Origin of the sequence: Klebsiella sp. WP3-W18-ESBL-02, assembly GCF_014168815.1 — a bacterium.
Classification (GTDB): Bacteria; Pseudomonadota; Gammaproteobacteria; order Enterobacterales; family Enterobacteriaceae; genus Kluyvera; species Kluyvera ascorbata_B.
Genome location: NZ_AP021972.1, coordinates 3,905,181 through 3,959,661, shown reverse-complemented (window position 1 = coordinate 3,959,661; position 54,481 = coordinate 3,905,181). Strand labels below are relative to the sequence as shown.

Here is a 54,481-nt window from a genome sequence, read left to right as displayed (position 1 = left end):
GATGCTCAAACCAGAATCGTTCTACATCCGCCCCCACCAGGTGATTTTCGCCGAGATGCGGGAGCTGGTAGCCAACCAGAAGCCTATCGACCTGATCACCCTGATTGAGTCGCTGGAGTCGAAAGGGCTTGGCGAGCAGGCTGGTGGCTTCGCTTACATGGCCGAGATATCTAAAAACACCCCCAGCGCGGCGAACATCGTTCACTACGCAATGCTGGTGCGCGAGAAAGCCATGGAGCGCTACGGCATAGACAAGCTGACCAGCGCTACTGAACTGCTGTTCTCCCGCAACGGGATGACCACCAGCCAGAAGTTTGACGCTATTCAGACTCTGTTCACCGATATCGCTGACTACGCGAAAACCGGTAACCGCCGAGGGCTCCGCGAGTTTTCGGAAGTGATGGGCGACTGGGTGGACGAGGTGGAAGCACGCTGGAGCGACTCCGACGCAACGCGAGGGCTATCCACGGGGATCGGATCGCTGGATGACCTGCTGCAACCGAAAGGGCTGGTTAAAGGCGCTTTGATGGTGATTGGCGCACGTCCGAAGATGGGTAAAACCACGCTGTATAGTCAGCTGGCCGTCAACTGTGCCGAAGTTGAGCATCTCCCCGCGCTGATGTTCAGTCTTGAGATGCCGGATAAGCAGATTGTGGAACGCATGGTAGGGCAGGTCAGCAGCGTAAATACCGACGTGTTTTATGGCGATCGGTATGACGATACCAAGGTTGCTATGGCCTTTGCTGCTGCTGGTCGTCTTGCTCAGAACGGGAATTTGTATGTCGACGATACGCCGGGGATCACGCTGGCGCACATCGTTGCAGAGTCTCGTCGCATCAAACGAGAACGCGGCGCTGTCGGCATGGTGCTGGTGGACTACCTGACGCTGATGACCGCAGACAAGGCCGACCGTAACGACCTGGCCTACGGGATTATCACGAAGGGGCTGAAGAACCTGGCGAAGGAGCTGAACTGCATCGTGGTGCTGCTTACCCAGCTGAACCGCGATCTGGAGAAGCGCACCAACAAACGCCCGATGCCGAGCGATTCCCGCGATACCGGGCAGATTGAGCAGGATTGCGATTACTGGGTCGGCATCTACCGCGAAGGCGCATACGACGAGAACGCGAACCAGAGCGAAACCGAGTTACTCCTGCGGCTGAACCGTCACGGCCCGACCGGCGTTGTTTATTGCGACCAGCGCAATGGTGCGATCTACGACTGCGACCAGGCTGCTGCTGAGCAGAGGCGTCGCGCGAATGATGCCAGACCCAACAAGAAGAGGGATTTCTGATGAAAATCTACATTGCTGGGCCAATGACCGGCATTCCGAAATATAACCGCCCTGCGTTCCATTTCGAGGCTATGCGCCTGGCTTCGGAGGGCCATGTAGTGTTAAACCCCGCGACACTTCCAGATGGCTTGAGCCAGCCAGAGTACATGGATATTTGTCTCGCGATGCTCCGCTGCGCTGACGGCATTTTCCTGCTGTCCGGCTGGCAGAACTCAGCAGGCGCAAAAGCGGAACACGCTCTGGCTCAAAAGCTGGATTTGGAAATCATTCATCAGGAGAACGCGGCATGACCAATAAAACCAAAGACCTCGTAGCTGCCGGGCATGCGATAGCGAAAGAGCTGCATTGCGCTGAGTCTGCCGCGCTGGTTCGTGAGCTGGCTACGCAGCTGGATGTGCAGCGTGCTCGCGCTGATGTGTTGGCTGGCGCAGAGAAGCAGAACGTCGAACTGAAGGACGAGAACGAGTACATTCGCAATCGCTTCAAAGAGCTTGATCGGATGTTCGGTAAGAACCTGCTTGTGATGCAAGCGGCGATTATCGACTGGCGCACCACCGGCGATGCCAGGAACGGGATGGAATGGATTTTTAACACCCTGCTTGGTCCCGGCGAATTACCCAGCGAGGACGAGAAAGACGCTCAGGCCTATTTCGACCGCGAATACGCGCCCCTCGACAAAGAGCTGATGGAACTTCACCAGTGGTTTTGGGAGCGCCATAAGCGCAATGAATCCAAAGGTCTTGATATTCAGGAAGGTGCCGCATGAACAGAATCACCGAAGGTAAAAAATACTGCTATCGCTACTATGACGGGAACGACAGCGAAGGCCGCCCGATCGTCACTTTGTGGAAGCGCGTAATCATCCGCGAGACAGAGAAGACCTTCTGGCACGTCGAAGATATGCCGTACATGACCAACGAGCAGCTTGTTAAATACCGGACCGGTGGACAGCCTGCGAACCAGAAACACCATGTTAAACGCTGCTTAAAAGGCGCTGATCGCTCCCGTTACCATTACACCAAAGAAGAGGCGTTGCAGGCATTTGTTCGTCGCAAAACCCACCAGATTAACAAGATTCAGCTCGCCGAAGAAACGGCGCGCATGTGTCTCTCTGGTCTTCGCGAGGCCGGGATCATTTCCGAGGGATATCGCTGTAAGGTCGAGAAACTACCAGAAAGTGATACATTCCTCGCTGCCAACCAGCCGGGGCCGATTGCATCAGAATATAGCTGGGGTGAATACTGATGGCTAAATCTGCCGCAGAACGCAAAGCCGCGCAGCGCGCCCGGCAAGCCGCTGCTGGTGGGCGTAAATTTGAGATCATACTTGATACGCAGGAACTGGAGATGCTGGAGCGCAATTGTGCCACCCGCCGCCCGGGGCGAGCGCCGTATGAAATGAGTGAATACGTCGCAATGCTGATCCGCCAGGACGATGCCCGCGTTCGTGGTCGCATCAAATCAATCAGCGCGAACCGCTGCGGGAAATGTGGCGATGCGCTGCCGGTTGAGTCGTGTCCTTGCGACGGTGATTCGCAATGCTGGGTTACGCGCGGATGGCATGAAATCAAATTATCGGTGTGACATGTCACAATGCAATCAATAACATACAAGCCTCTTCGGAGGCTTTTTTCTTTGCTGCCAAATTGCTTTTGCCTGCACGCCCAGCCATAATATCCCTGTCAGCCTGAACAACTGACACCCGGACATTCGCGCCACGGAGAACACCATGGCGCAGCACCACCAGCATAAACACAATCGCCTGACGTTATCCGACGTCAGCGATTTGTCGTATCTGTCGCTTACCCTCTTCGGGGGTGAAGCGTGAGCCAACAATTCCACCTCATTAACGAAAGCGTCAAACAGAACGCTATCAACTACATCCGTCAGTTGCCGGTCGACAGCAAGCGCCCGCTGATTCTCGACGTCAAAGAGTCGACGCGCACAGCCATTCAAAACCGCAAGATGTGGCCGCTCCTGAAAGACCTCTCCGACCAGGTTCTCTGGTTCGGTAATAAATACGATTCCGACGACTGGAAAGACCTCATCACCGCGCTGGTGGCGAAGACCAAAAAGCAGGAACAGCGAATGGCTCCCGGCCTTGATGGCGGTGTCGTTATGTTCGGCCAGCGCACCAGCAAAATGACCATTCCCCAGATGGTTGAAGTCATCGAGACGATTTACTGGTTCGGCACCCAGCAGGGCGTCACCTTCAGCGAAAAATCCCGCAATGAAATCGAGTGGGCGAAGCGTTGGGGGGAGAGTAATGCTAAATAACTCCAATCAGCTAACCTACCGCAGCAAAAAATGGCTCGCCGCTGTCGGGCAGATCGAACAGTGCGTGTTATGCGGTTCATGGGGGACGCAGGTTGCGCACCGTAACGAAGGCAAAGGCATGGGTATGAAAGCCGATGATTGCGCCACAGCGGCGATCTGCGTTTGCTGCCATGACAGCATCGACAACGGGAGCAAGCTATCGCGCGACGAACGTCGCCAGCTTATGGACCGCGCCATCGTTTTGACCGTTATCCAGATCGCCAGCCTTGGGCTGGTGGTGCCAGCATGAAAATTTACGATATCACCCCGATCGGCAAGCCCCGTATGACCAGGAGCGATCGCTGGCGCAGCAGGCCGGAAACCTCTGCTTACTGGTTTTTTAAAGCCCAGGTGCGCCGTCTCGGTATAACCCTCCCGGAATCCGGTTACCACATAACATTCGTTTTGCCCATGCCGAAAAGCTGGAGCAAGAAGAAGCGTCAGCAGCATGATGGCCAGCCTCACCAGACCAAGCCGGATAAGGACAATCTGGAGAAAGCGTTATTGGATGCGATATTCGATGATGACTGTCGGATATGGGACGGCAGGGTAACGAAACGATGGGGAGAGACAGGCCAGATCATTATCCAGGAGAATGCAGAATGACACGCAACGACATTAACAATTACCAGAAAGCGTCTGTTGAGCGTACCAACCCGCAAAACGCCTGGGTGATGCTGGCAGCAGCACCACGCAGATCTTACCTGGGGAAATACCGCCGACTTACACCATCGCAAAGCCGTTGGGTTCGTTCGTTGCTGAACCACTGGGGCGGCATGTATGGGGGCAGCGGAACAGAGCACCTTTCTGGTGGCGGCGGTATGTGGTCAATGATATTGACCGGCTGGACTGGCGAACAGCAGGAGCGGATCGCTACTGTATTGTCTGGTCTGCGTAAAATTGGCTATACCGGCGATGCGTTGTTTGACCAGGCGAAAGCCATCATCTGGCCGAAGAAATCGCTTTCTGACCTGATCGGCAATGCCGGAGACCAGGAGGAAGCTGCATTCATGGAGGCTATCATCCTGAAGTCCTTCAAGCCGGGGAATCCCGTGTATGAGATAGGGAAGGACTATTACACATGGCGGAAAACCATCAATGGCATGGCACGATGGATGCAGTATTACTACGCGCCGTTTCTGACCGAAAAGCAATGTATTGACCGTGTGCGCTGGTGTATTGAGTTGTTTAATTCTGCTGTCTTCTTCACGTTAAAAGATGAATTTGGCTTCGAAAATGCAAAAACTTGCGAAAAAGACTTGAAAACGAGTTTTGAAACTGCATAATTCAGATATGCTCGGACGTCAAAGGCGAAAGAGCTTACCCACCAGCGGAGATGCCTTGCGCGGAGCGGTGTGAACCACATTTAAGCCCTTGCAGAAATGCAGGGGCTTTTTGCATTCAGGGTCAGAAGCACAGAGGTTGTGAGATCGGCTGTTAACCGATTGGTCGAAGGTTCGAATCCTTCCTGTCCCGCCAAATACCTACCAGGACCATAAGAGCAAAAGCTCAACGCACTACCCTCTATTGCCCACCGCGCCGTGGGCTTTTTTATTGCAGGCCGCAGATATCATTTTCAGATGCCATGTAGCAATCAGAGTCTGACGGCCTTTCCCCTACAAACACACACAGCACCATCCGGAAAATCGGAGGTGAGGACTATGAAAATGCCATACAAACAAGATTTCATCGCTGCGCTACTTGCCGCCAAGGAGCAGGGTATTGGTGCAATGCTGGCTTTTATCATGGCGTATCTGCGTGGTCGCTATAACGGCGGCGCGGTAACAAAAACGCTAATTGATGCGCTGATGTGCGCGATGATTGCCTGGTTCGTTCGTGACCTTCTGGACTTTATCGGCCTGAGCAGCAACCTCGCCTACATAGCCAGCGTCTTTATTGGATACATCGGCACCGATTCGATCGGCAAACTGATTAAAAAACTTGCAGCAAAAAATGCGGGAGTTGACGATGCAAACCAGTCCTGACGGAATTGCTCTGATAAAAAAATTTGAAGGTTGTCGGCTGACTGCTTACCCCGACCCCGGAACGGGAGATGCGCCGTGGACCATCGGCTATGGCTGGACCCATCCGGTTGACGGAAAGCCAGTAAAGCGCGGTATGACTATCGACCAGCAAACCGCTGACAGGCTTCTGAAAACAGGGCTTGTTGGTTATGAGAATGACGTGCTGAAAGTTGTCAGGGTGAAGCTGACACAAGGCCAGTTCGATGCCCTGGTGTCGTTCACGTATAACCTCGGTGCGCGGTCATTGTCGACATCGACTCTCCTGCGAAAACTCAACGCCGGAGATTACGCTGGTGCAGCCGATGAGTTCCTGCGCTGGAATAAAGCTGGTGGGAAGGTGCTGAATGGGCTGACACGTCGGCGGGAGGCAGAGCGAGCTCTGTTCCTGTCATGATTAGCGCACTGGTTAAGCGTTACTGGCTGCAGTTGCTGGTGCTGGCGTTAATCGGCGCACTGGCTTTCTTCGTGAACCACTACCGCGACAACGCCATCACTTACAGAGACCAGCGCGATAAGGCCACTGAGAAACTCCTCCTGGCGACCGCCACCATTAAAGACATGCAGACCCGCCAGCGTGATGTCGCTGCACTGGATGCCAAATACACCGGAGAACTGGCTGATGCGAAAGAAACCATTGAGCGTCTGCATAGCGATGTCATTGCTGGCCGTAAGCGGCTGCAAGTCGCCGCCACCTGTGCAAAGTCAACGACCGGAGCCAGCAGCATGGGCGATGGAGAAAGCCCAAGACTTACAGCAGATGCTGAACTCAATTATTACCGTCTCCGAAGTGGAATCGACAGGATAACCGCGCAGGTTAACTACCTGCAGGAATACATCAGGACGCAATGCCTGAAATAATTTTTTTGCAAATCACAAAGTCAATTTAATGAGCCTCGCGATGCGGGGCTTTTTTATGTCCGCAGTAAACGCGCATCTCACGCGCATATTAACGAGAGCCTTTCAGTAAGCGAGCCTGAGAAATGCCGTTATAGGTGGCGACCTCTCTCGGGCGGCTTTTCTGTGAGACAGGCTCACTTTCTAAAAGGTAAAGACGCTATGAATAATCCGTCAGTTATTCCGGCCTTCGACTTCCGCGAAATGGTCACGACCCTCGACAACAAGATAATCACCACATCACTCAAGGTGGCGGATTACTTTGGCAAGCGACACAAAGACGTTTTGCGTGCCATACGTAACCTGAAATGCTCCGATGACTTCACCCAGCGCAATTTTGCGCCCATTGATTTCATTGATAAAAATGGCGATGTTCAGCCTATGTATAACATCACCCGCGACGGATGCATGATGCTAGTGATGGGATTCACTGGCAAAACAGCTGCCGCAGTGAAGGAGTGTTACATCAATGCCTTCAACTGGATGGCCGAGCAGCTAAACCGGCGCATGGCGATGGGTGAAGAATTGCAGCATCGCTACGCCATCAAAGAAACGCGCTCAAAGCTGAAAGGCACGATCGGAAGCCGTTTGATGAACGAGCGGAAGAAAGAGAAGCGCGTCCTGGAGCTCGAACATGAGCACATCATGCAGGTAACGCAGCCGGAATTACTTATTGGCTGATCGCGGCATTACAGAAGCCCTTCATTGAGGGGCTTCGATAATGGAGCACTGGAATTATTCATGAACAGACCACACCCACCAGCGCATTTTACGATGCCACCTGACCCGAAGCCGTACATCAGCATTATGCCCGCTAATGACGTTGGCGAGTGGCTGAATCAGCACATCCTGAGCGATGAGGGTGACCTCTACAACCATGACCACCAGCATTTGCTTGAAGCGGATCTGTGCTTTCTCTGGGCGTCTAACGCTTTCGAGAAGAAAGGGCGTTCCGTGCTGGGGCAGGCGGAAGAAGTGGCCATGCGGGCTGGAGGCTGGCAGAAAGCGCGGATGGAGCAGCAGATGTATGAATGGTTCGGCAGGGTGCCGCAGTTCATCATCACGCTGGCCGCTGATTACTGCTCGCAATGTTCCGATCTGGAATTCTGTGCGCTGATAGAGCACGAGCTTTATCACATCTGCCAGGCGACAGATGAATTTGGCGCGCCGAAGTTCACGCAGGAAGGGCAGCCAAAGCTGAAGCTGCGCGGCCATGACGTGGAAGAGTTTGTGGGCGTGGTTCGCCGTTACGGTGCAAGCCGGGACGTGCAGGAAATGATTGATGCGGCGAATCAGCCAGCGGAGGTTGCTCATCTCGATATTGCCAGAGCGTGCGGGACGTGCATGCTGCGACTGGCTTAAATACTGGACTGTATAAGACGAATGGTGATTTATGGCTGCATTAAAACCTGATGTGAAAGCCTTCATCATTCAGTCGCTTGCGTGCTATGACACGCCATCGCAGGTGGTCGAGGCTGTCCAAAAAGAATTCGGGATCAAGATTACCCGCCAGCAGGCTGAATCTCACGACCCCACGAAGGCCAGCGGTAAGACGCTCGCCAAAAAGTGGATCGAGATGTTCCACGCGACGCGCGAACGGTTCCTGACCGAAACCAGCGACATTCCGATCGCGAACAAATCCTATCGCCTCCGCGTGCTTGACCGCATGGCAACCAAAACCGAGGGGATGAAAAACTTCTCCCTGACGGCGCAGCTGATTGAACAGGCCGCGAAAGAGGTTGGCGACGCTTACACCAATAAGCTGAAGGTTGAAAGCACTGGCAAGGATGGCGGCCCGATCAAGACCGAGACGACCAACCTCACCGCAGATCAGGCCGCAGAGATTTACCGCAAGATGATGGGGTGATCATGCCTCTCCCGTTTGAATTCGATTTCAGAAACCCTGATTACCAGATGGTTTTTGAATGGCGGATGGATCGCTTACAGCGCATTCGCCAGAACCCTGAAATGCTGCCAGCGCTAAAGCAGTTTTACCGCACCAACCCGGCACAGTTCATCATCGACTGGGGTATGACGACTGACCCGCGTAACATCGATTATGGCCTGCCGGTCACCATCCCTTTTCTGCTGTTCCCGAAACAGGAAGAATGGATTCACTGGATCATGGAGCGGCGCGAACGGCTGGAGAACGGCATCACCGAAAAGAGTCGCGAAATGGGGCTCAGCTGGACGGCGATCGGGCTGGCTTGCTCGCTCTGCCTCTTCAACAAAGAAATGGTCATCGGCTTCGGCTCCCGTAAAGAGGAATACGTCGACAGCACCGGAGACCCGAAGGCGCTGTTCTGGAAGGCGCGCAAGTTCGTGGAAACGCTGCCCGTCGAGTTTCGCGGTTCGTGGGACGAGAAGAAGCACGCGCCGTACATGCGCGTTGAGTTTCCCGATACTGGCGCGGTCATCAAAGGCGAGGCTGGCGACAATATCGGTCGTGGTGACCGTACCACCCTCTACCTGGTGGATGAGGCTGCATTCCTCCAGCGTCCTCTGCTGATTGACGCGGCGCTGTCGCAAACCACCCGCTGCCGTATCGACCTGAGCTCGGTTAACGGCATGGCGAACCCGTTCGCGCAGAAGCGTCACGGCGGGAAGATACCGGTATTCACATTCCACTGGCGAAATGACCCGCGCAAGGATGAAGAGTGGTATCGCAGGGAATGCGAGAAAATCGACAATCCGGTGGTGGTGGCGCAGGAACTTGACCTGAACTACAGCGCATCTGCGGAAGGCGTCCTGATCCCGTCCGACTGGGTACAGGCTGCCGTCGACGCGCATATCAAGCTGGGCATCCAGCCAACGGGCAAACGACTGGGCGCGATGGACGTCGCCGACGAAGGCCGGGACAAAAACGCCTTTTCGACCCGTCACGGCTTCCTCCTGGAGAACGTGCGGGAATGGTCCGGCGTGGGAAGCGACATTTACCAGTCCGTTGAGAAGGTCTTCGGCTTTTGCGAACAGGACAACCTCGAAGAGTTTCGCTTCGACGAGGACGGTCTGGGCGCCGGCGTTCGCGGCGATGCGCGCGCTATCAACGAACTGCGCAACGCTGCGCGCCGACCGTCAATACTCGCCACACCGTTTCGCGGTAGCGGCGCGGTGTTTGATCCGGACGACGAAGCGGTGCGCGGCGACAACGGACAGGCCGCCCGCCTGAACAAGGACTTCTTTGCTAACGCCAAGGCCCAGAGCTGGTGGCAATTACGCAAGCTTTTCCAGAACACCTATCGCGCCGTGGTTGAGGGAATGGCCTACAACCCGGACGAAATTATCTCAATCAGCAGCGCCATGGCGAGCAAAGACAAACTCATCATCGAGCTGTCGCAACCGACCTATTCCATTAACGGTGTGGGGAAAATCGTTGTTGATAAACAGCCTGACGGCACCAAGTCGCCGAACCTCGCCGACTCGGTGATGATCAGCTACGCGCCAATGAATTCAGCCCTGAACATCTGGGAGCTGCTAGGGAGACAGGCCTGATGGCACGAAACAAGCAAGCCTCTCAGCGAACGGCGCAGGCCACCGCTGATGGCTATGAAAACTTTGTCGCCCGCGTGGGGATGCAGACGCCTAACCAGCACTCAGCATCGACCTACCGGGCGAACTTCACCAGCCGCAACCGCATGCTGGTGGAATGGTCATATCGCGGATCGTGGGTTATCGGCGAAGCGGTCGACGCTATCCCGGACGATATGACCCGGAAAGGCATTCGCATCACTTCGGAGATTGACGCCAAAGACCGTGGCACCCTCGAAGCGCAGCTGGATGAGTTGCAGGTCTGGGATGCGCTGAACGACGTGCTGAAATGGTCGCGTCTCTATGGCGGCGCGGTTGGCTTCATCATGATTGAGGGGCAGGCACCAATGACCCCGCTGCGGCTCGAAACTATTGGAGAAGGCAAGTTTAAGGGCATTCTCCCGCTCGACCGCTGGATGATTAACCCGGTGCTGACCCGCCGCATTAAAGAGATGGGGCCGGATCTCGGCAAACCTGAGTTTTACGACGTGGTGACAACTGCAACGGGCATCCCGGCCTGGCGCATCCATCACAGCCGCCTGATTCGCTTCGATGGGGTGACGCTGCCATTCCAGCAGAAGATGACCGAAAACGAATGGGGAATGTCGGTTGTAGAGCGTATCTGGGATCGGCTTACTGCGTTCGACAGCGCCACTGTCGGCGCGGCGCAGCTGGTCTATAAAGCGCATCTGCGCACCTACAGCGTGGAGAAGCTGCGCGAGCTTATAGCGCTTGGCGGCCCGGCGTTCGAGGCGCTGCTGAAGAACATCGACCTGATCCGCCAGTTCCAGAGCAATGAAGGCATGACGCTCATGGACTCGCGGGATAAGTTCGAAACCCACCAGTACAGCTTCAGTGGTCTGGATGACATTCTTTCGCAGTTCGCTGAGCAGATCAGCGGTGCCGTCGGCATCCCGCTGGTACGCCTGTTCGGTCAGTCCCCGAAAGGCTTCTCTACTGGTGACGCTGACCTCGCCAACTATTACGACCGGGTGAGCTCATTGCAGGAGCGCCGCTTACGGCTGCCGATGCGCCGGATACTGGACATTATGCACCGCTCGGAACTCGGTAAGCCGCTGCCGGACGATTTCACGTTTGAGTTTAACCCGCTATGGCAAATGTCTGACGTTGACCGCTCAACGGTGGCCGTAAACACCACCACCGCGATCAGCACCGCGCTGGGCGACGGATTGATGACGCGTAAGGCGGCAATGACCGACCTGCGCGAAAACTCTGACGTCACCGGTATCGGGGCATCCATTACCGACGAGGATATCGAGAATGCCGAAGACGAAGCTCCGCCAGGCATCGGCGAACTTGGCGACAAACCGCCAGAGCCGACAGGCGGAGATCCGATATCGAACGAGCCTACGGCAGATAGCGCGGGCGGTCGGGGATATCGTAAATGGTCGCTACGATGGTTCAAACGATAGCGTCACCGAAATAATGGATGCGCTGGAGCGCTACAGCGAAATCATCACCCCCTGGGCGACGAAGGTTGCTGAGAACTTTACCGCCGACATTGCGCGCCAGAATGAAAAGCAGTGGCGTCAGCACAGCCGGAACATCAGCGCAGAGCTGTGCAATATGGTCGACCGCGCCCCGGTAGGCCAGGTGATGAAATCCATCGTCGCCGAGCAAATTAAGTACATCAAGTCACTACCTCTTGAGGCCGCCGATCGGGTGTATGACATTCAGAACAAGGCCATCGAGGCCGTTGTGACTGGTGGACGCGCTGAGCCATTCGCGAAAGAGATAGCGGCATCAGGTGACGTGTCACGCTCGCGAGCGAACCTTATCGCACGTACCGAGCTTGGACGCGCAACCGGCGCGCTGGATCAGGCGCGTGCGCTGTCTATCGGTTCAAATGGTTATATCTGGCGTACAGCCGAAGATGGCGACGTCAGACATTCTCATCGGGAGATGGAGGGTAAATTTGTCGAATGGGGCCGACCTCCAACGCTTGACGGCATGACCGGTCACGCTGGCGAGCTCCCGAACTGCCGCTGTTACAAAGAAATCGTCTTCCCCAATCCTCATTCTTATCTCGCCTGAATCGCAGGTAAAACATGAAATATTTTTTCAATACCCGGCTGGGGGAAACCCGTTATCAGCTGGCTGACGGCTCGCTGCTGTGCAAAGACGTGCCGATAGGTCGAACGGGTAAGCAGCTCTACGGCGCTGCCGATCTGCCAAACCTCAAACCCGACAAACTCGGCGAGATAGTCGTAACGCGCTCTCCTGAGCAGGTATTCCATCCGGCCACGCTCGCCTCATTCGAAGGGATGAGCATCACGATCCTGCATCCTGAAGATGAAAACGGGAATGTGCGGCTGGTGAACCCCGAGAACTGGAAAGAGCTTGCGGTCGGGCATCTTCAGAACGTGCGGCGCGGGACAGGTGATCAGTCTGATTTGATGCTGGCTGACCTTATCGTCAAAGACGAAAGCGCCATTCAGCTTATCGAAGATGGCCTGCGCGAAGTGTCGTGTGGCTATGACGCGGAGTACGAGCAGACCGAGCCAGGTAAAGCCGAGCAGGTCGATATTACCGGAAACCATGTGGCTCTTGTCCCTAAAGGCAGAGCCGGAAATCGTTGTGCAATTGGAGACAGAGACACAATGGCAAATCAAAAGAAAAGCTGGTGGACCCGCATGCGCACGGCCATCAAAACGGGTGACGCTGACACCATGAACGAACTGCTGGACTCTGCGCCAGCGGCTGTAACGGGTGATGAAGGGGATCTTCCGAGCGGCGTTAACCTCAACATTAACCTTTCACCGCAGCAACCATTACCGGACAAAAAGCCGGAAATGGGCGGAGAGCCAACCGGCGACGGCGAGGACGATATCAAAACCTTGCTCAAAGCCCTGCTGGCTAAGCTGGAAGGAAATGCGACGGGCGATAACGACAATAAGCCTGGCGAAAATGATAACAAAAACCCGACCGGCGACGACGAGGACAAAGAAGAGGAAACCACGATTACCGGTGACTCTGCCTATCGTGCCGAGGTTATCGTGCCGGGTATCGATCTGAGCCGTAAGGTGAAACCGACCGCGTTCAAACGTGATGTGCTGGCTGCCGCTGACAAAACACTGGTTCGCCAGGTTGTCGGTGATGTGGATATCCGCAAATTGCCCAAGCAATCGGTAGATATGGCGTTTAACGCCGTGTCAGAGATTGCCAAAGGGCGAAACACCCGCACCACCACTGGCGATGCACAACGTCCAAATATGGGCATGACCAGCATCGCTTCCCTGAACAAACAAAACGCCGACTTCTGGTCTAACCGCAAAGGATAATCCAATGACTGCATATCTGTACCGGATGCCTGTTGGCATTGCCGGGGCTATCTCTCGCCCGCAGGACTTAACCGTCGAACCGGTGATCCTTAAATCCGCTAACGCCTTCGCTGCCTATGGTCTGGCTGGAAAATACGACGCTGACGGCTTTTTCGTGCCGCTGGCGGACGGTGACACCGCCGACAAGGTGAAGGGTATCTACGTTCGTCCGTATCCAACCACATCGCAGCCAGACATGGTTCGCCAGGTGGGGACGGATAAGAACTTCCCGGGCGACGCCATGAAGCGTGGCTACATGACCGTTAACCTCGGATCTGGATTCGATGCCAGTACCATCAAAAAAGGCGCGCCTGTCTACGTGGTTGTTTCGCTCGATTCAACCATTGACGTGCCGCTGGGCGGCTTCATGTCCACGTCCGTCAGTGGCAAAAACGTGGCGCTGACCAACGCCGAATTCACAGGGGCCGGTGACGCTAACGGCAATGCAGAAATCTCCTGGAAGATTTAAGGAACAGACGAATGATTACTTTTGATCAGGCAACCGTTGATAGCTCTGGTGCCTTTCTCATCGGGGAGCTGGAGCGACTCGACCAGACGCTGAACCTGCCGCTGGTGGGTTACACCTGGACCCGCGATATTCAGCTGCGTGAAGACGTTTCTATCGCAGATGACATTTCCAGCTGGACTAACACCAGCTTTGGCGCGGCGGGAACTGGCGCAAATCCGAACGGTAAAAACTGGGTAGGCAAAGACTCCACTGCTATTGCTGGCGTGAACGTTGATATCGGCAAAGATGGCAATCCGCTGAACCTCTGGGGCATGGAACTGGGCTGGACCGTTGTAGAGCTGGCAGCAGCTCAGCAGGTAGGTCGCCCGATTGATACCCAGAAGTACGACGGGATGCAGCTCAAATGGCAGATGGACAACGACGAGCAGGTTTACATTGGCGATGATGCGCTCGGCCTGAAAGGGCTGGCAAACCTTGTCGGTGTGACGCTGAACAATGCGCCGAAGACCTGGGCGAACTCCACCAACGACGAGATTCTCGATAGCGTGAACAGCATTCTGTCGAATGCCTGGGCAGCATCCGGTTATTCCGTCGTGCCTTCTGATCTGCGCATTCCGCCAGAGCAGTATTCATTGCTGGCGAGCCGTAAGGTTTCCGAAGCGGGTAACCAGTCACTGCTGACCTATCTGGCCGTGAACACTATCGCTTTCCACCAGAACGGCGTTCCGCTGGAAATCAAAGCGGTTAAATGGCTGAAAGGGCGCGGGGTTGGCGGTAAAGACCGTATGGTCGCCTACACCAACGACAAGAAATATGTGCGCTATCCGCTGGTGCCGTTGCAGAGCGTTCCTATCCAGTATCGCGGTCTGTACCAGATTGCGACCTACTACGGCAAGCTCGGTGCGGTTGAGCCAGTGTACAAAGAAACCCTGTCCTACGTGGACGGTATCTGATAACCAGAACGGCCCCGAAAGGGGCCAGAAGGAAACTGAAAATGGCGAAAGAAAAGCTGGTTACCATCCATGTTCACACTCCGTTTACGCTGACGCTCGGCGATCAGTCAAAACAGGAGTTTGGCCGGGGGCGGCATAACGTACCGGAAGAGGTCGCGTCTCACTGGTTCACCCAGGCGCACTCTGAGCTTTCCGAAAGCGTGATTAGCGACACCGATGATCTGCAACCCATTATCGACAGCCTGCAAGCGCAGATTGCCGACAAAGATAAGCAGATTGTCGATAAAGATCAGCTGATTGCCGATCTGAAAGAAGCGCTGCTCAAGCTGCAAGAGCAGAACGACAGCCTGCAAGCACAGATTGCTGCCGCCCAGACTGGCGGTAATGGGGCGAAAGATGCCAAAGAATCAAAGCCTGCCAACAGTAAGTGATTTTCGCCGCGACTTCCCGCAGTTTGCTGACCCTGCCAAATATCCCGAAGCGCAAATCCAGTTTCGTCTGAATCTGGCCGATGTGCTGCTAAGCGAAAACGTCACCGGCAAAAAGTTGTTTCCGTATTTTGCCGAGTTGTTCGTTGCGCACTACATGACGCTTTGGGCGGCAGATAGCCGGGCGATGCTGGTTGGCGGCCCGGGCGGTTCAACCAATGGTGTTCAGTCCTCTAAGTCCGTTGACAAGGTAAGCGTCAGCTATGACACCAGCGCGACGCTAAACCCTGACGCAGGCTTCTGGAATAACACCAGATATGGCGCTGAATTTTATCAGCTGATCACGATGTTCGGTGCGGGCGGTCGCCAGCTATGAGTTTCAAAAGCGGTGTAACAACGAGGGTGGATAACGCTCAGGCCATTCTGGATGCGCTCAGGTCGCTAACCAAAAAGGATGTGCTGGTCGGCATCCCTTCGGAAGACAGCGAGCGTGAAGATGTTCCGTTTGGCAATGCCGGGATCGGTTACGTCAACGAATACGGCTCACCAGCGCAAAACATCCCCCCACGCCCGCACCTGATCCCCGGCGTTAAATCGGTAGAGGAACAGACAGTGCCGCAGCTTAAAGCAGCGGCGCAGGCTGCGCTTGATGGTAATGCGGCGGGTGCGGAAAGAGCGCTCAACCGTGCAGGTACAATGGCAGCAAGAGGTGTGAAAAATTACATCAAAGCTGCCGATTTTACTCCGCTTGCAGATAGCACCGTTGAAGCACGCGCGCGCCGTGGTCGCAAAGGTGCGAAAGCGGAACTTGCGCGACGGACTGCTGGTGAATCTCCGGGAACCGCTTTGGCTAAGCCTCTTTACGATACTGGCAAGTATATTGCCGCGATTACCCATGTTGTGAGGGATAAAGATGCCGACTCTTGATGTAACAGACGTGCTTTTTGACCCCGATTTTTGCGACTTCAACCTGTGGGTAACACGTCGCGCGCAAACGGTGGACGATGACGGGATCGGCAGCGACAGCGAAGTTAAAACGCAGTTTGCAGGGGTTGTTACCGTTGACCGCTCTTTGGAAAACCGCCGCATGCAGGCCGGGCAGGTTATCAGTGGCGCGATTCTCATTGTGACGACTGAGCGACTCACGCAGGGGCAGACTGGCCGTGATGCCGATATCGTGACGTATCAGAACCGTGATTATCGTGTGACGTTCGTCGACCCGTATACCGCTTACGGTGCTGGCTTCGTCCAGGCACATTGTGAACTGTTGCCGTTTGATGGGGGTAATCCCGTTGAGCAATAACACCAGCACAGAGCGCGGATGGCTGACACCCACCAGCGGCGATCCGGATTATGACGAAGCGCTCGACAGGCTGTTAAGCCAGTGGATGCGCAACGTTTCCGGCTTGCCGGCTGGGATGGTTCGCCCGCGCTGGCAGAAAGAACAGCCATCACTACCGTCAGTTGAAACGAACTGGTGTGCGTTCGGCGTTACCGGGTGGCCCATTGATAACAGTCCTGCATTCACCAGGCAGACCGATGAGGGCGCTCAGCTCTGGCGGCATGAAACGTTCGAGTGTATGGCGTCGTTCTATGGTCCGGCTGGCATGTCTTATGCGTCCCGTTTTCGCGATGGCATATCTGTCCCGCAAAACAATGCTGAGCTTAACGCGCTTGGTTTGTCCCTTGGCGACTATACCGGTCTGACCCCTTTCCCCGAACTTATCAACCAGCAATGGGTTCGCCGCTACGACATGACGGTGCGCCTGCGCCGGAAGGTTGTGCGCGAGTACGGCATTAAATCGCTGGTGGAAGCGCCAGTCACCTTTTTTGGAGAATAAATTATGACGCAGGGCTTACCTGTATCCAACGTTGTAAACGTTGATGTGATCATCTCGCCGAAAGCGGCTACTGGTCGTAACTTCGGCGCGCTGCTGATCCTCGGTTCTTCCACTGTCATTCCGGTGCAGGAGCGCGTTCGCCTTTATGCGTCCGTTGAGGACATTGGCGAGGACTTCGGAGTCGACAGCCCGGAATATGAAGCGGCGCAGGTTTTCTTCAGCCAGTCGCCGAAGCCGACGCAGGTTTATGTTGGCCGCTGGGCGAAGACTCTGACCTCTTCCGAAGGTGGAAGCGTGGAAACCATTGTGCAAGCTGTTAATGCCTGCCTGCAATATACCAACTGGTATGGGCTGGTTGTCGCTGATGATGTTGCTGATAGCGCTGATGTGCTTGATGCTGACGACGTGATTGAGGTTGCTAAACTCATCGAAGCGTCCAGTTTGAGCCGCATTTTCGGGGTAACATCTGCCGACGCCGAGATTATCAGCACGACTTCGACGACCGATGTTGCGTCGAAATTAAAGGCTGGCAAGTATGCCCGTACCTTTATTCAGTATTCCACCAGCAGCCCTTATGCGGCGGTTTCTGCTTTCGGTCGTGCGTTTACTGTCAATTTCAACGGCAGCAATACCACCATTACCCTGAAATTCAAACAGGAACCAAGCGTAACCTACGAAACGCTGACGGTAGGACAGGCTGCGTCTGTGGATGCGAAGAATGCGAACGTGTTCGTGTACTACGCCAACGACACGGCGATCCTGCAACAGGGAGTCATGGCGAACGGCGACTTCTTCGACGAGCGCCACGGGCTCGACTGGTTGCAGAACTACGTTCAGACCAACCTCTATAACCTGCTTTACACCAGTACCACCAAAATTCCGCAGACTGATGCCGGTGTGACCCGTCTGCTTTCCAACGTTGAACAGTCCATGGATCAGTCCGTCACGAACGGTCTGGTAGCTGCTGGCGTGTGGAATGGTGGCCCTATCGGACAGCTGAATTCCGGCGATACGCTGACCAAAGGCTATTACGTGTATGCGCAACCGCTGTCCGAACAGGCGCAGGCCGACCGCGAAGCGCGCAAAGCACCGTTAATCGAGGTGGCCTGTAAGCTGGCTGGCGCAGTTCATTATGCCGATGTGCAGATCAACGTGGTTCGCTAAGGAGCGATAAATGGCAACTTATTCTTTTCTCGATGTAACCGCGTCGCTCACCGGGCCGACCGGCGTTATCGATCTTGGTCAGGGTTCTGCGAACTCTGAGGAAGGTATCACCCAGACCATGGGCGGCAACAAGAACACCATGACCATCGGTGCCGATGGCGAAGTGATGCACAGCCTGCACGCCGATAAGTCAGGCACCATTACGGTGACGCTGCTGAAAACCTCCCCCGTGAACAAGAAGCTGTCTCTGGCGTATAACGCGCAAAGCCAGTCCTCTGCCACCTGGGGCAATAACGTGATCGTCATTCGCAACACGGCATCGGGTGATATTTCTACTGCGCGTTCGTGTGCATTCCAGAAACAGCCTGATTTCAATAACGCCAAAGAGGGCGGGACTGTTGCCTGGGTGTTCGACTGCGGCAAGATTGACCAGCTGCTCGGGGAGTTTTAACGCATGGAATTCGAAATTAAAGGCGTGAAATATCGCACTGCAAAGCTCAGCGTTTTCGAACAGCTGAAGGTGTCCCGAAAGCTGTTGCCGGTGCTGGCCGGGATGGTTTCTGACTTCCGGAGCGTTCAGGAGAAGATCAGCAGCAAAGACACCGAAGGCGCGATGGCTACTATCCTGCCCAAAATTGCTAATGCTGTGTCCGATCTGAGTGATGGCGATGTGGACGCTATCCTGTTCCCCTGCCTTTCCGTTGTTTCACGCGAGCACATGAAAGGCTGGGTGCCGGTCTGCCAGCATGGCGAAATGGCGTTTGACGATATCGACCTGCTGACCATGCTGCAACTGGTGGCGCGGGTGGTCGCCGACTCGCTGGGAAATTTTTTGCAAGGACTCCCTACCAGCGAGACGCCCACCCCGCCAGCGGAATAACCTTCAACAGCCTGCCGGGCGGTGAAGATTTTATTCTTCGTCCGGCGCTTGCCTTCCATATTGACCAGAAAGACCTTAACAGCGGCGCGGTAGACCTTTGCCGCATCGCGCTTCTTAATGACTACCTCGACATGCGCGAGGATAACGACGCCCGGGTAGATAAATGGAGAGCGGCCAATGAGCGGTAACGCAGATACGATTAAAGATTTCCTTGTTTCGCTGGGATTCGATATCGATCAGGCTGGCGCTAATAAGTTCGAAGCAGTGCTAAAAGGCGTTACTGCTAACGTTCTGAAGGTCGGCGCGGTGGTGGAAGGCGCAGCGCTGAGCATTGTCGGATTTACCACCCAGATCGCGAATGGTCTGGATAAGGTTTACTGGGCATCCCAACGGACGGGGGCCAGCGTCCAGGGCATCAAAGCGCTGGGCTATGCCGCATCGCAAACCGGTGCCAGCGCCGAGTCGGCCATGTCCTCCCTCGAAGGGCTGGCTGGCTTCATGCGTAGTAATCCGGGGGCGGAAGGGTTCCTGAACCGCCTGGGTGTCCAGACTCGCGATGCCAGCGGAAAGATGCGTGATACTGCGGACATCTTTACTGGCGTTGGGCAAAAGCTCAACAACATGCCGTATTACCGCGCGAAGCAATACGCGCAGATGCTCGGCATCGATGAAAACACGCTGATGGCGATGCGCAGAGGGATGGGGCAGCTCAGTTCTGAGTACGCGTTGACGGCAAAGCGTATTGGTTTTAATGCTGAGTCAGCGGCTAAACAGTCCAATATTTTCATGACCTCCATGCGTAATCTGACGATGACGCTTGGACAGGCGAAAGACAAGATTGGCTCTAACCTAGCTGGTGGCCTTGCTGGCAGTATTGATAACTTCCGCAGGCAGATACTCGACAACTGGCCGAAGATTGAAGCGGTCATCACGAAGATCATCAAAGGAATTCTCTGGGCAGGTGACGCGATTACCCGCGTGTTATGGCGAACTGGGCAAGCTGTTGAGGGTGTGATCGCCTGGTTCAAAAAGCTGAACCCAGCCACGCAGCAGCTTATCGCATTGTTCAGTGGGCTGTTGGTTGCATGGCGGCTGCTAAATACCGCTTTCATGTCATCACCCTTGGGCATGATAACGACGCTTATTATTGCACTTGGTCTGCTCTTGGATGATTACCAGACGTGGAAAGAAGGTGGCAAAAGCCTGATTGACTGGGGGAAATGGAAGACTGAAATTGGTCAGGCCGTCAAAATGATTGGTGACCTGAAAAAGACTGTTACGGACCTGACAAAAGCGCTGGCTAAGTTGCTCGGTATTGACCCCAAGTCATGGTCCCTAAAGTGGGATTTTAGCAACTTCATTTCGCAAATGGGTGAGTTCGGCAAGATGCTGAACATGATCGCTGATTTGCTGAATGCCATAAAAGATGGCAACTGGGCGCAGGCCGCTAGTATAGGCAAACAGCTGCTAAATCAGGGCAGCGGGCAACCGAGTGCCACACCGGCAGTAGAGGATAGCGCCAACAGAAGCGCTGACTGGGTTAAGGAGAATCTGGGATTTGACCCGCGCAGCGTAGGCAGAACCATTCGCGGGTGGTTTGGTGATGATGAGCCTGACCAACATGCCCAGTCTGCTAAAGCTCCACGAGGTATTAGAAATAATAACCCCGGTAATATCGACTTTCGTGGGCAATCTGGGGCGACGCTCGAAAGGCCTGGCGGCAGGTTCGCCCGGTTTGAAACTGCCTATGATGGCCTGAAAGCGCTTTCCCGACAATTAATGCGCTACTTTGAAGGTAAGACGACAGGCAAGCCGCTGCAAACCCTTAACGATATAATCTCTACGTGGGCACCGGGGAATGAAAATAATACCGGTGCTTACATTGCTCAGTTATCGAAAATGATGGGTGTGGCTCCTGATGCCATTCTCAACCTTAAAGATCCGCAGGTAATGTCCTCTCTGATGAATGGAATTATCCATCATGAGAACGGGAGAAACCCTTACCCAAGTGAATTGGTTCGTATGGCCGCTGGTGGCGGTGCTTCACAAAACATACAGCAAGAAACGGTTATTAATATTCACGGTGTATCTGATCCACGTGAGGCTGCCAATATCACAGTTGAGCGGCAGAAGAACGTTAATTCACAACTAACTCAACAACTTCGAACGGTGCCGAGCTAATGGATATTCTCTCCGCTATTTTTCGCCAGCAATCCCGGCGAATTGGCATATTAATTCCCAGCGTGGTCGTCTCCGAAAAGCATTCTGATGCGCTCGAAATTACTGAGCACCCGGTGGAGAAGCCAACAACGAATAGCGCCTCGGGTTTCATCGCCGATCATGCGTATAAGCGCCCCAGCGAAGTCACAATGGAATGCGGCTTCTCTGGTGGCGGTTCGTTGCTGGACTTCATTGATACATCTTCAATCGGCCTCAGCGCTGGGCTTAGCCCAAAGGAGACATACCAAAAGCTGCTGGATATGCAGCTTGAGCGCGTACCGTTCGATGTGGTTACCGGGAAGAGGGTGTACACCAATATGCTGGTGCGAGCCATTGAGGTGACGACCGATAAAACCAGCGAGAACGTGCTGAACTGCACGCTTACCCTGCGTGAAGTCATCATAACGCATACAAAAAATGTCACCGTTGCTGATAAATCCGATATGCAGGACGGGGTTAGTACATCTGCGGTGCAGAATTCCGGGACTAAATCCACCACCCCAGTAAATGAATCGGTAATTAAGTCAACAGGGTGGTTTGATGGACTAAAAGGAACCAGTCTTGGTAACTCTATAGGTATCCAATGAATGTAACTGAAATCCCTTTATCGCCGGATAACCAGCTATTTCGCATTCAGTTAGCAGAGACAACATACACGCTGAGAGTCATTTGGCGTGATTCTGCTGGCTGGATTCTGGATGTACAAGATAGCAGTGGCGAACCGCTTCTTTCTGGCGTGCCGCTGGTAACCGGTGTAAATCTTCTTGAGCAATATCCTCAACTAGGTATTAACGGGGCGCTGCTCGTTGGCTGCGATGTAGGCGCACCGGACGAGCCTACCAAAACCAACCTCGGCACATACAGCCACCTCATTTTCGTACAGGAGTAGAAATGTCTCTTAACTGGATGCGCCATTTTGAGCTGCAACTGTTGGACCAGAACGGGCAGGGCGTTTCCCTGTCTGACTTTAAGGTCACGTTCCAGATCGAGTGGGCAGACACACGCTGGCCGCGCGTGGCGAACGTAAAAATTTACAACCTTTCGACCGATACCACGAACAATATACTGGGGCAGGAGTTTGCCAAAATTCGCATCATTGCCGGGTATGACGGTATAGCGCCGGATGTTGATGCGAGCCAAGTTGGTGTCGCCCGTGAGATTTCACCAGACCAGATAGGGCAGGTGAATGGTCAGAACTACGGCCTGATCTTTGACGGTGATATTCGCTTCACCGTCACCGGGAAGGACAACATTACCGATTCCTGGGTGTTGATTCAGGCCATTGGTGATCACGAAGCGTTCCTCTATGCGACCACCATCACCACGCTTGCAGCTGGTTATACCGTTGCGGATCTGCACCGGGCAACGATGCAGGATTTCAACGCGTTCGGCGTGACGCAGGGCATTACCGGCGACTTTCCTGATACCGTGTTTCCTCGTGGCCGCGCGATTTACTCATCCACCCGTAACGTGATGGATAATATTGCTGCGCAGTGCAAAGCGACATGGCAGCTGGTGGATGGTCAGGTTCAGATGGTGCCGGAGGATAAATACATTCACGAAGCCATTGTGTTGAATGCTGATACTGGCCTGATCGGTATGCCGCAACAGACGATGGGCGGCGGCGTAAATGTGCGGTGTCTGATAAACCCCAACATCCGCATTAATGGGCTTATTCAGCTCGATCAGGCTTCGGTGTACCGCGCCGCGCTCGGCAATAGCGAAATCGCACAGTCGCCCGGGCGTATCACTGAAACGGAAGAGAACGGCAACCGCGTGCTGACCGGCACAACGTCACAGGCTGCCAGCATTGCGACGGATGGCGTTTATATCGTCAAAGCTATCGACTATACTGGCGACACCAGAGGTCAGGCGTGGTACATGGATTTGATGTGTTTTGCGCGTGGTGCTCGTGAAATGGTTAGTCAGGACACGCTTAAAAAACGGCAGGTATAAGATGGGTAAGGCCAAACTTCTAATTTGTGGTGTTCTTTTATCAGTTGTCGGCACGTCAGAGGCCTTAGCTGATACTCAGTGCGGGCCGTATCGCCTCACTGCGGGCAAAGAAGGACTAATGCTTATTAACGGGGTAAAACCTGAAACGCAAAAAATGTCTTTTCTCAAGTCTAAAGATGACTACCAAAACATGAAAGCAGAATGGATGGTTGCAACCGACCAACCCGGCCGCTGGGTTGGGCTTGAGTACATCAAGCGCAACGGCAAAGCCATTCTCAACGCACAGTGGTTGCAAGCCAGCATGGATTCGCCGCGTCAGTATGCAACATACGACTGCGTGAAGGTGAAGTAGGTATAAAGAAAAAGCGCCGGGTTGACCGGCGCGCCAAGTTATTCCTCTTTGAAGCTGATGTTCTTGCACTGCTCCATTACTTCAATCAGTTCTTTTGACGTCAGGTTTTCTACTTCGATTTTACCTTTCTCTGTGGTCATTGTTATTTTTTTGGATGATCTGGTCTGTATCCATTTTCTTGCGATAGATGCAATGGCTATACAAGCTGGTGACGACGTGGCTACGATGATAGTTATGTCGACGAGCGTGCCAACCGCATTAATTGAGTCAGCAGTTCTGATTCGTCTGCGTATTTTATAGTCGCTTTCAGGTATGTTATCCTGGATTATGGAGAGCAATTCTTTGCCTATTGCTGGAGTAAATTTTATGGTTGTTTCTGATTTTGGCATAAAGGTATCCGGCCCCTATCGTGAGAAGCTAAAAATTGCCTTGCGGCTTTTTCTTGGCAGCCTGTATCTCGCTACGAACCACGACGTTACCGTGGTTTTAAGCAAGACCTACATTCAGGGCTGCAAAGAAGATAAATAGCACGGACAAATCAGCCCTCAAACCCTGACATTTGATCAGTAACCCGCCGCCGAGCGGGTTTTTTTATGGAGTTTTTATGCCAATTCCAACTCAATCACAGATCGGCGGAGAGCAGCAGACCGCGCAGGCCATTGCCGATTCGGTGTCTACCCAGATGCGCGTAGCGATGCCTGGCATCATTCAGTCGTTCGATCCTAATACTGTTACCTGCACAGTAGAGGTGGCGCTTCGCGGTATTGTTGGCGATGGCTCTACCGAATTAAAACCGCTGGTGGATGTGCCGGTTATCTTTCCGCGCGGCGGCGGTTGCACGCTGACCTTTCCGGTAAAAGAAGGCGACGAGTGTCTGCTGATCTTTGCTGACCGATGCGTAGATTTCTGGTGGCAGAGCGGCGGCGTTCAGGAGACCGTAGACCCGCGCCAGCATGACTTATCTGATGCGTTCGCCATCGTTGGCCCACAGTCGCAAGCACAGAAAATCAGCGGTATCAGCACCAGCGCCGCGCAGTTACGAACCGATGATGGCGCGGCGTTCGTAGAGGTCGCCGCAGGACATAACATCACCATTAAAACGCCGGGCCAGCTTACGGCTACGGCTGAAGGTGGAACGACAATCACATCCCCGACTATCACGCTGAACGGCAACGTAACGATTAACGGTAACCTGTCTCAGGGAATGGGAGAAAGTGGTGGTACTGCGACGATGCTTGGGCCGGTTACGGTAACGAATGATGTGACAGCTTCAGGTATAAGTGTCGCCACGCATAAACATGGCGGAGTTCAGACAGGCGGGGGAACTACTGGAGGGCCGCAATAATGCGATACCGTCGCGAAGATGCTGACGGCGATTACACTTTCGGGCAGGGTGACGATACCTTCCTTATCGACAGCCCGGAGTGTGTCGCCCAGGCAGTAAAAACCCGCTTCGAGCTGTGGCGCGGTCAGTGGTTTCTCGATCTGACGGAAGGCACGCCGTATGTTCAGTCGGTGCTTGGTAAACAGCGATCTGACGTCTACATCCTGGCTATACGTGAACGCATACAGGACACACCGGGCGTTCTGTCGATTCTTTCCTTCGATACCAATTATGACGGCACCAGCCGTCGCGTCACCTTCACTTCCTCCATTGACACAATCTACGGCCAGACGACTGTAACAAGCGAGGCATAAATGGCTTTGAACCTCGACACGCTGGGGCTATCGGCAACGGTAACCGCCCAGGGGATTAGTGCGCCTGATTACCAGACAATCCTAGATACACTGACCAGCTATTTCAGGCAGATTTACGGTAGTGATGCCTACCTCGAACCAGACAGCAAAGACGGGCAGATGGTCGCGCTGGTGGCTCTTGCCGTGCATGACGCTAACAACACCGCTATCGAGATTTACAACTCGTTTTCACCGATGACAGCGCAGGCCGCAGCGCTTAGCAGCAATGTGAAAATTAACGGGATCACGCGAAAAGTAGCGACAAACTCTACTGCTGACCTTCTGTTAACCGGTACGGCAGGCACGACTATCACGAATGGCTCCGCACGGGATAAAAACGGCATTATCTGGAATTTTCCAGCGAGTGTGGCGATCGGCGTTGATGGTACTGTGCTGGTGACGGCCACATGTGCGAATAGCGGTTCGGTTGCGGCGCTGGCCGGGACTATTACCACTATCAACACCCCGACCCGAGGTTGGGTGTCGGTAACCAATCCAGTTGCGGCTACTGTCGGTTCACCAGCCGAAACCGACGCAGAGCTGCGCATTCGGCAGGGGCAAAGCGTCGCGCTACCATCGATCACACCGTTTGAAGGTGTCGACGGTGCTATCGCTAATGTTGCTGGCGTGACACGTCACAAACTATATGAGAACGACACTGGGGCAACCGACAGCAACGGGCTGCCGCCACACTCTATTTCCGCCATCGTCGATGGAGGGGATGTTACCGAGATAGCCCAAACAATCCGGGGGAATAAAGGGCAGGGAACCGCAACTTACGGTAAAACTTCTGTCACGGTGCCGGATACTTACGGTAATCCACACGTCATCAGTTTTTCGCGCTCTACCGATGTGCCAATTTTCGTAGCCATTACCCTGAAAGTTTTTACCGGCTATACCTCTCAAATCGGCGAGCAGATTAAACAGGCTGTTGCCGATTATATAAATGGCCTAACAATTGGCGACGACGTTCTGCTGAGCCGTATTTATTCCCCGGCAAACCTCGGCGTTGTGAGCGGCGGGAATGCCCGCTATTACGATATTACCGACCTGCTGATCGGTAAGTCGTCTGGCAGCGTATCGGCATCAAACATTGATATTGCCTATGATGCTTCTGCGTCCTGTAGCACCGCGAATATCAGTATCACGGTGACCTCATGAGCAAATACACCGAACTGATCACTAACTACCACGCTACCAAGCCACTCTTTTTTGACCATATAGATCTGAGCACCCGCCCGCTGATTGATGTGTCCAGCACTATGTCAGGGCTTATAACAGCCTTCGATATTGATACTGCTGTCGGTGTACAGCTCGACATCCTCGGTCTGTGGATCGGACGCAGTCGCATAGTCAGCCAGCCAATTAGCGGAGTTTATTTCAGCTGGGACACTGACGGGCTTGGATATGACCAGGGCATCTGGCAGGGGCCATATGATCCTGATTCTGGCTATAAGACGCTGAGTGATGAGACGTACCGCATCATTCTGAAAGCGAAAATCGCTATCAACAACTGGGACGGCCGGAACGATTCTCTGCCTCCCATCCTTGACGCTGCGACTGCTGGCTCAGGCCTCAGGATGCAAATTGTCGACAACCAGGACATGACGATATCGGTCTGGGCATTCCCCGAGACTGATATTTCTGATGTGTCTCTTGAACTGATTGCCGCTATCAAACAGGGCTATCTCACCGTTAAAGCCGCCGGCGTATGGGGCGGTGATGTTGAAACGCCTTCGGTAGAAGCACCATCCGAGGGCTCTAAATTCTTTGGGTTTGATATGGATAACGAATACATCGGTGGGTTCGATGTTGGAGCATGGGGGACAATACTCTAATGGCAACAAACAACTTTAAACCGTTCGCGACAGCGGCAAATGCTAACGTGACGGCCCAGGCTGACTGGGAATCGCTTCCGGCTCTGCTTTCTGGCTTCACGGCTGGCAAAGCTTCCAGTGCTCAGGTAAACAAAGCCATTCGACAGGCCAGCTTTATAGCTGCAGCGCTGGCGCAGTACACCGCCAACAAAAGCGGTCTGGATGTACTTGATGATGGTGACCTGAACGGGTTTATCGCCAAAATGTCCGCCGCGTTCGGTAAGGATTTCCAGGCGCTTGACGCCACGCTGACGGCATTGGCAGGGCTCACAACCGGTGCAAATAAACTCCCGTATTTCACTGGAACTGATACCGCATCGCAGACTGATTTAACTTCTGTCGGTCGAGATATTATCGGGAAAGGTACTATTGCTGACATTCTCACATACCTTGGTTTAAGAGCAGCGGTGACAGGTACTGAATCCATACTACGAATTCCTGCATTTATTAATGGCAAACCGGGTGAGTATGTTGTTCAGACACAAATATTGAGCAGCACCACAAGCAACGGCTTGATCGTCTTTCCAGAGGCATTTAACAATAAGTGCATGATAATCATTGCCGTTGATTATGCTTCTGCTGCTGTTGATAACTCTCGCGTCAGATTTAACATACCTACAAAATCGCAGTGTGAATGGTATGGGCAGACCATGTCCGTCAATCCAACTCCCGCTAACCCGTCCACGTGGGCATGGCTGGCAATAGGATATTAATATGAAATATTTCACAGCAAAACCGATTGGTCTCTATGACGATGAAAATAATGTCATCCCTACTGATGCTATCAGCATTAGCGAGGAACTGTACCTGCGTTTACTGGAAGGGCAGCGTAATGGTAAATTTATTCAAGCTGATTCTGCTGGTACTCCTGTGCTTGTCGAAGAGCTATCGCTAACGCATTCAGAACAAATTGAGATTGCCAGAAGTCAGCGTGCAGTACTTCTCTCAACAGCTAATGTAGAAATCGCATGGAGACAAGATGCAGTCGATGCAGGAATAGCGACGGAGGAAGAAACCGCCGCTTTAACTGAATGGAAGAAATACCGGGTGCAGTTGATGAGGGTTAATCCAGAGAAACCTGAATGGCCTCCTCTCCCGGGTGCGGGGGCCAACTGATATCCGGTGCGGTGCTGGTATCGACTTTAGTCAGTTTGTAGCGGTATCGCTGCCATTCGGCCAGGCGTGGCACTTCGGCATCATCGATATAGCCCCCTGCCTGAGCATCCACTAGTGGGGCGATAATCGTTGTCGCCTCAGCCAGTAATGTTGTTTTCCTCTGTTCTGCTATCGCTACGTCTGCTATGTGTTGTTTTGCAATATCCGTCACCCAGCTATTACCTTCCCATGTATCGTATGGCGTGGCAGGTGCCTGTGTAGTGGTATTCTCTGGGTAACTTCCAGGCAAAGAGATGATTACTGCTTCACCGGTTTCAGTGTTATATACTGTTTCACCACGATGGTCGGTAACATACTCCCAGGAGGTAAAATCTTCTGTTCGACAAACAGTAAAGCCATCTTTACTGTTACCTGGAGCATCAATGCAGGAATTAGCCGGAATGCCAACCCCCACAGCCAGATATTCAACTGTTGAATCAAGATATTCTCGTGTCTCGCCGTCGTAGTTATAGACGGTAATATTACCTGCCACTGTAGCGATAAGTTCGCTGTTCAGTTCTGCTTTCATCATCATGCTGCTCTCACGATGTAGTTAAATGCAATATTGCGCGGACGAGTTTCATTCCCACCATTACCCGCTGTACCGTATTTGCCGTTGAACTTTCCATTTACAGAGCCGCCAGCCCAAACTGCATTGTCAGTCGATAGCAATAAATCTCCTTCTCGGTCGTTCGGTGTTAATACGCTTGAATCCCACGCATCCCAGGCAGTAACTCCGTGGTTATGCGAACGAAAACTATCAGCTTGTCCTTCTAGCAGCATTCGCCCGCCGTCTACTCCCCGCCCGTCATCCCAGCCACGGATAAACTCGCCGCGCAGGTCTGGAAGTTTCAGCGCCGGATATGCCTGCGCCAGTTTAGGGTACTGCGCTGCTGTGAACGCTGCTCCGTTGCACTTGAGCCACCCCGTTGGTAACGTTGCTGACGGCCACGGAATGGGCACGCCAACCGGCAAAGCAGAGCCTTCTCCTAAACCAAGCTTTTGATGGGTCGCAAGCTTACGAATGCTGAGTCATCCAGCCTTAACGGATGGATGGACTATATAGACGCGGTGGCAGCAATAGATGCCAGCACCGCACCTGATATCAACTGGCCAGCTATTCCGGCTTAACAGGCCAGTTAGTATGTTTCTTATATCGCTGGCGCTGGCAATATTTGCTGCATAATCTCAGTTTGCGCGTTATAAAATTCAATATAACGCGCATCATTCTCGCATTTCTCGATGCGCCGATGATGCCGGTTACTGTTTCTCGAAATTGAACCTTTCAAATATTTTTCTGAATCAGGTGATATTTCGCCTCTTCTCCTGTTTTTACAACAGGAGAAGCACTCATGATTTACGGTTATGCCCGAGTATCAACAAACCACCAGGACACTGAATTGCAACTAACGGCGCTCAAGTCAGCGGGTTGTGAGAAAATTTTTGAAGAGCATGCCAGCGGGAGGAAATCGAATCGGCCGGTTCTAAAACGGCTGATCGCCACTATGCAGCCGGGGGATGAACTGGTGGTCTGGAAGCTGGACAGGATTGGTCGCAATGTCCTGCATGCGTTGTTGATGTTCCAGCAGCTACAGGAAAACGGCGTGAATTTCCGTAGCATTACGGATGGTGTGGACCTGCGCACCGCCAGTGGTCGCTACAATTTCCGCAATATCCTGTCAGCAGCGCAGTACGAATCCGACCTGAACAGCGAGCGTACGCTGGCCGGGTTAGCCGTTGCGCGGGCGAAGGGAAGGGTAGGCGGGCGCCGCCCGAAATTTACTGATGAGCAGTGGCGGGAGATAGGATCTCGGATCTCCGCTGGTGAATCACGACAGCAGATCGCTAAGACGTTCGATGTTGGTGTATCGACGCTGTACAAAAAATTCCCAGTGTTAGGGTAATGCAGTATTTCCACAGTGCGTGCTGCCGAAATACGTGCTGTGGATGCTTTATAGGGTGTGCCATTTTTGTGTCACACATGGTGAAACGTCATTCTATTTCTTACATCATGTGCCATTAAGTTGAGCAATGTGAATGCGATAATGTACATGTAAAACAGTTAGTTAAATGTAATTCTACTAATTCGTAATGCGAAGGTCGTAGGTTCGACTCCTATTATCGGCACCATTTCAAATGTTTCCCTCCAGTCTGGCGTAATAAGCTCAACGCCTGTATATCGTCTTCGTTTCCTGTTATCTGTATACATCATCACCATTGAGATACATAAGTACCTCACTCTGCCCACAGTTCATCACGTTGGCTGATGCCAGAAATCTCGCTGACAGCATCGGTACGCGAGTTGCAGGTGCTATAGGTTGGCATCCTGACCCTGTCTGGCTTTGCGAAACTTCGCAGGACATTTTATTGCAACTCAACAGCAAAGGTTACCGGCGTCGTGCAGTAGTATTTTCTGGCGTGAGTTACATTGCTATTGATTTATTTTGCAGCATCTCGTCTGCGGCTGGTTGATAAAAGAAGGAATAACACTGATTTTCAGACTATTGAGAGGCTGCTATATAGCATAAACGTGAGGTGTCATTTTCTGGATACAATAGTATTTAAACATAGAGAGAATATCTATCGTGCCATTATGTCTCTATAGAATACTCTCCCTTCATATATCTCTGCTGTCAGTAATGATCTCCTGAGTATTTTTCTTGCTGTTGAATATTATCTGTTTTTCTATAACTCATTAGTTGAAAAGAATATTAAGCTAAAAAACATTAAAAATATTTACATCTGGTGGGTTTTGGGTGCGATTTGAACATGCTGGTGCATGAAAAATGTACTGATTTAGAGGTGGGAAGGATGATAATTACAATGTAATGACTATGGCCTCAATGTTGTTTTTATTGCTGCTATGTAAATGGGGGATTGCATTTAAGGTGGTTAGTGCGAATATTCTTATAGAGCCATGGTAAAGATCTTATATATGTTAGGATATACATTATTTGATAATTTAATTATTTGATTTGCAAGGATTTTGTTATATCTGAATTTTCCAGCAATCAAGTAGTATTAAGATATTATGCATAATATGTGATATTCCGCGTTGACAGCCATGGTGAATAAACCTAAATTCAGATTTGTCAGGATTATTTTAAGTGAGAATAAAATATAAAAGATACTATTAATATAGCTAATGTTTAAAGACATAAGGGCATTTGACCGTGATGTTAGACAACAGAGATATGGCAAACGTATATCCTCTGGATAATACTTGCTTTTTATATGGTGTGACAGAAGTTATTAAGCAGATAGAAACAAGACTATACAAACCCCTACAGGTAGTATGGCGTGAGTATACTTTTATTGATCTGACTCATTATACCTTTCGTTATCTTATCGAAAATGAAGAGTACTGGTTGGATGAATTAAAAGATAAAAAGATAGTGTTTATCTGCGATCGCCACTTAGCCGCTTTAGCCAATTACTGGTTTATCAATTTTAATGTTTTTGGCATTGTTTACAATGACCGTGATGATCATATTGTTGATGAGTTAACTTATGTGATAAATGGTCGTTTTATGAAAAAAGATATTAAGTATTGCAATGTTACTAAAAAAGAAATGGAAATACTTAAACAGATCTCACAGGGTTTATCTCCAAAAATAATTGCAAGAGCAAAAGACTGTAGCGTTAAAACCGTTTACTCGCATCGTAAAAATATCTCTGAAAAATTAAATGTGATGCTCATTTAGAATTGTTTGAATTTATTAGGTAGGTGTGAATTGTACAAATGGCATTAAGCCATAATAGATGGGGAAAGTATGAATAAGAAAGTTGTCGCTTTGGCATTTATGATCGCCGGTATTACATCAGCAGATGCTGCATTTGCTGCTGATACTACCGCTCAGGCAGTAGCAACATGGTCTGCAACTGCAAAGAAAGATACGTCCAGCAAATTAGTCGTTACGCCGCTTGGGTCACTCTCCTTTCAGTATGCGGAAGGTGTTAAGGGATTCAGTACTCAAAAAGGCCTATTTGATGTTGCGGTTGAGGGGGATGCCACTGCGACGGGGTTTAAACTAACCTCTCGTTTGCTGACGAACACCCTAACGGCGATAGATAACTCGGGTTCAACGCTGGAAATTGGGGTGAGTTACAACGGAGAGAAGATTGAGAAAACGTCAGATACGACATTGATTGATACCTATAATGGTAGCAATGGTGGCAATCTTAATGCGATCGCTTCTGGCTATAATCGCAGTGGCCGGGTGGCGGCGCAGGATGCATTTGCGTTTGCCGTTGTGGGTGGCACGACTGATGGTACCAAGGCTCTTAGCGATTATAGCGACCTGCCGGATGGAATCTGGAGCGGCGATGTCAGCGTTGAGTTCGATGCAACCTGGACTAGTTAATTAGCTGCCTGAAAGTAAGGAGAATCTCTCCTTACTTTTATATGAGGACATTCAGTTGTGAACATTTTATTATCATTAATAATCTTATTAATGACTTTTTCTTCATATGCGTTAGATGTTGGTGATATATCATCATTCATCTATAGCGATGCCAGCATCCTGAGTAAAGAAATAAAAAACAATACCGATAATGGTAGGTTTGTGAATGTTTCTATTCAAAAAATCTCATCGCCGTTGGAAGATGGTAAGATTATTCAAATGGATAGCCCGGATGAGATGCTACTATCGCCTGCCAGCATATTGATACCATCCGCATCAACAGAAGTCATTCATTTTTTTTATAAAGGCCCTGAAGATAACCAGGAACGATATTATCGAATTTTCTGGCAGGATCAACTTTTGAGCGAAAAACATCGCGATAATGCCAGGAAAAGTGCAGTTGCGACCGTCTCTGCAAAAATAAGTACTCTCCTTATTGTTGCCCCCCGACATGCAGACTATCGATATAAATATCAGTCTGGTGTTATTTCTAATACCGGAAATGCAACTTTAAAAGTGATTGCCTACGGCGTTTGTGCCGATAACTCTGCTAAGCATGATTGCAAAGAGGATTATTATTTGATGCCTGGTAGAGAGCGTGTTTTTACTCACGTAAATGTTAATGACCCCAAAGGACATGTCGCACTTTGGCAAGCACAGCAATTTGTTCCTGTTAAATAATTCTCAATCTTCGGGGTTGGAATGAAGTTTATCCACAGAAACGGTTTTAAAAAACTTTCTTTATCTATTGTTATAATGATACCTTTTTATATCTATGCTAAATAGCTGCGCCTAATACCGCTACACTTTTGCCTGACCATGTTTTCCTCCGGGGAATGGGCTGGCGGTTTCCATAAAATGGCGGACCTTTTTCAGTAACTGCCACATTGAGCGGCACTGATGATTACGGGTTATCGTGTCATGAAGTGCCTGCCATAGCCGTTCCACATGATTCACCCACGGCGAGTAAACCGGCTGGTAAATTACCCTGAACTTGGGATTTGCTTTCAACCAGCGCTGTGTTTCGCGGCTTTTATGGATAATGTAGTTATCAACGATCAGCGTGATTGTTTTCGCCCGCCGGTAAGTGGCTTTCAGGTGCTTCAGCAGAGCGATAAACAGCGCTGAACTTTTGCTGTTGCCGCCCACGTAGCTGACTTTACCCGTGCCACTGTGCAGTGCGCCGGCCAGATAGTATTTTTCGTTCTGCCCCGGCGTCACTACCCGTTTCTGCTGTCCGCGCAACTGCCAGTCCGCACCGATTTTAGGATTAAGGTGGATATCCACTTCATCTTCATAAAATACCGGATGCTCTGCGCTGCATTCATCCAGCGCTTTGTGGATTACCGCCATCTTTTCATCTTTATGTGGGTCACGGATACGCAGAGTTGGCGCGGCCCTGCGCCATACAAGCCCCGCAGATGGCAACCAGCGGCGAACGGTTCCTGCATGTAACTGGCAACCGGTTATCTCATTGATTTTTAATGCCAGTAATTCGGTGCTCCAGCGTGAACGTTGATAACCAAAATCGCCGGGAGAATGCTTTATCAGCTCACGTAACAGGGTGCAGATATGTTCAAAAGGCCAGCGTCGGGAGCGCCCTGCGGGTAAGGATTTCAGGCCTTCAATACCTGAGTGCGTAAACCAGTTAATCCAGCGACCAACGGATGAACGAGCACAACAGAGAGTTCTGGCAACATCGCTGACCCGTTCACCCCGATGAAGCATCAGCATGGCCGTGAGTCTGCGGGCATGATTTTTATCGCGCGTTTTATGAATAGCTTTCTGCATCAGGCGTCGTTCGCCACGGGGTATTGGTGCTATGATCGGCATCGCTCAGTCCGGTTGGTGGTTTTGGTTGGTTTGGCGATTGATCAGATCGCACAATCCGGGCTGAGTTCCCTTTCAGTGATCTACTATTCCGCGCATCTATTTAGTTCGACCGGCGTTCAGGATATTAATAATATCATTATACCTAAAGAGTTTGGACTGGCGCTTCAGGAAGGCATGTCTGTTCCTTTGTTTCTGCATTATATTGATGCTCAGGATCTGGTTTCCGATCAGTTAATTGGCCATGCGCTTATTTGGATGAAAAATGGTCAATTAAAAATTCAATCGATCCAACTTGAGCACAACGATGATAATGCGGTTTTACAGCATGACATAGCCAGTCAGCTGGCAGCATTGGCGAACCAGGATTTTGATAATCAATTAAATATTCCCATTTCCTCCGGTTCGCGTATCCACTTTGCGCTTCAAGAACTGCGTTTGCAGTTAATCGTCCCGAAGGAGGCGCTCGGTACGACGTTGCGTTCGCGCAGTGAGGATATTGGCGCATCCAGCGTTGACCATTTAAGTAATTCGTTAACCTATAATTTAGGTATCTACAATAACCAGATGAAGTATGGCGGCAATACGACCTCCAGCTACCTTTCTTTTAATAACGTTAGCGCGCTGCGCGAACACCATGTCATCGTAGATGGCTCTTTTTATGGACTGGGTTCATCGCAAGAAAGTAGCACTCTGTATAAAGCAATGTACGAAAAAGATTTCGATGGGCATCGTTTTGCCGGAGGGATGCTTGATACATGGAATTTACAGTCATTAGGTCCGATGACGGCAATATCGTCGGGCAAGATTTATGGCTTTTCATGGGGAAATGAAGCGAGCTCGACGGTATTCGATAACAGCCAGTCTCTTACTCCGGTTATCGCTTTTTTACCCGCGGCAGGTGAAGTCCATGTCAAACGTGACGGACGGCTTTTGAGCGTACAAAACTTCACCATGGGTAATCATGAAATAGACACGAAAGGATTACCTTATGGCACCTATGACGTGGATATTGAAACGATCGTCAATGGCCGCGTGGTTGGCAAGCGAGTTCAGCGCGTTAATAAGCTATTCTCACCAGGGCACGGTAGCGGTGCCCCAATGGCCTGGCAGTTCTGGGGTGGAAAAATGCGCATGGATCGGTGGTTCAGCAGCCGAGAAAGGTATTTACCGGAGAAAGAGACCTGGCTAATGGGGGCATCGATTTCGAATTCATGGAATCTGCTAAGCTGGGCGGCGACGGCTTACGGCTACGACCAAAGTACGGTTGCGGAAGCGCGTTTCACATTTCCTGTGTCGCAGTACGTTTCGATTAATATGCAGGATATGGCTGCAAATGATGGTTCATGGAGCAATATTGATTCTATCAGTGCGACGATCCCCGGCGGTTTTAGCTCGGTATGGGTTAATCAGGAAAAGACGCAAATTGGTGAAAAGATCCGCCGAACCTCTGCTTATAATCAGGCCATCGGCGGCACGCTTAATTTAGGGGCGCTATGGTCAAAACTCGGTACCCTTAGTATTAGTTATAACAACGATAAAATGAATAGCTCCCGCTATTATACCGGAGAGTACTACCAGACATTGTTTAGTGGTGCTTACGGTACGCTGGGTATGCGTGCAGGGATACAGCGTTACAACAATGGCGAACGTAGCGACAACACCGGTAAATATATCTCCCTTGATTTTAGCCTGCCATTTGGTAATTGGCTGAGTATGGGTATGTCGCATCAGAATGGCTATACTCTGGCGAATTTATCGGCGAGAAAGCAGTTTGCTGAAGGATCTATACGCAGCGTAGGGGCGAATCTGTCACGTGCGGTGTCAGGTAATACTGGTGATGATCAATCTCTTTCCGGCGGTGGTTATGCGCAGTTCGATACGCGTTATTCTTCTGGTGCTATCAACATAAATAGCAGCGCAGATGGTTATGTGAATACCAATTTAACGGCGAACGGTAGCGTGGGTTGGCAGGGAACGAATATCGCGGCAAGTGGACGAAATGACGGTAGCGCTGGCGTGATCCTCAATACCAACGTTGATGATGGCGGCAAGCTTAGTGCGAAAGTTAACGGCAGGACGGTACAGCTTGATGGTAAGCACAATTTCATTCCGTTGTCGCCTTACAGTCGTTATCAAATTGACCTGCAAAACAGCACGGACTCGATAGATAGCTACGCCATTGTTAATTCCAGAAAGACTAATCTTACACTTTATCCGGGTAATATTGCGGTTATTAATCCTGAGGTCAAACGCATGGTTACCGTTTTCGGGCGTATTCATGCTGAAGATGGCAGCATCATTGCCAATGCGCATATTAATAATCATATAGGGCGCACCAGGACCGATGATAAAGGTGGGTTTATTATGGATGTTGATAAAAAATATCCCCTTATTGATTTCAATTATAGTCATAATCAGCAATGTGAAGTTGAACTGGATATTAGCAATGCGCGTGGTGCAATATGGGTAGGTGATGTGGTATGCCACGGCCTGAAATCTTATGCCGGAATAATGAATGAAGAGAATGGGTATGAAGGGTAATATTCTAGTACGGTTATTCATATTATTATTGGGTGCCCTGGTGGCCTTTAATGCGATGGCGGTAAAAAAAACTCCGTTAGGTGATGCGCCATCCAGGGAGTATGTTTTCGTTGAAAACCAGTCGGACAATAACTTTTTTGTCACTCCAGGGAGCATTCTCGACCCGCGCATGACGGGGGCTAACAGCTGGACCGGGCTGAAATATGGTGGTTCGGGTGTCAAATACCAGGTAGGGCTGGGGTACATTGATGATGGCAGTAATCGTGTGCTGAGTGCTGGCAATAAATTTGATATGTGGCTTGAAGGCTTTCCCGTTTCTCATCCAATGACCGGGCTACGCTGCATCAACTGGTATATACCCAATAAACCTCAAGATGCAGGTTTGAGCACCTGAAAATGATCGTTAATTCGGGACGTCAGAAAACCCGCTATCCCCGGTAACGTATGGCTGAAAAATTCAGATATTGCATCCCTGAACTCCCTGCTGTTGCTGAAGTAGCGGTTATTCCGGGCATGTTCGTTCATTAACTTCCACATTCGTTCTATCGGATTCAGGTTCGGGCTGTACGGCGGGAGGTAATGAAGTTTTATATTTACCACCTCCGCCCAGTCTTTCACTAACTGTGAACGGTGATAACCAGCACCATCCAGAATAACATGAACTTTCTGCTGATAATCTGGATAAATTTTACGTATCTCATTGAAAAAACGAGATACGTTGTATTCATTAACCGTTTTATATTCGCAGATTAGCGGATGTTCCGGGGCCTTCAGATTCAGCGCCCCCATGATATTCAGCCGTGTACGACTACCTGTTGTTTTTACCGCTTTTCTCTGGCCTTTACGTATCCAGCCATAACCTATTTTGGTGGCCTGAGTCGGATGGACAGCATCAATAAAAAGAACCGGTTCATCACCTGCGGTGGCTTTGAGTTCCTCATAATATTCAATGAATTGCTTTTGTTTCTCTTCACTGAATTTATGCGGGACGCCTGACGGTTTTTTATAGGTGAAGCCGTTCCGGTGCAGCCACTTATTCATTCCCGGAATGCTGAAAACGATGTTCCATGTCCGCGCGACAAACGCGACAATATCACGGGTATGGTAAAATAAATTGTCGGATAAGTGGCTGATTAAAAAAGCCGTTTGTTCAGCGCTGAGTTTGCTGTCTGAGCCGCCATTTTCGGGCTTCAGCTTGCCTTTGTTCAGAAACTCGCTGATATGGTGGTCAACAGTAGTCTGATGCAGGCGTAAAGCCTGAGCGATCATGGCCGAACTCCAGCCCTCGGAGGCCAGAAGAATGGCTTTAATGCGATCGCAAACGCGCTTATCACGACTGGAGTCATGAAGACGCTCAAGTTCAGCTTTTTGTTGGTCAGTGATAAAGATTTTCATGGGGACAGCATGATCTCCTGTTGCTGAAAAATCAAGCGTCTTCAATGATCACGGGTATAAAGGCTGTAATCTTGATACTTCATTGATTTCCCCAGAAGCGACCGATGACAAGGGCTTTTATGGTGTGAGCGTCACCTCGGGGGATGCGAAGTGGAGCCATGGTATGCTGTCCGATTCTTTCTTCCTGTTTTTAGAACAACAGGCCGTAGGATCGCGCTTTTCAATGCTGATTAACTCCTGCCAGACCCGTATTAACTATAATGCCAGCGCCGGCGAACGCTGTAAGGATCAGAGCACGGGATACTGGTATGAACGGAAAGTGACGCATGTTAAAGCGGCTCACTTACGCTTTGTTAATACTAATGCGTTAGCAGAGGTGTTTATTAACAGTGACGGAATACCGACCTTGGGTGAAGGGTCAACCGATTGTCATTCCCAGGTGATTGGCAAAGTGAATGGCCTGGCGTGTAAAATGGTTAATTATAACCTGCAGACTAATGGCCTAAGCAATGTGAGTATCCATGTTTTTCCCGCTATTGCCAATGCATCGTTACAGTCTGCTATTAAAAGTGAAGATATGCAATTTAGTCTGGATGGCAATAGCTGGAAGAAGGTCAATGGTATTTCATCCTATTACACTTTTAACGATCTTAAATCCTCAAGTAATATATATGTGTTTTTTTCCAGTAATCTTTTTAAAAACCTGGTTAAACTTGGCCTCAGTGATACTGAATCCAACGGCTTGTTTAATTTCCGTTTTCATAATGACCTATCTCCTGAGTCGGGCTGGTATGAATTTTCAACCTCGAATAGGATTATTATTAAACCTCGAAATTTCAGCGTAAGCATCAGGTCTGATGATTATAGCATAGCGCCTTCACGAGAAGGTAAGGTTGGCGCATCGGCACCCGACCTTGAGTTTGGCTATATTGTGAACACCAGTGGTAAAACGGCTGCTGATAATGTTCAGATTAAAGTCACGGGGCCTTCGCAATATGTGAACGGGCGTCCCTATTGTATTTTTTCATCTGCCGACGGTCAGACCAGGGTTCCTTTCCCTGCGCATCTGAGTTTTACCACCAGCAACAACGCGGAAAAAAATATTGCTACGGGTTGTGATGATACCTGGCATGATATGACGGATGCGCTATGGGTAGGTACTCCCTGGTCTGATGCATCTGATGGCTCGGGGATATTAAATAAATCAACCGTCAAGTTTGCTATTGAAATGAATAACCCAATATCACTTAAATCCATTGATAATCGCGACTGGTACGGTGATGTCAGTGCTTCAGGAGAAATTCATGTTAAAGCTACGTGGCATAATGTCAATTAAGATAGGTGCCGTGCTTGGTTTTTTTATTTATATTTTTTCATCAGGGCTGGCGCATGCAATTTACATTGGTGATTTGACCTTCTCTATTGATTCTGATAAAGCCTATACGAGCAAGCGTATTCTTAATAACAATAATGCGGCTAGAATATATCGCGTAGCTATCACCGGTATTCATAACCCGAATGATGATGAAAATGGTTACGCGTTGGGTGACGGAGAGCTATTGTTCGCGCCACATCTTTTAACATTACAGCCGCATGCTGGCGAGTATTTTAAGTTCTTCTATCATGGTCCTGCGGATGGTAAGGAGAGGTATTATCGAGTATCTATTTCTGAAATACCGGTTAACGATTACAGAAAAAGCGGGTTAGGTTCCAGTAAGGTACTATTAGAGCCGATTGTTGTGCTGGATAGCATTCTGGTCGTCCGTCCCCGACAGATACATTTTAATTACAGCTTTGATCATATGACGGGTGTTTTAAAAAATACCGGGAATACCTTTTTTAAAGCGATCGCTAAACCTGACTGTGATTCAACAGAAGAGCAGGGCAAAGTCTGGTATCTCCGGCCCGGAGATGAAGTGTCGAATACGATGTTGCGTCAGCGAGGTGATAAATACATTGTCTACAACGCAAACTTTATTAAGTTTTCAGAAGAATGCCAGTAAATAACCGGGTTGTCTGTGGCGATCGACGCTACCTCCAGCCCTAATCCGCATTTCTATTGTGGCTAATGAAATCCCGCCAGCTATAACGACTTTTTCCTACACTTGAATGCGTAACGTTGAAAAACAGGCGTACCGTTTCGGGCAGGAAATAACTCATGAGATTAACCAATCTAGCGTTGTGCTGTGCGGTGGCTTTGACATGGGGTGAGCGCGTCTGGGCCATCGATTATCTTACCGATACCACTCTGACCAACCAGCAGATCTCTGATACGAATATGACCATCGCCTATGGAAACGGGCTGGCGGCGGTAATGAATGCCAATAACACCACATTTACCCTGACCCGTGATGTTGATATCGGCGGGCTGGGGGGCAGTGGTCTGCTCAATCTTAATCAATCAACGCTCACTTTGGGGGATGCGTTATCTCTGGGAAATGCGGGGGGCTTCCCGCTTACTCGCGCTTCTTCTGGCGTACTCAACGTGGGCAGTGGCTCCGTGGTGAATGCTCCCTTTATCACGATTGGGCAGGGCACGGCCTTCGGCGCCGGAGGTAGCGGCGTGATGAATATCGCGCAGGGCGGGACGGTTAATCTGCTGACGTCGTCAGGCTTACTGGCCATCGGTATTGATGGCGCAACGGGAACATTGAATATTGACGGTACGCTGAATCTGATGACGCTGGGGCTCGTGCTGGGCTCTGAGCTGAATAGCGGTGATGGGACCGGCACGGCGATAGTGAATATTAACCAGGGCGGGGTATTTGCCACGAATGCCCGAATGGTTCTATCTGAAGCCTCCACGCAGTTTAATCTGAATGGCGGTACGCTGCTGATAAACCCGGTGGATCTCAGCGTGCCGGCCCCGGGTTTCCCTGACCATACGGTGTTTACCTTCGCCCTGCAAACGACGGCGGCGTCGACTATCGAGGTCGCAAATGGGGCGCTATTTGAATCAACCGGCGGCATCAGCGGCGCAGGTAGCATTACCAAAACCGGCAGTGGTGAGATGCTGCTGGCGGGGACGAACAGCTGGCAGGGAGGCACGATTATCGCCGATGGCGTGCTGCAGGCGCAAAATAGCGGCGCATTACCAGAGGCTACGGCGTACACCATCAACGGCGGTACGCTGGATTTAAACGGCTATCCGCTCACCATGAGCAGCCTTGCGGGGAGCGGGGGCATATTACAGCTGGGCAGCGCCAATGCGCTGACGGTGGATCAGGCCAGCGATACGCAATTTGCCGGGCAGATTAGCGGCACCGGCTCGCTGACTAAAACGGGCAGCGGTACGCTGGTGCTTAGCGGCAACAGCGCCACTTATGCTGGCCCTATAGATGTGAATGCCGGTGGCGTCGAAGTGAACGGCGATCTTTCTGCCGCTGCGCTTAGCGTTGCCTCTGACGCGAAGCTATCAGGCACAGGACAAGTCGGAGAGACGACCCTGGCGAGCGGCAGTCAGCTGATCGTCGGGCAACGGGCCGATACCAGCGCGAGGGCGGTCAATTTCACCACCGGTAGCCTGAGCAATGGCGGATTAATCACCATTAATCGCAGCGGGGCAGCGACGGGCAGCACGCTGACGGTCAACGGTGATTACACCAGTTCAGGCGGGCGCCTGATCCTGGGGAGCTCGCTGGGAAATGACGCTTCATCAACCGCCAGACTGCTGATTAGCGGCAATGCCAGCGGTGCCACGGACGTTCAGGTGACCAACCTGGGCGGGAAGGGTGACGCGACGATTAATGGCATTGAAGTTGTTCAGGTGGGGGGCACTAGCCAGCTAGGGGCGTTTTATAACAGCCAGAATATCAGCGCGGGCCTGTATAACTACAGCGTTGTGCAGCGTGGGCAGAATTTTTATCTCACCAGCGATTACGTCGGGTCAGGAAGCAGCGCAAACCCGGGGGGCGCGAAAAATATCCGTGCGGTTGCCGGCGGGTATATCGCCAACCTGGCCGCCGCGAACACGCTTTTTGCGCTGCGGCTTGCCGATCGTGAAGGCAGCACGGAATATCGCGATCCGGTGACCGGGCAGCCCGGCGTGACCTCGCTTTGGCTGCGCCAGGCCGGAGGGCACACGGCTTTTCATAGCGATAGCTTGCGGACCAGCGCTAATCGCTATGTCGCCCAGCTCGGAGGAGAGCTGGCGCACGGAAGCTTTACCGGCAGCGATCGATGGAATTTAGGGCTGATGGCGGGATATGCCAATCAGCAGGGCAATACCCGCGCCAGCCTGAGCGGCAATCGAGCGGACTCCCGGATCCACGGTTACAGCACGGGGCTGTATGCGACCTGGTATCAGAACGCCGCGCAGCGTACGGGACTGTATCTGGACAGCTGGGCTCAGTACAACGGGTTCCGTAACCGTGTCAGTGAACCCGGTCAGCCGCAAGACCGCTATGACAGTCAGGGGCTGACCGCCTCCGTTGAAAGCGGCTATACCTTTAACGTTTACCCTTCTCAACGCACGGCCGCTTATCTTCAGCCGCAGGCGCAACTGGTCTGGATGGGGGTAAACGCGGACGACCATCGAGATAACACCGGAACGCGGGTACAGGGGGAGGGTGACAATAACCTCCAGACGCGTCTTGGTCTTCGGGCATTCCTCAAAGGCCATAGTACCGCTGACGATACCACGGGGCGCAGCTTCCAGCCCTACGTTGAAGCCAACTGGATCCATAATACGCAACGCTATGCGGTGCAGATGGATGGCGACAGCCTGAGCCAGCAAGGCGCGCGCAATATTGGTGAAGTGAAAACCGGTATTGAGGGGCAGCTCACCGCCGCGTTGAATGTGTGGGGAGGCGTTGGCGTGTCGCTAGGGGATAAAGGCTATAACGATACCTACGGCCAACTGGGGCTTAAATACCGGTTTTAGCGGCCCAGGGCACCATGGCTGAAGGTCATGGTGCCCTTTATTCTCAGCTCAGCGCGACCTTAATCCCCAGCGCAATCAGCAGCCCGCCCAGCATTTTATCGACAATCTTCTGCGCTTTTGCCAGCCCACGACGTACCGGGGCGCTCTGAATAAGAACCACCAGCAGCGGCCACCACACGATAGACACCGCCAGAATGACTCCTGCATACCACAGCTTTTCGGCTACGCCGGAGTTAACGTTCAGCACCTGGGTAAAAATCGACAGGAAAAACAGCGTTGCTTTAGGGTTGAGCAGGTTGCACAGATAGCCCTGAATAAACGCTCTTTTCAGCGTGGTTTCCTGCGGGGTGATATGGGTCACGTCCATGCTCTTGTGCCCGCGCGCCAGCAGCGCCAGCAGGCCCACCCAGATGAGATACGCCGCACCGGCATATTTCAGAATATCGAATAGCCACGGCGTGGTGGTGATCACCACCGCCAGCCCGGCGACGCAGTAGGACATGTGTGTTAACACGCCCCCGGTGATGCCCAGCGCGGTCATCATTGCCGGAAGACGGCGGTAGCGCGCCGCATTTTTGATAACCATAAAGAAATCAGGGCCAGGAGACAGAATGCCGAGCGTGGCAATCGACGCAACAAACGCCGTTGCCCCCAAAGACGGTATAAACATGGAGTGAACCTCTTATCAGGAAGGCGGATAAATTAGATCTTGATCACACTCCCAACTATGACCAGCATCAACGATTCTTGTGATTCTGCGGCCCGAAGGCGGTGTCAGCGCGTGGCGAGAGCAAGTGCATGGCTATGCGTATAAAGTGAAAATATATATAGCACTATATGATTTCCAGTCATTGAACTCTGAAAATGACCTCGCCATAATGGCGGCAAAAAAATTCAACGCGTTGTTTTACGACTTGATTGGGATAGGAGGATGATAATAAATGTCTTTTATTATCGATTGTCAGCATGGCAAGGAGGTATCTATCCCTTAATTGTCGTGGTTATCAATGAAAAAATTATCGTTATTAGGCATATTTGCTATCGTACTGTTTTTCTTCATTGCCGTTGCCTTTTTGATGTCGCCGTTTATTTATCAAAATAGGGTGAGTGGGCTCAGTCTCTACCCGATTATTGCGGCATTTCTCTGTGTTATTCAGCTACAGATTGCCAGCGTAGCGACGATGAGTTATTTATGCCATGCAGAGAAAAGCTATCTGCTGCCCTTTGTACTGATGTTTGGTCTGTCCGGACTGTTTTTTATTCTGGCAATTAAACTGTGGTTCGTCTTTCAATTCCTTCCGGAGGCATTTTTTGCCAATGTTTCCGATCTGTATTTGCTCAGAAATATCGTGATCGGCATATTTTTTGGTGCCATCCTGTATCTGTATTATAAAAAAGAGGCTGTATCAAACGCCCGCTTGCTGGCGGGTATTATGGCCGGTGGGTTAGGGCTGAGTATTCTCATTATGGCGCTGTACCTGATCGTACCGCAGGCGTTTAGCGAGCGTTTTGCCATGATGAAGCGCAGCGCCCCGTCCTTACCTTTTTATGTGCTGGCACCGCTTTGGCTAGGGGCCGCCATAGGGCTGCTGATGCGTATTGAACTCCGTTCCTTCTTTTGGTTCAGCATGTTTATTACCGCGGTATCGAATCTACTGAGCCTGGCCGCGACCTATCTGCTGTGGCCCGTATATCCCGGTGGCTGGTACGTTTCCCGGGCGACGGAAAGTATCGGCATCATGCTGATTATGATTGCGCTGATGTCGGATATTTTCAGCCGCTATCAGAATTCCTGCCGAGCCTATGCTCAATCTTATGAGAATTCGGTTCGGGACCCCATGACCGGCTTATATCACCGGGGTTATTTCTATGAGCAACTCAGCCGAATCGTTGCCTGGGCTTCACCCGGCCAGCCGGTAAGCCTGATTTTTTGCGATCTCGACCATTTTAAGAACATTAATGATACCTACGGCCATTTGCAGGGCGACCGGGTCATTATTCATCTGGCGCAGATGATGATGAACACGGTGCGTCAGCACGATATTGTCGCGCGGATTGGCGGTGAAGAGTTTGCCATTATTTTACAAAATACCGATATGCACAAAGCCACGATCATTGCCGAGCGCCTGCGTCGTCATGTTGAAATAGCCACGCCTGAATCGACCGGAAATGATTTTCCAAAAAAGATTACATTAAGTCTTGGCATTGCCAGTACCCGTGAAAATACACTTTTAGCCAATGAACTGGCGCACATGGCAGACAGTGCGTTATATACGGCGAAACGTCAGGGAAGAAACAGGGTAGCGGTCTATCATCATAATTTAATATTCTGATGTCGAGTTCAATGTATTAATTTTTACAATAGATAGTGCACTGTCATTGCTCGTAAATGTTCTTTGATGGTGCGCGCTAACATTAATATGAAAATCGTTTTTATTTTAATTCCTTACATTACAGTGAATTAAACATCTGGCACAGCCCTTGCTAATTGAATTCCATCTTGTATACCAACAGGAATTCAACGATGGCATTAATGACTGGAAAAACGCTGGACGGCTGGCGTCGCGATATCAGACAAAATAGCGAAGCGGTTTTCACTCTCTTACAGACGCATATTCAGGCGCTGGCGACAGATGACAACGCGTGGCTGGCGATCGCCAATGACGAGCAGCTGTGGGCGCAGCTGGACGCGTTGCTTCCCCTCTACCGGGAGGATCCTGACGCGCTGCCTTTATTTGGTGTGCCCTTTGCGGTGAAGGATAACGTCGACGTCGCGGGCTGGACGACGACCGCGGCCTGCCCGGCTTTTGCCTACGTTGCCGGGGAAGACGCCACGGCGGTGGCCCGACTGAAAGCCGCTGGCGCCATCGTGATTGGCAAAACCAACCTTGACCAGTTTGCCACCGGGTTGGTGGGCACCCGCTCACCGTTCGGCGCGGTGGTGAATAGCTTTAACCCCGACTACGTCAGCGGTGGCTCCAGCTCCGGCTCGGCCTCCGTGGTGGCGCGCGGTCTGGTACCGTTCGCGTTGGGTACGGATACTGCCGGCTCCGGGCGCGTGCCCGCGGGGTTCAACAATATTGTCGGCCTCAAGCCGACGAAAGGCTGGTTGTCGGCAAAAGGCGTGGTTCCTGCCTGCCGCCTGAACGACACGCTGTCGGTCTTTGCGCTGACGGTGGATGATGCTTTTACCGTTGCCACCCTTGCAGGCGGCTACGATGCCGAAGACGCCTACTCCCGCGTCCATCCGGCGACCGCGCCAGCCGCCCTTCCGGCTCAGCCGGTGTTTGCCGTGCCTGACGTACTGAACTTCTTCGGTGATACGCAGGCGCAGGCCGCCTGGGAACGGGCGCTCGATGTGCTGCGTGAAAGCGGCGTAGCGCTCAAGCCCATTGATTTCTCAGCCTTCTCTCAGCTAGCGGAACAGCTATACCAGGGGCCGTGGGTAGCCGAACGTACCGCGGCGGTCGGCGAGATGCTGCAACACCCTGAACAGATGGATCCTACCGTTCACCGCATTATCTCCGCCGGGCTGAACTACAGCGCCGTAGAGGCCTTCAAGGCGGAATATCTGCGCGCCGAGCTGACGCAAAAAATCCAGCGCGCGCTGGCTGAGGTCGATGCGCTGGTTGTTCCGACCTCACCCACCATCCATACCCTTGCCGAGATGCAGCAGGAGCCGATTCGCTTTAACTCGCAGTTCGGCACCTACACCAACTTCACCAACCTGGCAGATCTCTCTGCCCTAGCGCTGCCCGCGCCGATGCGCGCCGATGGCCTGCCTGCCGGCATCACGCTGATCGCCCCGGCATGGCACGACCGCGCGCTGGCGGCGTTTGGCCTGCGCTGGCAACAGCAGTTGGCGCTGCCGCTGGGCGCCACCGGGCAGCCGCTCAGCCAGAACGCAGGCACGCTGCCGCTCTCCGCACAGCACGTCCGCGTGGCGGTCGTTGGCGCGCACCTGCGCGGCATGCCGCTTAACTTCCAGCTAACGACCCGATGCGCGGCGTTTGTCGAAGCAACCCAGACCGCGCCGCACTACCGCCTGTTTGCGCTGGCCAACACCCAGCAGCAGAAGCCGGGCATTGCGCGCGATGCCGCCGGTGCGGCGATAGAGGTCGAGCTGTGGGATATCCCGCTGGCGCGCTTTGGTGAATTTGTCGCGGAAATCCCGGCCCCGCTGGGGATGGGGTCGCTGGAGCTTAGCGACGGCCGCTGGGTAAAAGGCTTTATCTGTGAACCGGCAGCGCTGCACGACGCCGTGGACATTACCGAATTCAAGGGCTGGCGCCACTGGATTGCCCGCAAGGAGAACGACCATGTTTAACACTGTCCTGATTGCTAACCGTGGTGAAATTGCCTGCCGCGCCATCCGTACTCTGAAGCGTCTGGGGATCACCAGCGTCGCGGTTTACTCAGATGCAGACAAAAACGCCGAGCACGTGAAGCAGGCCGACATCGCCCTGGCGCTGGGCGGCGAGAAAGCGAGCGACAGCTACCTGAAAATAGAGCGCATTATTGCCGCCGCTCGCGAAAGCGGGGCGCAGGCCATCTGGCCTGGCTACGGCTTTCTCTCGGAAAGCCTGGCGTTTGCCGACGCCTGCGATCGTGCGGGGATTGTTTTTATTGGTCCGACCGCGCAGCAGATTGGCGAGTTTGGTCTGAAGCACCGCGCTCGCGAGCTGGCCGCTCAGGCGGGCGTACCGATGACGCCGGGCACCGGACTGCTCAACTCGCTTGATGAGGCGCTGGCCGCTGCGCAGCAAATTGGTTACCCGGTGATGTTAAAAAGTACCGCCGGCGGCGGCGGTATTGGCCTGACGCGCTGCGCGGACGCCGAGACGCTGGCGCAGGCCTGGGAGAGCGTGCGCCGCCTGGGCGAGCAGTTCTTTAGCGATGCGGGCGTATTCGTCGAGCGCTGCGTTGACCGCGCGCGCCATATCGAAGTGCAGATTTTTGGCGATGGCAAAGGCAACGTGGTGGCGCTCGGCGAGCGCGACTGTTCACTCCAGCGCCGCAACCAGAAAGTCGTGGAAGAAACGCCCGCGCCGAACCTGCCAGCCGCCACCCGCACCGCGTTGCTCAACGCCGCCGTGCAGTTAGGCAAACTGGTCAACTATCGCAGCGCCGGCACGGTTGAGTTCATCTACGACGCCGCGCTGGATGCCTTTTATTTCCTTGAGGTGAACACCCGCCTGCAGGTTGAGCATCCGGTGACCGAGAGCGTGACCGGGTTGGACCTGGTGGAGTGTATGCTGCGCGTGGCGGCTGATGAATCCATCGACTGGGCGCGGCTGGCTCAGGCACCGCAGGGTGCGGCCATCGAGGTGCGCATCTACGCCGAAAACCCGCTGAAAAACTTCCAGCCCGCCCCCGGCATTCTCACCGAAGTGGTGTTTCCGGACGACGTGCGGATTGATACCGGCGTGACCACCGGCAGCGAAGTCTCTGCATTTTACGATCCGATGATCGCCAAGCTGATTGTGCACGCCGACACCCGCGAAGCCGCGCTGGCGAAGCTACGCACGGCGCTGAACGCCACGCGCCTGCACGGCATTGCCACCAACCTTGACTACCTGCGGCAGATTACCGCCAGCGATGCCTTTGTCGACGGTACGGCATGGACGCGTATGCTCGACGGCGTGGTGGCGCAGTCGCCGGTGGTTGAGGTGATTCAGCCGGGGACCTGGAGCAGCATACAGGATTACCCCGGCCGTCAGGGTTACTGGGATATCGGCGTACCGCCGTCAGGCCCGATGGACGATTTTGCCTTCCGCCTGGCCAACCGCATTGTCGGCAACCATGAATCGGCGGCGGGGCTGGAATTTACGCTTCAGGGGCCCGTGCTGCATTTCCACAGCGATGCACTGATTGCTCTGACCGGCGCCGACTGCCAGGCGCAGCTTGATGGCGAGGCCGTTGCGCTGTGGCAGCCGGTAGCGGTCAGGGCCGGGCAAACGCTGACGCTCGGGCGCGCACAGACCGGCTGTCGAGGCTATCTGGCGGTGCGCAACGGTTTCGACGTGCCGGAGTATCTCGGCAGCCGCTCCACCTTCGCGCTGGGGCAGTTTGGCGGACACGCCGGGCGCACGCTGAAGGTGGCCGATCAGCTGCCGATTTCTCGTCCTGAGCTCGCCGCCTGCACCACGCCTGCGCCGATCAGCGAGGCCAGGGCGCTGTCGCCGGCGCTGATCCCACGCTACGGGGAGATCTGGCGGATTGGCGTGCTCTACGGGCCGCACGGCGCGCCGGACTTTTTCACCCAGGAAGCGATTGACGCATTTTTTGCCAGCGATTGGCAGGTTCATTACAACTCCAACCGCCTCGGCGTGCGCCTGGTGGGCCCGAAGCCGAGCTGGACACGGCCCAACGGCGGCGAGGCGGGGCTTCACCCGTCCAACGTGCACGACTGCGAATACGCCATCGGGGCCATCAACTTCACCGGTGACTTCCCGGTGATCCTCACCCGCGATGGCCCCAGCCTTGGCGGTTTTGTCTGCCCGGTGACGATCGCCAAAGCCGAGCTGTGGAAAGTGGGGCAGGTGAAGCCGGGCGATCGTATCCGTTTTTACCCCATCAGCGTGGAAGATGCGGTGGCGCGTGAAAATGCGCTGGATCGCAGCATCGAAACGCTGCAAACCACCGCGCTGCCCGCGTTTCCGGTGCCGTCGCTGGCCGACCGTGACGGCGTTTCTGCCGCCGGGCTGGTTTCTCTGCCAGCCAGCGCTACGTCGCCGGCCATTGTTTATCGCCAGGCCGGAGATAACTACATCCTGATTGAGTACGGTGAAAACGTGCTGGATCTGGCGCTGCGCCTGCGGGTTCACGTACTGATGGCGCATCTGCGCGATCTGGCTCATCCGGGCATTAAAGAGCTGTCGCCCGGCGTGCGCTCGTTGCAGGTGCGTTACGACAGCCGCGAAATCAGCCAACAGGCGCTGGTGGCGCTGCTGCTGGAGCAGGAAGCGCGTATTGGTGATGTCAGCCAGATGAAGGTGCCGTCGCGTATTGTGCATCTGCCGATGGCGTTTGAGGACAGCGCGACGCTGGACGCCGTGAGCCGCTACGCCGATACCGTCCGCGCCAGCGCGCCGTGGCTGCCGAATAACGTTGATTTTATTCAGCGTATCAACGGGCTGGCGAGCCGTGAGGCGGTGAAGGAGACAATTTTTGACGCCAGCTATCTGATTCTTGGCCTTGGCGATGTTTACCTTGGCGCGCCGTGCGCCGTGCCGGTCGATCCGCGCCATCGCCTGCTGAGCTCTAAATATAACCCGGCGCGCACCTTCACTGTGGAAGGTACCGTCGGTATTGGCGGCATGTATATGTGCATTTACGGCATGGACTCGCCGGGTGGCTACCAGCTGGTGGGGCGCACATTGCCTATCTGGAATAAATTCCTCAAAAACGAGCAGTTCAGCGCCGGTGAACCGTGGCTACTGCGCTTCTTTGACCAGGTCCGTTTCTATCCGGTCAGCGAGACGGAGCTGGATCGGCTGCGCGACGATTTCCGTGAAGGGCGCGCGGCAGTTCGTATTGAAGAGACGACGTTCGACTTCCAGGAACATCTGCGCTTCCTCGATGCTCATGCTGAGGATATTGCCCAGTTCCGCCAGCGCCAGTCCGCCGCGTTTGAGGAAGAGGTGGCTCGCTGGCAGCTCGACGAGCAGCAGGCCGTGATTGAAAGTCCGCTACCGATCGAGGACGTCACCCTGGATGACGGCGCGCTGGCGGTGACCGCCGATATGAACGGCAATATCTGGAAAGTGCTGGTGGCCCCGGGTGAGGCAGTAGACGCAGGGCAGCCTCTGATCATCGTCGAAGCCATGAAGATGGAGCTGGCTATCCACGCGCCGCAGGCTGGGGTCGTTAAACGTATCGGCTGTCAGCCGGGGCGTCCGGTCAGCCCCGGCGACGCGCTGCTGTGGCTCGAGCAGGAGGCCGTCTATGACGAATGATAACGACTGCGTGGGCAAGAAACGCCAGGCCGGGTTAGCTGAGCGAATCTATCTGGCGCTGAAAAACGACATTTTTGATTTCCGGTTGATGCCGGGCGAGCACTTCAGCGAAAACGAAATTTCCGAGCGCATGGCGGCGAGCAGGACGCCGGTACGTCAGGCGCTGTTCTGGCTCGAGCATGAAGGCTATGTGCAGGTGTATTCGCGCAGCGGCTGGCAGGTAAAACCGTTCGATTTTACCTATTTTGAGGCGCTGTACGACTTGCGCATTGTCCTTGAGATGGAGGCGGTGAAGCGCCTGTGCATGATGTCGGCTGAGGCCAGGCGTGAGCATCTGACGCCGCTGCTGGCCTTCTGGTGCGACGCACCGCAGATGGCGCCGGGCAAGGCGCTATCACGTCAGGATGAAGCGTTCCACACCGCGCTGGTGCGTGCCACGGGCAACAGCGAAATGGTCCGCGTGCATGTGGAACTGACCGAGAAAATGCGCATCATCCGCCACCTCGACTTTACCCGCGAGGACCGGGTCGATGCCACCTACAGCGAACATGCCCAGGTTCTTCAGGCGATTTCGCAACAGCAGATGGAAGAGGCGCAGCGGATCCTCACTGCGCATATTTCCCAGAGTAAAGCCGAGGTCAGAAAAATAACCTTACACCGGCTTCAGCAGGCCCGTTTGCAACCCGTTTCACCGTAGCTGTGGTTCCGCCCCATTTTGCTGGGGCACATTTATCACTCAATATCGTTTAGGGGTTTTGGTCATGAAAAGACGTTCTTTACTGAAAGCATTTGCCCTGTCGGCCACCTTTTTGAGCATGGGCTTCTCTTTGCAGGCGTACGCAGCAGACACCATTAAAGTGGGGATTATGCATTCCCTGTCGGGCACGATGGCTATTTCCGAAACGCCGCTCAAGGACGTGGCGCTGATGACGATTGATGAAATCAACGCCAAGGGCGGCGTGTTGGGCAAGAAGCTGGAGTCGGTGGTGGTTGATCCGGCATCCAACTGGCCGCTGTTTGCTGAAAAGGCGCGCCAGCTGCTGACTCAGGACAAAGCCGCTGTGGTGTTCGGCTGTTGGACATCGGTTTCGCGTAAATCGGTGCTGCCGGTATTCGAAGAGCTAAACGGCCTGCTGTTCTACCCGGTGCAGTACGAAGGGGAAGAGATGTCGCCAAACGTCTTCTACACCGGCGCGGCGCCGAACCAACAGGCGATTCCGGCGGTGGAGTACATGATGAGCGAGGATGGCGGCAGCGCGAAGCGCTTCTTCCTGCTGGGGACCGATTACGTCTATCCGCGCACCACCAACAAGATTCTGCGCGCGTTCCTGCATTCGAAAGGGGTTCAGGATAAAGATATCGAAGAGGTGTATACCCCGTTCGGCTATAGCGACTATCAGACCATCGTTGCCAACATCAAAAAATTCTCCGCTGGCGGGAAAACGGCGGTGATCTCCACCATCAACGGTGACTCCAACGTACCGTTCTACAAAGAGCTGGCGAATCAGGGTATTAAAGCGACCGACGTGCCGGTGGTGGCGTTCTCCGTCGGGGAAGAAGAGCTGCGCGGGATTGATACCAAACCGCTGGTCGGCCATCTGGCGGCGTGGAACTACTTCGAGTCCGTCAGCAATCCGGTGAATACGAAGTTTGTCGCCGACTACCGCGCCTACGCCAAAGCACATAAGCTGCCAAATGCGGATACGGTGGTGACTAACGATCCGATGGAAGCGACCTATGTCGGTATCCATATGTGGGCACAGGCGGTTGAAAAAGCGGGCACCACCGATGTGGATAAAGTGCGCGCGGCGATGGCGGGGCAAACCTTCAATGCGCCAAGCGGTTTTACCCTGACGATGGATGCCACCAACCATCACCTGCACAAGCCGGTGATGATCGGCGAAATCGAAGAGAACGGTCAGTTTAACGTGGTGTGGAACACCGATAAACCGGTGCGTGCCCAGCCGTGGAGCCCGTACATTGCCGGTAACGATAAGAAGCCGGATACGCCGGTGAAAACGGGCGGTAAGTAAGGTTCGCTCGCGGATAAGGGGGGCCGAGTGTCTGCCCCCCTCACTCTGGCCCTCTCTCCGAGGGGGAGAGGGGGAGGGTTAAACGTACAGTCATCAAAGATATTTTCAGATCTTCCCTGCCAACGCCTCCCCAGGGCTTCTCATATCAGAACAGTACTGAGTAGTTCATCCCAAACGTCCGGCCACGGCCTTTGTAGTCATACAGCGAGGCAGGGCCATAGCCCGGGCTGTAGTACATCGGCGCACGTTGTCCCCAGACGGTGGTGTAGTCGCGGTCAAAGAGGTTTTCAATGCTAAAGCTCAGTTTCCCTACCGGCAACGCATAGCTGCCAAGCAGATCGACCGTCGTGTAGCCATCAATCTCATTACCTGCATCATCGCTCAGCTTAAAGGACGTGGTGCTCTGCACGCGCAGGCTCCACGGGTCCGGTGCCCAGCCGATGTAGGCCGTCGCTTTCGACGGGCTCGCCACCTTCACGTCATATTTCTGCCAGCTGCCGTCCACCTTTGATTCGGTTTTCAGTACGTTGAAATTTCCCCCGGCGCTCCAGTCGCTGTCTGGAATAAAGTAATCCACCGCGCCCTCTACGCCGTAGATGCGGCGCTTATCGTCCACCACGCTGATGGTCAGATCTTTATTCGCCTGCACGTTTTTGTCGGACAACGAGTAGTAGGCGGCGATCTGCGTGCGCAGGTTGTCGCCGGTGTAGCGCCAGCCGAGTTCGTAGGAGTTCACCTTGATCCCTTCGAGCTTGCTGTCGTCGACGTTGACGCTGTTCACCAGCGGCAGATGGCCGTTCACCGCCTTTCCGTATTGCCCGCGACCATAGTATTTACCCGGATCCGGGAGTTCGACGCCCTGAGAGAAGTTAAACCACGTCTGCTGGCGCTCGGTAAGGTGTACTAACAGACCGGCGTTAAAGAGGTAATTATCGTAGTCGGTTGAGCCGCCGGGAATGGCGTCGGCGGAACGGGCGCTGCCGTCGGCAATTAAACGTTGCTCGTTGT

Annotated in this window: 61 protein-coding genes, 1 tRNA gene and 3 pseudogenes (2 of these 65 only partly in view); 57 read left to right on the top strand and 8 right to left on the bottom strand. The window is 52.9% G+C overall.

Translation table 11 applies throughout. The features are described 5' to 3' along the window. The 5 genes in view from H7R56_RS18960 to H7R56_RS18940 are tightly spaced (each overlapping or abutting the next) and all read left to right on the top strand, a layout consistent with a single transcriptional unit that may run on beyond the window. Positions 1–1,294: the 3' portion of a DnaB-like helicase C-terminal domain-containing protein gene (locus tag H7R56_RS18960; protein ID WP_182928355.1), read on the top strand. It extends 104 nt beyond the left edge of the window; 1,294 of the gene's 1,398 nt are visible here — the last part of the coding sequence; the start codon falls outside the window, past its left edge; it ends in the stop codon at positions 1,292–1,294. Next, the gene (locus H7R56_RS18955) at positions 1,294–1,584 is read left to right on the top strand and encodes a DUF4406 domain-containing protein (RefSeq protein ID WP_047063808.1); all 291 of its coding nucleotides are present in this window, start codon (positions 1,294–1,296) and stop codon (positions 1,582–1,584) included. Before H7R56_RS18960 ends, H7R56_RS18955 begins: the two co-directional genes overlap by 1 nt. Continuing rightward, on the top strand, positions 1,581–2,060 hold the full coding sequence (locus H7R56_RS18950; protein ID WP_182928354.1) for an ead/Ea22-like family protein: 480 nt from the start codon (positions 1,581–1,583) through the stop codon (positions 2,058–2,060). The genes H7R56_RS18955 and H7R56_RS18950 overlap by 4 nt, the downstream gene beginning before the upstream one ends. Beyond that, positions 2,057–2,539: a hypothetical protein gene (locus tag H7R56_RS18945; RefSeq protein WP_182928353.1), complete on the top strand. Its 483-nt coding sequence runs from the start codon at positions 2,057–2,059 to the stop codon at positions 2,537–2,539. The genes H7R56_RS18950 and H7R56_RS18945 overlap by 4 nt, the downstream gene beginning before the upstream one ends. After that, positions 2,539–2,877, top strand: coding sequence for a hypothetical protein (locus H7R56_RS18940; RefSeq protein WP_182928352.1), 339 nt, complete (start codon positions 2,539–2,541; stop codon positions 2,875–2,877). Before H7R56_RS18945 ends, H7R56_RS18940 begins: the two co-directional genes overlap by 1 nt. A 4-nt stretch (positions 2,878–2,881) precedes the next feature. On the opposite strand, the gene H7R56_RS18935 is transcribed toward H7R56_RS18940, so the two are convergent. Further along, on the bottom strand, positions 2,882–3,043 hold the full coding sequence (locus H7R56_RS18935) for a hypothetical protein (protein WP_182928351.1): 162 nt from the start codon (positions 3,041–3,043) through the stop codon (positions 2,882–2,884). 74 nt (positions 3,044–3,117) lie between these two features. Between H7R56_RS18935 and H7R56_RS18930 the strand changes: the two genes are divergently transcribed. The 31 genes from H7R56_RS18930 to H7R56_RS18785 all read left to right on the top strand — a co-directional run bounded on the left by H7R56_RS18930 (position 3,118) and on the right by H7R56_RS18785 (position 23,659). Further along, positions 3,118–3,570: a recombination protein NinB gene (locus tag H7R56_RS18930; RefSeq protein WP_182928350.1), complete on the top strand. Its 453-nt coding sequence runs from the start codon at positions 3,118–3,120 to the stop codon at positions 3,568–3,570. Next, positions 3,560–3,859 carry a hypothetical protein gene (locus H7R56_RS18925; protein ID WP_182928349.1) on the top strand — a complete coding sequence of 100 codons (300 nt, stop codon included), beginning with the start codon at positions 3,560–3,562 and terminating at the stop codon, positions 3,857–3,859. Before H7R56_RS18930 ends, H7R56_RS18925 begins: the two co-directional genes overlap by 11 nt. Beyond that, positions 3,856–4,215: a RusA family crossover junction endodeoxyribonuclease gene (locus H7R56_RS18920; RefSeq protein ID WP_062856097.1), complete on the top strand. Its 360-nt coding sequence runs from the start codon at positions 3,856–3,858 to the stop codon at positions 4,213–4,215. Before H7R56_RS18925 ends, H7R56_RS18920 begins: the two co-directional genes overlap by 4 nt. Further along, positions 4,212–4,895 (top strand): hypothetical protein, encoded by a 684-nt coding sequence (locus H7R56_RS18915; protein ID WP_182928348.1) that lies wholly within the window; start codon positions 4,212–4,214, stop codon positions 4,893–4,895. The genes H7R56_RS18920 and H7R56_RS18915 overlap by 4 nt, the downstream gene beginning before the upstream one ends. Positions 4,896–5,013: 118 nt before the next feature. Beyond that, a tRNA-Asn gene (locus H7R56_RS18910) sits at positions 5,014–5,088 on the top strand. Between the two features lie 182 nt (positions 5,089–5,270). Then, on the top strand, positions 5,271–5,594 hold the full coding sequence (locus H7R56_RS18905) for a phage holin, lambda family (protein ID WP_182928347.1): 324 nt from the start codon (positions 5,271–5,273) through the stop codon (positions 5,592–5,594). Next, on the top strand, positions 5,578–6,027 hold the full coding sequence (locus tag H7R56_RS18900; RefSeq protein ID WP_016243559.1) for a lysozyme: 450 nt from the start codon (positions 5,578–5,580) through the stop codon (positions 6,025–6,027). The genes H7R56_RS18905 and H7R56_RS18900 overlap by 17 nt, the downstream gene beginning before the upstream one ends. Then, positions 6,024–6,491, top strand: a complete 468-nt coding sequence (locus H7R56_RS18895) for a lysis protein (RefSeq protein ID WP_001549455.1) — start codon at positions 6,024–6,026, stop codon at positions 6,489–6,491. The genes H7R56_RS18900 and H7R56_RS18895 overlap by 4 nt, the downstream gene beginning before the upstream one ends. 198 nt (positions 6,492–6,689) lie before the next feature. Next, a complete protein-coding gene (locus H7R56_RS18890) occupies positions 6,690–7,208 on the top strand; it encodes a Rha family transcriptional regulator (protein ID WP_001064347.1) in 519 nt (172 codons plus the stop codon). 60 nt (positions 7,209–7,268) lie between these two features. Further along, a complete protein-coding gene (locus H7R56_RS18885; RefSeq protein ID WP_016243560.1) occupies positions 7,269–7,889 on the top strand; it encodes a putative metallopeptidase in 621 nt (206 codons plus the stop codon). 31 nt (positions 7,890–7,920) lie between these two features. Further along, the gene (locus tag H7R56_RS18880) at positions 7,921–8,394 is read left to right on the top strand and encodes a DUF2280 domain-containing protein (protein ID WP_016243561.1); all 474 of its coding nucleotides are present in this window, start codon (positions 7,921–7,923) and stop codon (positions 8,392–8,394) included. 2 nt (positions 8,395–8,396) lie between these two features. Continuing rightward, positions 8,397–10,019 carry a TerL protein gene (locus H7R56_RS18875; RefSeq protein WP_182928346.1) on the top strand — a complete coding sequence of 541 codons (1,623 nt, stop codon included), beginning with the start codon at positions 8,397–8,399 and terminating at the stop codon, positions 10,017–10,019. Beyond that, positions 10,019–11,488 (top strand): DUF1073 domain-containing protein, encoded by a 1,470-nt coding sequence (locus H7R56_RS18870; RefSeq protein ID WP_108961698.1) that lies wholly within the window; start codon positions 10,019–10,021, stop codon positions 11,486–11,488. The genes H7R56_RS18875 and H7R56_RS18870 overlap by 1 nt, the downstream gene beginning before the upstream one ends. Positions 11,489–11,501: 13 nt before the next feature. Continuing rightward, positions 11,502–12,110 (top strand): phage head morphogenesis protein, encoded by a 609-nt coding sequence (locus H7R56_RS18865; RefSeq protein ID WP_044702608.1) that lies wholly within the window; start codon positions 11,502–11,504, stop codon positions 12,108–12,110. Between the two features lie 14 nt (positions 12,111–12,124). Next, positions 12,125–13,357 (top strand): DUF2213 domain-containing protein, encoded by a 1,233-nt coding sequence (locus H7R56_RS18860; protein ID WP_182928345.1) that lies wholly within the window; start codon positions 12,125–12,127, stop codon positions 13,355–13,357. Positions 13,358–13,361: 4 nt separating this feature from the next. Further along, a complete protein-coding gene (locus tag H7R56_RS18855; protein WP_006120173.1) occupies positions 13,362–13,865 on the top strand; it encodes a structural cement protein Gp24 in 504 nt (167 codons plus the stop codon). An 11-nt stretch (positions 13,866–13,876) separates the two neighbouring features. Beyond that, positions 13,877–14,818: a DUF2184 domain-containing protein gene (locus H7R56_RS18850; protein WP_021241729.1), complete on the top strand. Its 942-nt coding sequence runs from the start codon at positions 13,877–13,879 to the stop codon at positions 14,816–14,818. A gap of 41 nt (positions 14,819–14,859) precedes the next feature. Further along, the gene (locus H7R56_RS18845; protein WP_006120171.1) at positions 14,860–15,249 is read left to right on the top strand and encodes an STY1053 family phage-associated protein; all 390 of its coding nucleotides are present in this window, start codon (positions 14,860–14,862) and stop codon (positions 15,247–15,249) included. Beyond that, a complete protein-coding gene (locus H7R56_RS18840) occupies positions 15,215–15,622 on the top strand; it encodes a DUF4054 domain-containing protein (RefSeq protein ID WP_044702581.1) in 408 nt (135 codons plus the stop codon). Before H7R56_RS18845 ends, H7R56_RS18840 begins: the two co-directional genes overlap by 35 nt. After that, positions 15,619–16,173 carry a hypothetical protein gene (locus H7R56_RS18835; protein ID WP_044702580.1) on the top strand — a complete coding sequence of 185 codons (555 nt, stop codon included), beginning with the start codon at positions 15,619–15,621 and terminating at the stop codon, positions 16,171–16,173. The genes H7R56_RS18840 and H7R56_RS18835 overlap by 4 nt, the downstream gene beginning before the upstream one ends. Further along, positions 16,160–16,549 (top strand): hypothetical protein, encoded by a 390-nt coding sequence (locus H7R56_RS18830; protein ID WP_044702579.1) that lies wholly within the window; start codon positions 16,160–16,162, stop codon positions 16,547–16,549. The genes H7R56_RS18835 and H7R56_RS18830 overlap by 14 nt, the downstream gene beginning before the upstream one ends. Next, the gene (locus tag H7R56_RS18825; RefSeq protein WP_044702578.1) at positions 16,524–17,087 is read left to right on the top strand and encodes a phage neck terminator protein; all 564 of its coding nucleotides are present in this window, start codon (positions 16,524–16,526) and stop codon (positions 17,085–17,087) included. Before H7R56_RS18830 ends, H7R56_RS18825 begins: the two co-directional genes overlap by 26 nt. A gap of 3 nt (positions 17,088–17,090) precedes the next feature. After that, a complete protein-coding gene (locus H7R56_RS18820) occupies positions 17,091–18,251 on the top strand; it encodes a DUF3383 family protein (protein WP_044702577.1) in 1,161 nt (386 codons plus the stop codon). 10 nt (positions 18,252–18,261) lie between these two features. Continuing rightward, complete coding sequence (locus H7R56_RS18815; protein ID WP_000257257.1) at positions 18,262–18,702, top strand: DUF3277 family protein; 441 nt, start codon at positions 18,262–18,264, stop codon at positions 18,700–18,702. 3 nt (positions 18,703–18,705) lie between these two features. Continuing rightward, a complete protein-coding gene (locus H7R56_RS18810) occupies positions 18,706–19,131 on the top strand; it encodes a phage tail assembly chaperone (RefSeq protein ID WP_000393957.1) in 426 nt (141 codons plus the stop codon). Continuing rightward, a complete protein-coding gene (locus H7R56_RS27730; RefSeq protein WP_084832721.1) occupies positions 19,128–19,319 on the top strand; it encodes a DUF6889 family protein in 192 nt (63 codons plus the stop codon). The genes H7R56_RS18810 and H7R56_RS27730 overlap by 4 nt, the downstream gene beginning before the upstream one ends. Continuing rightward, the gene (locus H7R56_RS18805) at positions 19,309–21,312 is read left to right on the top strand and encodes a lytic transglycosylase domain-containing protein (protein ID WP_182928344.1); all 2,004 of its coding nucleotides are present in this window, start codon (positions 19,309–19,311) and stop codon (positions 21,310–21,312) included. Before H7R56_RS27730 ends, H7R56_RS18805 begins: the two co-directional genes overlap by 11 nt. Further along, a complete protein-coding gene (locus H7R56_RS18800) occupies positions 21,312–21,938 on the top strand; it encodes a phage baseplate protein (protein WP_182928343.1) in 627 nt (208 codons plus the stop codon). Before H7R56_RS18805 ends, H7R56_RS18800 begins: the two co-directional genes overlap by 1 nt. Further along, entirely contained in the window at positions 21,935–22,240 is a 306-nt protein-coding gene (locus tag H7R56_RS18795) for a phage baseplate plug family protein (RefSeq protein WP_032177179.1), read from the top strand. Before H7R56_RS18800 ends, H7R56_RS18795 begins: the two co-directional genes overlap by 4 nt. Positions 22,241–22,242: 2 nt before the next feature. Next, positions 22,243–23,307 carry a hypothetical protein gene (locus H7R56_RS18790; RefSeq protein ID WP_182928342.1) on the top strand — a complete coding sequence of 355 codons (1,065 nt, stop codon included), beginning with the start codon at positions 22,243–22,245 and terminating at the stop codon, positions 23,305–23,307. A gap of 1 nt (position 23,308) precedes the next feature. Continuing rightward, positions 23,309–23,659: a hypothetical protein gene (locus H7R56_RS18785; protein ID WP_048239715.1), complete on the top strand. Its 351-nt coding sequence runs from the start codon at positions 23,309–23,311 to the stop codon at positions 23,657–23,659. 38 nt (positions 23,660–23,697) lie between these two features. Here H7R56_RS18785 and H7R56_RS18780 read toward each other — a convergent pair whose 3' ends face one another. Then, the gene (locus H7R56_RS18780; protein WP_032291538.1) at positions 23,698–24,048 is read right to left on the bottom strand and encodes a hypothetical protein; all 351 of its coding nucleotides are present in this window, start codon (positions 24,046–24,048) and stop codon (positions 23,698–23,700) included. A 215-nt stretch (positions 24,049–24,263) separates the two neighbouring features. Between H7R56_RS18780 and H7R56_RS18770 the strand changes: the two genes are divergently transcribed. The 6 genes from H7R56_RS18770 to H7R56_RS18745 are packed head-to-tail and all read left to right on the top strand — an operon-like array spanning position 24,264 to position 28,389. Continuing rightward, positions 24,264–25,004, top strand: a complete 741-nt coding sequence (locus tag H7R56_RS18770; RefSeq protein ID WP_182928341.1) for a phage baseplate assembly protein V — start codon at positions 24,264–24,266, stop codon at positions 25,002–25,004. Further along, entirely contained in the window at positions 25,004–25,357 is a 354-nt protein-coding gene (locus H7R56_RS18765; protein ID WP_016239889.1) for a hypothetical protein, read from the top strand. Before H7R56_RS18770 ends, H7R56_RS18765 begins: the two co-directional genes overlap by 1 nt. Further along, entirely contained in the window at positions 25,358–26,557 is a 1,200-nt protein-coding gene (locus tag H7R56_RS18760) for a baseplate J/gp47 family protein (RefSeq protein ID WP_153983799.1), read from the top strand. It abuts the gene before it with no gap. After that, the gene (locus H7R56_RS18755) at positions 26,554–27,234 is read left to right on the top strand and encodes a baseplate wedge 1 family protein (RefSeq protein ID WP_182928340.1); all 681 of its coding nucleotides are present in this window, start codon (positions 26,554–26,556) and stop codon (positions 27,232–27,234) included. Before H7R56_RS18760 ends, H7R56_RS18755 begins: the two co-directional genes overlap by 4 nt. Continuing rightward, positions 27,234–27,986, top strand: coding sequence for a gp53-like domain-containing protein (locus tag H7R56_RS18750; RefSeq protein WP_182928339.1), 753 nt, complete (start codon positions 27,234–27,236; stop codon positions 27,984–27,986). Before H7R56_RS18755 ends, H7R56_RS18750 begins: the two co-directional genes overlap by 1 nt. Before the next feature lies 1 nt (position 27,987). After that, complete coding sequence (locus H7R56_RS18745; RefSeq protein ID WP_048994542.1) at positions 27,988–28,389, top strand: tail fiber assembly protein; 402 nt, start codon at positions 27,988–27,990, stop codon at positions 28,387–28,389. On the opposite strand, the gene H7R56_RS18740 is transcribed toward H7R56_RS18745, so the two are convergent. Next, entirely contained in the window at positions 28,337–28,960 is a 624-nt protein-coding gene (locus H7R56_RS18740) for a tail fiber assembly protein (protein ID WP_075210026.1), read from the bottom strand. The two genes, H7R56_RS18745 and H7R56_RS18740, sit on opposite strands and share 53 nt — an antisense overlap. Then, positions 28,960–29,391: a phage tail protein gene (locus H7R56_RS18735; RefSeq protein ID WP_182928700.1), complete on the bottom strand. Its 432-nt coding sequence runs from the start codon at positions 29,389–29,391 to the stop codon at positions 28,960–28,962. The genes H7R56_RS18740 and H7R56_RS18735 overlap by 1 nt, the downstream gene beginning before the upstream one ends. A 33-nt stretch (positions 29,392–29,424) precedes the next feature. Between H7R56_RS18735 and H7R56_RS18730 the strand changes: the two are divergent. The 5 genes and pseudogenes from H7R56_RS18730 to H7R56_RS18710 form a co-directional block, all read left to right on the top strand. Further along, positions 29,425–29,559 (top strand): annotated as a pseudogene (locus H7R56_RS18730) (tail fiber assembly protein); the annotation flags it as partial. Between the two features lie 221 nt (positions 29,560–29,780). After that, positions 29,781–30,332 carry a recombinase family protein gene (locus H7R56_RS18725; RefSeq protein ID WP_128350872.1) on the top strand — a complete coding sequence of 184 codons (552 nt, stop codon included), beginning with the start codon at positions 29,781–29,783 and terminating at the stop codon, positions 30,330–30,332. Between the two features lie 1,272 nt (positions 30,333–31,604). After that, positions 31,605–32,132 (top strand): helix-turn-helix domain-containing protein, encoded by a 528-nt coding sequence (locus H7R56_RS18720; protein WP_106930878.1) that lies wholly within the window; start codon positions 31,605–31,607, stop codon positions 32,130–32,132. A gap of 69 nt (positions 32,133–32,201) precedes the next feature. Next, positions 32,202–32,792: a common pilus major fimbrillin subunit EcpA gene (gene ecpA, locus H7R56_RS18715; RefSeq protein ID WP_182928337.1), complete on the top strand. Its 591-nt coding sequence runs from the start codon at positions 32,202–32,204 to the stop codon at positions 32,790–32,792. Between the two features lie 90 nt (positions 32,793–32,882). Then, a complete protein-coding gene (locus H7R56_RS18710; protein ID WP_106930884.1) occupies positions 32,883–33,512 on the top strand; it encodes an EcpB family pilus assembly chaperone in 630 nt (209 codons plus the stop codon). Positions 33,513–33,632: 120 nt separating this feature from the next. On the opposite strand, the gene H7R56_RS18705 is transcribed toward H7R56_RS18710, so the two are convergent. After that, positions 33,633–34,664 carry an IS630-like element ISEc33 family transposase gene (locus H7R56_RS18705; RefSeq protein WP_032425611.1) on the bottom strand — a complete coding sequence of 344 codons (1,032 nt, stop codon included), beginning with the start codon at positions 34,662–34,664 and terminating at the stop codon, positions 33,633–33,635. Here H7R56_RS18705 and H7R56_RS18700 point away from each other — a divergent pair. Both H7R56_RS18700 and H7R56_RS18695 read left to right on the top strand, forming a co-directional pair. Further along, a complete protein-coding gene (locus H7R56_RS18700) occupies positions 34,584–37,205 on the top strand; it encodes a fimbrial biogenesis outer membrane usher protein (RefSeq protein WP_227674721.1) in 2,622 nt (873 codons plus the stop codon). The genes H7R56_RS18705 and H7R56_RS18700 overlap by 81 nt on opposite strands. Then, positions 37,195–37,560: pseudogene (locus tag H7R56_RS18695) on the top strand (hypothetical protein); the annotation flags it as partial. The gene H7R56_RS18700 and the pseudogene H7R56_RS18695, both read left to right, overlap by 11 nt. Before the next feature lie 14 nt (positions 37,561–37,574). Here the strand turns inward: H7R56_RS18695 and H7R56_RS18690 are convergent. Further along, the gene (locus tag H7R56_RS18690) at positions 37,575–38,600 is read right to left on the bottom strand and encodes an IS630 family transposase (RefSeq protein WP_040118421.1); all 1,026 of its coding nucleotides are present in this window, start codon (positions 38,598–38,600) and stop codon (positions 37,575–37,577) included. Positions 38,601–38,655: 55 nt separating this feature from the next. Between H7R56_RS18690 and H7R56_RS18685 the strand changes: the two are divergent. The 3 genes and pseudogenes from H7R56_RS18685 to H7R56_RS18675 form a co-directional block, all read left to right on the top strand. Next, a pseudogene (locus H7R56_RS18685) lies at positions 38,656–39,936 on the top strand (hypothetical protein); the annotation flags it as partial. Beyond that, on the top strand, positions 39,926–40,603 hold the full coding sequence (locus tag H7R56_RS18680) for a hypothetical protein (protein ID WP_106931089.1): 678 nt from the start codon (positions 39,926–39,928) through the stop codon (positions 40,601–40,603). The pseudogene H7R56_RS18685 and the gene H7R56_RS18680, both read left to right, overlap by 11 nt. A gap of 155 nt (positions 40,604–40,758) precedes the next feature. Continuing rightward, the gene (locus tag H7R56_RS18675; protein ID WP_106931081.1) at positions 40,759–43,482 is read left to right on the top strand and encodes an autotransporter outer membrane beta-barrel domain-containing protein; all 2,724 of its coding nucleotides are present in this window, start codon (positions 40,759–40,761) and stop codon (positions 43,480–43,482) included. 43 nt (positions 43,483–43,525) lie between these two features. On the opposite strand, the gene H7R56_RS18670 is transcribed toward H7R56_RS18675, so the two are convergent. Continuing rightward, positions 43,526–44,152, bottom strand: coding sequence for a LysE family translocator (locus H7R56_RS18670; RefSeq protein WP_106931083.1), 627 nt, complete (start codon positions 44,150–44,152; stop codon positions 43,526–43,528). A 337-nt stretch (positions 44,153–44,489) separates the two neighbouring features. Here H7R56_RS18670 and H7R56_RS18665 point away from each other — a divergent pair, with 337 nt between their 5' ends. From H7R56_RS18665 to urtA, 5 genes are all read left to right on the top strand, one after another. Continuing rightward, positions 44,490–45,815 (top strand): sensor domain-containing diguanylate cyclase, encoded by a 1,326-nt coding sequence (locus H7R56_RS18665; protein ID WP_182928335.1) that lies wholly within the window; start codon positions 44,490–44,492, stop codon positions 45,813–45,815. 191 nt (positions 45,816–46,006) lie between these two features. Then, positions 46,007–47,809, top strand: coding sequence for an allophanate hydrolase (gene atzF / locus H7R56_RS18660; protein WP_106930909.1), 1,803 nt, complete (start codon positions 46,007–46,009; stop codon positions 47,807–47,809). Further along, positions 47,802–51,440, top strand: a complete 3,639-nt coding sequence (gene uca / locus H7R56_RS18655; RefSeq protein ID WP_106930907.1) for an urea carboxylase — start codon at positions 47,802–47,804, stop codon at positions 51,438–51,440. Before atzF ends, uca begins: the two co-directional genes overlap by 8 nt. Beyond that, the gene (locus H7R56_RS18650) at positions 51,430–52,137 is read left to right on the top strand and encodes a GntR family transcriptional regulator (RefSeq protein WP_182928334.1); all 708 of its coding nucleotides are present in this window, start codon (positions 51,430–51,432) and stop codon (positions 52,135–52,137) included. The genes uca and H7R56_RS18650 overlap by 11 nt, the downstream gene beginning before the upstream one ends. Positions 52,138–52,201: 64 nt before the next feature. Beyond that, complete coding sequence (gene urtA, locus H7R56_RS18645; RefSeq protein ID WP_182928333.1) at positions 52,202–53,473, top strand: urea ABC transporter substrate-binding protein; 1,272 nt, start codon at positions 52,202–52,204, stop codon at positions 53,471–53,473. 145 nt (positions 53,474–53,618) lie between these two features. Here the strand turns inward: urtA and iutA are convergent, their stop codons facing one another. Further along, positions 53,619–54,481, bottom strand: the end of a protein-coding gene (gene iutA / locus H7R56_RS18640; RefSeq protein ID WP_374956761.1) for a ferric aerobactin receptor IutA. It continues 1,333 nt past the right edge of the window; only the last 863 of its 2,196 coding nucleotides appear in the window; its start codon lies off the right edge, out of view — the gene reads right to left on this strand; the stop codon is at positions 53,619–53,621.

Excerpts from the sequence above, each read along its gene's own strand:
- H7R56_RS18955 (WP_047063808.1), top strand. The coding sequence starts at position 1,294 with ATGAAAATCTACATTGCTGGGCCAATGACCGGCATTCCGAAATATAAC.
- H7R56_RS18950 (WP_182928354.1), top strand. The coding sequence starts at position 1,581 with ATGACCAATAAAACCAAAGACCTCGTAGCTGCCGGGCATGCGATAGCG.
- H7R56_RS18945 (WP_182928353.1), top strand. The coding sequence starts at position 2,057 with ATGAACAGAATCACCGAAGGTAAAAAATACTGCTATCGCTACTATGAC.
- H7R56_RS18940 (WP_182928352.1), top strand. The coding sequence starts at position 2,539 with ATGGCTAAATCTGCCGCAGAACGCAAAGCCGCGCAGCGCGCCCGGCAA.
- H7R56_RS18935 (WP_182928351.1), bottom strand. The coding sequence starts at position 3,043 with ATGCTGGTGGTGCTGCGCCATGGTGTTCTCCGTGGCGCGAATGTCCGG.
- H7R56_RS18925 (WP_182928349.1), top strand. The coding sequence starts at position 3,560 with ATGCTAAATAACTCCAATCAGCTAACCTACCGCAGCAAAAAATGGCTC.
- H7R56_RS18920 (WP_062856097.1), top strand. The coding sequence starts at position 3,856 with ATGAAAATTTACGATATCACCCCGATCGGCAAGCCCCGTATGACCAGG.
- H7R56_RS18915 (WP_182928348.1), top strand. The coding sequence starts at position 4,212 with ATGACACGCAACGACATTAACAATTACCAGAAAGCGTCTGTTGAGCGT.
- H7R56_RS18905 (WP_182928347.1), top strand. The coding sequence starts at position 5,271 with ATGAAAATGCCATACAAACAAGATTTCATCGCTGCGCTACTTGCCGCC.
- H7R56_RS18900 (WP_016243559.1), top strand. The coding sequence starts at position 5,578 with ATGCAAACCAGTCCTGACGGAATTGCTCTGATAAAAAAATTTGAAGGT.
- H7R56_RS18895 (WP_001549455.1), top strand. The coding sequence starts at position 6,024 with ATGATTAGCGCACTGGTTAAGCGTTACTGGCTGCAGTTGCTGGTGCTG.
- H7R56_RS18890 (WP_001064347.1), top strand. The coding sequence starts at position 6,690 with ATGAATAATCCGTCAGTTATTCCGGCCTTCGACTTCCGCGAAATGGTC.
- H7R56_RS18885 (WP_016243560.1), top strand. The coding sequence starts at position 7,269 with ATGAACAGACCACACCCACCAGCGCATTTTACGATGCCACCTGACCCG.
- H7R56_RS18880 (WP_016243561.1), top strand. The coding sequence starts at position 7,921 with ATGGCTGCATTAAAACCTGATGTGAAAGCCTTCATCATTCAGTCGCTT.
- H7R56_RS18875 (WP_182928346.1), top strand. The coding sequence starts at position 8,397 with ATGCCTCTCCCGTTTGAATTCGATTTCAGAAACCCTGATTACCAGATG.
- H7R56_RS18870 (WP_108961698.1), top strand. The coding sequence starts at position 10,019 with ATGGCACGAAACAAGCAAGCCTCTCAGCGAACGGCGCAGGCCACCGCT.
- H7R56_RS18865 (WP_044702608.1), top strand. The coding sequence starts at position 11,502 with ATGGATGCGCTGGAGCGCTACAGCGAAATCATCACCCCCTGGGCGACG.
- H7R56_RS18860 (WP_182928345.1), top strand. The coding sequence starts at position 12,125 with ATGAAATATTTTTTCAATACCCGGCTGGGGGAAACCCGTTATCAGCTG.
- H7R56_RS18855 (WP_006120173.1), top strand. The coding sequence starts at position 13,362 with ATGACTGCATATCTGTACCGGATGCCTGTTGGCATTGCCGGGGCTATC.
- H7R56_RS18850 (WP_021241729.1), top strand. The coding sequence starts at position 13,877 with ATGATTACTTTTGATCAGGCAACCGTTGATAGCTCTGGTGCCTTTCTC.
- H7R56_RS18845 (WP_006120171.1), top strand. The coding sequence starts at position 14,860 with ATGGCGAAAGAAAAGCTGGTTACCATCCATGTTCACACTCCGTTTACG.
- H7R56_RS18840 (WP_044702581.1), top strand. The coding sequence starts at position 15,215 with ATGCCAAAGAATCAAAGCCTGCCAACAGTAAGTGATTTTCGCCGCGAC.
- H7R56_RS18835 (WP_044702580.1), top strand. The coding sequence starts at position 15,619 with ATGAGTTTCAAAAGCGGTGTAACAACGAGGGTGGATAACGCTCAGGCC.
- H7R56_RS18830 (WP_044702579.1), top strand. The coding sequence starts at position 16,160 with ATGCCGACTCTTGATGTAACAGACGTGCTTTTTGACCCCGATTTTTGC.
- H7R56_RS18825 (WP_044702578.1), top strand. The coding sequence starts at position 16,524 with ATGGGGGTAATCCCGTTGAGCAATAACACCAGCACAGAGCGCGGATGG.
- H7R56_RS18820 (WP_044702577.1), top strand. The coding sequence starts at position 17,091 with ATGACGCAGGGCTTACCTGTATCCAACGTTGTAAACGTTGATGTGATC.
- H7R56_RS18815 (WP_000257257.1), top strand. The coding sequence starts at position 18,262 with ATGGCAACTTATTCTTTTCTCGATGTAACCGCGTCGCTCACCGGGCCG.
- H7R56_RS18810 (WP_000393957.1), top strand. The coding sequence starts at position 18,706 with ATGGAATTCGAAATTAAAGGCGTGAAATATCGCACTGCAAAGCTCAGC.
- H7R56_RS18805 (WP_182928344.1), top strand. The coding sequence starts at position 19,309 with ATGAGCGGTAACGCAGATACGATTAAAGATTTCCTTGTTTCGCTGGGA.
- H7R56_RS18800 (WP_182928343.1), top strand. The coding sequence starts at position 21,312 with ATGGATATTCTCTCCGCTATTTTTCGCCAGCAATCCCGGCGAATTGGC.
- H7R56_RS18795 (WP_032177179.1), top strand. The coding sequence starts at position 21,935 with ATGAATGTAACTGAAATCCCTTTATCGCCGGATAACCAGCTATTTCGC.
- H7R56_RS18790 (WP_182928342.1), top strand. The coding sequence starts at position 22,243 with ATGTCTCTTAACTGGATGCGCCATTTTGAGCTGCAACTGTTGGACCAG.
- H7R56_RS18785 (WP_048239715.1), top strand. The coding sequence starts at position 23,309 with ATGGGTAAGGCCAAACTTCTAATTTGTGGTGTTCTTTTATCAGTTGTC.
- H7R56_RS18780 (WP_032291538.1), bottom strand. The coding sequence starts at position 24,048 with ATGCCAAAATCAGAAACAACCATAAAATTTACTCCAGCAATAGGCAAA.
- H7R56_RS18770 (WP_182928341.1), top strand. The coding sequence starts at position 24,264 with ATGCCAATTCCAACTCAATCACAGATCGGCGGAGAGCAGCAGACCGCG.
- H7R56_RS18765 (WP_016239889.1), top strand. The coding sequence starts at position 25,004 with ATGCGATACCGTCGCGAAGATGCTGACGGCGATTACACTTTCGGGCAG.
- H7R56_RS18760 (WP_153983799.1), top strand. The coding sequence starts at position 25,358 with ATGGCTTTGAACCTCGACACGCTGGGGCTATCGGCAACGGTAACCGCC.
- H7R56_RS18755 (WP_182928340.1), top strand. The coding sequence starts at position 26,554 with ATGAGCAAATACACCGAACTGATCACTAACTACCACGCTACCAAGCCA.
- H7R56_RS18750 (WP_182928339.1), top strand. The coding sequence starts at position 27,234 with ATGGCAACAAACAACTTTAAACCGTTCGCGACAGCGGCAAATGCTAAC.
- H7R56_RS18745 (WP_048994542.1), top strand. The coding sequence starts at position 27,988 with ATGAAATATTTCACAGCAAAACCGATTGGTCTCTATGACGATGAAAAT.
- H7R56_RS18740 (WP_075210026.1), bottom strand. The coding sequence starts at position 28,960 with ATGATGAAAGCAGAACTGAACAGCGAACTTATCGCTACAGTGGCAGGT.
- H7R56_RS18725 (WP_128350872.1), top strand. The coding sequence starts at position 29,781 with ATGATTTACGGTTATGCCCGAGTATCAACAAACCACCAGGACACTGAA.
- H7R56_RS18720 (WP_106930878.1), top strand. The coding sequence starts at position 31,605 with ATGTTAGACAACAGAGATATGGCAAACGTATATCCTCTGGATAATACT.
- ecpA (WP_182928337.1), top strand. The coding sequence starts at position 32,202 with ATGAATAAGAAAGTTGTCGCTTTGGCATTTATGATCGCCGGTATTACA.
- H7R56_RS18710 (WP_106930884.1), top strand. The coding sequence starts at position 32,883 with ATGACTTTTTCTTCATATGCGTTAGATGTTGGTGATATATCATCATTC.
- H7R56_RS18700 (WP_227674721.1), top strand. The coding sequence starts at position 34,584 with ATGATTTTTATCGCGCGTTTTATGAATAGCTTTCTGCATCAGGCGTCG.
- H7R56_RS18705 (WP_032425611.1), bottom strand. The coding sequence starts at position 34,664 with ATGCCGATCATAGCACCAATACCCCGTGGCGAACGACGCCTGATGCAG.
- H7R56_RS18690 (WP_040118421.1), bottom strand. The coding sequence starts at position 38,600 with ATGAAAATCTTTATCACTGACCAACAAAAAGCTGAACTTGAGCGTCTT.
- H7R56_RS18680 (WP_106931089.1), top strand. The coding sequence starts at position 39,926 with ATGTCAATTAAGATAGGTGCCGTGCTTGGTTTTTTTATTTATATTTTT.
- H7R56_RS18675 (WP_106931081.1), top strand. The coding sequence starts at position 40,759 with ATGAGATTAACCAATCTAGCGTTGTGCTGTGCGGTGGCTTTGACATGG.
- H7R56_RS18670 (WP_106931083.1), bottom strand. The coding sequence starts at position 44,152 with ATGTTTATACCGTCTTTGGGGGCAACGGCGTTTGTTGCGTCGATTGCC.
- H7R56_RS18665 (WP_182928335.1), top strand. The coding sequence starts at position 44,490 with ATGAAAAAATTATCGTTATTAGGCATATTTGCTATCGTACTGTTTTTC.
- atzF (WP_106930909.1), top strand. The coding sequence starts at position 46,007 with ATGGCATTAATGACTGGAAAAACGCTGGACGGCTGGCGTCGCGATATC.
- uca (WP_106930907.1), top strand. The coding sequence starts at position 47,802 with ATGTTTAACACTGTCCTGATTGCTAACCGTGGTGAAATTGCCTGCCGC.
- H7R56_RS18650 (WP_182928334.1), top strand. The coding sequence starts at position 51,430 with ATGACGAATGATAACGACTGCGTGGGCAAGAAACGCCAGGCCGGGTTA.
- urtA (WP_182928333.1), top strand. The coding sequence starts at position 52,202 with ATGAAAAGACGTTCTTTACTGAAAGCATTTGCCCTGTCGGCCACCTTT.